This window comes from Rhodanobacter sp. BL-MT-08, assembly GCF_054161255.1.
On the sequence record NZ_CP167872.1, the window covers coordinates 57672 to 113320 of the forward strand.

General features: G+C 62.9%; 54 protein-coding genes and 1 pseudogene (2 of these 55 cut by a window edge). 28 read left to right on the plus strand and 27 right to left on the minus strand.

Features of this window, described 5'->3' with window-relative positions; translation table 11 throughout:
- Nucleotides 1–407: the 5' portion of a Bax inhibitor-1/YccA family protein gene (locus tag ACDK93_RS00215; RefSeq protein ID WP_458070587.1), read on the minus strand. It extends 349 nt beyond the left edge of the window; only the first 407 of its 756 coding nucleotides appear in the window; it begins with the start codon at nt 405–407; the stop codon falls past the left edge of the window.
- A 126-nt stretch (nt 408–533) separates the two neighbouring features.
- Here ACDK93_RS00215 and hemC point away from each other — a divergent pair, with 126 nt between their 5' ends.
- On the plus strand, nt 534–1451 hold the full coding sequence (hemC, locus tag ACDK93_RS00220) for a hydroxymethylbilane synthase (protein ID WP_458070588.1): 918 nt from the start codon (nt 534–536) through the stop codon (nt 1449–1451).
- Nucleotides 1452–1533: 82 nt separating this feature from the next.
- Here hemC and ACDK93_RS00225 read toward each other — a convergent pair whose 3' ends face one another.
- Nucleotides 1534–2382 (minus strand): DUF481 domain-containing protein, encoded by an 849-nt coding sequence (locus ACDK93_RS00225; RefSeq protein ID WP_458070589.1) that lies wholly within the window; start codon nt 2380–2382, stop codon nt 1534–1536.
- Between the two features lie 205 nt (nt 2383–2587).
- On the opposite strand from ACDK93_RS00225, the gene ACDK93_RS00230 reads away from it, so the two are divergent.
- Nucleotides 2588–3571 carry a helix-turn-helix transcriptional regulator gene (locus tag ACDK93_RS00230; protein ID WP_458070590.1) on the plus strand — a complete coding sequence of 328 codons (984 nt, stop codon included), beginning with the start codon at nt 2588–2590 and terminating at the stop codon, nt 3569–3571.
- 162 nt (nt 3572–3733) lie between these two features.
- Nucleotides 3734–4678, plus strand: coding sequence for a patatin-like phospholipase family protein (locus ACDK93_RS00235; protein WP_458070591.1), 945 nt, complete (start codon nt 3734–3736; stop codon nt 4676–4678).
- Between the two features lie 26 nt (nt 4679–4704).
- On the opposite strand, the gene ACDK93_RS00240 is transcribed toward ACDK93_RS00235, so the two are convergent.
- The 3 genes from ACDK93_RS00240 to ACDK93_RS00250 form a co-directional block, all read right to left on the minus strand.
- Nucleotides 4705–5421: a glycosyltransferase gene (locus tag ACDK93_RS00240; RefSeq protein WP_458070592.1), complete on the minus strand. Its 717-nt coding sequence runs from the start codon at nt 5419–5421 to the stop codon at nt 4705–4707.
- 329 nt (nt 5422–5750) lie between these two features.
- Nucleotides 5751–6626: a ParB/RepB/Spo0J family partition protein gene (locus ACDK93_RS00245; RefSeq protein WP_458070593.1), complete on the minus strand. Its 876-nt coding sequence runs from the start codon at nt 6624–6626 to the stop codon at nt 5751–5753.
- Nucleotides 6627–6628: 2 nt separating this feature from the next.
- On the minus strand, nt 6629–7504 hold the full coding sequence (locus ACDK93_RS00250) for a ParA family protein (protein ID WP_458070594.1): 876 nt from the start codon (nt 7502–7504) through the stop codon (nt 6629–6631).
- Nucleotides 7505–7723: 219 nt separating this feature from the next.
- Between ACDK93_RS00250 and ACDK93_RS00255 the strand changes: the two genes are divergently transcribed.
- Entirely contained in the window at nt 7724–9079 is a 1356-nt protein-coding gene (locus ACDK93_RS00255) for a GH1 family beta-glucosidase (RefSeq protein WP_458070595.1), read from the plus strand.
- 142 nt (nt 9080–9221) lie between these two features.
- Here ACDK93_RS00255 and rsmG read toward each other — a convergent pair whose 3' ends face one another.
- The 6 genes from rsmG to xth form a co-directional block, all read right to left on the minus strand.
- Nucleotides 9222–9851, minus strand: a complete 630-nt coding sequence (gene rsmG, locus ACDK93_RS00260; protein ID WP_458070596.1) for a 16S rRNA (guanine(527)-N(7))-methyltransferase RsmG — start codon at nt 9849–9851, stop codon at nt 9222–9224.
- A gap of 166 nt (nt 9852–10017) precedes the next feature.
- Nucleotides 10018–10476, minus strand: a complete 459-nt coding sequence (locus ACDK93_RS00265; RefSeq protein ID WP_458070597.1) for an SPFH domain-containing protein — start codon at nt 10474–10476, stop codon at nt 10018–10020.
- 680 nt (nt 10477–11156) lie between these two features.
- Complete coding sequence (locus tag ACDK93_RS00270) at nt 11157–11990, minus strand: pirin family protein (protein ID WP_458070598.1); 834 nt, start codon at nt 11988–11990, stop codon at nt 11157–11159.
- 91 nt (nt 11991–12081) lie between these two features.
- A complete protein-coding gene (locus ACDK93_RS00275) occupies nt 12082–13863 on the minus strand; it encodes a zinc ribbon domain-containing protein (protein ID WP_458070599.1) in 1782 nt (593 codons plus the stop codon).
- A gap of 87 nt (nt 13864–13950) precedes the next feature.
- On the minus strand, nt 13951–14628 hold the full coding sequence (locus ACDK93_RS00280; protein ID WP_458070600.1) for a YecA/YgfB family protein: 678 nt from the start codon (nt 14626–14628) through the stop codon (nt 13951–13953).
- A complete protein-coding gene (gene xth / locus ACDK93_RS00285) occupies nt 14625–15407 on the minus strand; it encodes an exodeoxyribonuclease III (protein ID WP_458070601.1) in 783 nt (260 codons plus the stop codon). The genes ACDK93_RS00280 and xth overlap by 4 nt, the downstream gene beginning before the upstream one ends.
- Before the next feature lie 336 nt (nt 15408–15743).
- Between xth and ACDK93_RS00290 the strand changes: the two genes are divergently transcribed.
- The gene (locus tag ACDK93_RS00290) at nt 15744–15953 is read left to right on the plus strand and encodes a cold-shock protein (RefSeq protein WP_007809889.1); all 210 of its coding nucleotides are present in this window, start codon (nt 15744–15746) and stop codon (nt 15951–15953) included.
- Between the two features lie 152 nt (nt 15954–16105).
- Here the strand turns inward: ACDK93_RS00290 and ACDK93_RS00295 are convergent, their stop codons facing one another.
- Nucleotides 16106–18163, minus strand: coding sequence for a M3 family metallopeptidase (locus ACDK93_RS00295; RefSeq protein WP_458070602.1), 2058 nt, complete (start codon nt 18161–18163; stop codon nt 16106–16108).
- Between the two features lie 163 nt (nt 18164–18326).
- Here ACDK93_RS00295 and ACDK93_RS00300 point away from each other — a divergent pair, with 163 nt between their 5' ends.
- The 3 genes and pseudogenes from ACDK93_RS00300 (at nt 18327) to ACDK93_RS00310 (ending at nt 21000) form a co-directional block, all read left to right on the plus strand.
- Nucleotides 18327–20096, plus strand: a complete 1770-nt coding sequence (locus tag ACDK93_RS00300) for a patatin-like phospholipase family protein (RefSeq protein ID WP_458070603.1) — start codon at nt 18327–18329, stop codon at nt 20094–20096.
- Nucleotides 20097–20133: 37 nt separating this feature from the next.
- Complete coding sequence (locus tag ACDK93_RS00305; protein ID WP_458070604.1) at nt 20134–20670, plus strand: gamma carbonic anhydrase family protein; 537 nt, start codon at nt 20134–20136, stop codon at nt 20668–20670.
- A pseudogene (locus ACDK93_RS00310) lies at nt 20670–21000 on the plus strand (low molecular weight protein tyrosine phosphatase family protein). The gene ACDK93_RS00305 and the pseudogene ACDK93_RS00310 overlap by 1 nt, the downstream one beginning before the upstream one ends.
- A gap of 40 nt (nt 21001–21040) precedes the next feature.
- On the opposite strand, the gene ACDK93_RS00315 reads toward ACDK93_RS00310, so the two are convergent.
- The 4 genes from ACDK93_RS00315 to aroE form a co-directional block, all read right to left on the minus strand.
- Nucleotides 21041–21511 carry an energy transducer TonB gene (locus ACDK93_RS00315; protein ID WP_458070605.1) on the minus strand — a complete coding sequence of 157 codons (471 nt, stop codon included), beginning with the start codon at nt 21509–21511 and terminating at the stop codon, nt 21041–21043.
- A 239-nt stretch (nt 21512–21750) separates the two neighbouring features.
- Nucleotides 21751–23556 (minus strand): peptide-N4-asparagine amidase, encoded by a 1806-nt coding sequence (locus tag ACDK93_RS00320; RefSeq protein WP_458070606.1) that lies wholly within the window; start codon nt 23554–23556, stop codon nt 21751–21753.
- A 105-nt stretch (nt 23557–23661) separates the two neighbouring features.
- Complete coding sequence (locus tag ACDK93_RS00325; protein ID WP_458070607.1) at nt 23662–23928, minus strand: YkgJ family cysteine cluster protein; 267 nt, start codon at nt 23926–23928, stop codon at nt 23662–23664.
- Nucleotides 23925–24755: a shikimate dehydrogenase gene (aroE, locus tag ACDK93_RS00330; RefSeq protein ID WP_458070608.1), complete on the minus strand. Its 831-nt coding sequence runs from the start codon at nt 24753–24755 to the stop codon at nt 23925–23927. Before aroE ends, ACDK93_RS00325 begins: the two co-directional genes overlap by 4 nt.
- A gap of 197 nt (nt 24756–24952) precedes the next feature.
- Between aroE and ACDK93_RS00335 the strand changes: the two genes are divergently transcribed.
- On the plus strand, nt 24953–25225 hold the full coding sequence (locus tag ACDK93_RS00335; RefSeq protein WP_458070609.1) for a hypothetical protein: 273 nt from the start codon (nt 24953–24955) through the stop codon (nt 25223–25225).
- Between the two features lie 19 nt (nt 25226–25244).
- Here ACDK93_RS00335 and ACDK93_RS00340 read toward each other — a convergent pair whose 3' ends face one another.
- The gene (locus tag ACDK93_RS00340; RefSeq protein WP_458070610.1) at nt 25245–26729 is read right to left on the minus strand and encodes a RimK family protein; all 1485 of its coding nucleotides are present in this window, start codon (nt 26727–26729) and stop codon (nt 25245–25247) included.
- Nucleotides 26730–27069: 340 nt separating this feature from the next.
- Here ACDK93_RS00340 and ACDK93_RS00345 point away from each other — a divergent pair, with 340 nt between their 5' ends.
- Nucleotides 27070–27543 carry a GNAT family N-acetyltransferase gene (locus tag ACDK93_RS00345; RefSeq protein ID WP_458070611.1) on the plus strand — a complete coding sequence of 158 codons (474 nt, stop codon included), beginning with the start codon at nt 27070–27072 and terminating at the stop codon, nt 27541–27543.
- 58 nt (nt 27544–27601) lie between these two features.
- On the opposite strand, the gene ACDK93_RS00350 is transcribed toward ACDK93_RS00345, so the two are convergent.
- On the minus strand, nt 27602–28291 hold the full coding sequence (locus tag ACDK93_RS00350; RefSeq protein WP_458070612.1) for a hypothetical protein: 690 nt from the start codon (nt 28289–28291) through the stop codon (nt 27602–27604).
- Between the two features lie 126 nt (nt 28292–28417).
- Here ACDK93_RS00350 and lptM point away from each other — a divergent pair, with 126 nt between their 5' ends.
- From lptM to ACDK93_RS00390, 8 genes are all read left to right on the plus strand, one after another.
- The gene (gene lptM / locus ACDK93_RS00355) at nt 28418–28636 is read left to right on the plus strand and encodes an LPS translocon maturation chaperone LptM (protein WP_458070613.1); all 219 of its coding nucleotides are present in this window, start codon (nt 28418–28420) and stop codon (nt 28634–28636) included.
- A gap of 13 nt (nt 28637–28649) precedes the next feature.
- Entirely contained in the window at nt 28650–29498 is an 849-nt protein-coding gene (dapF, locus tag ACDK93_RS00360) for a diaminopimelate epimerase (RefSeq protein WP_458070614.1), read from the plus strand.
- Between the two features lie 154 nt (nt 29499–29652).
- Nucleotides 29653–30336 carry a DUF484 family protein gene (locus ACDK93_RS00365; protein WP_458070615.1) on the plus strand — a complete coding sequence of 228 codons (684 nt, stop codon included), beginning with the start codon at nt 29653–29655 and terminating at the stop codon, nt 30334–30336.
- Between the two features lie 7 nt (nt 30337–30343).
- On the plus strand, nt 30344–31246 hold the full coding sequence (locus ACDK93_RS00370; protein WP_458070616.1) for a tyrosine recombinase XerC: 903 nt from the start codon (nt 30344–30346) through the stop codon (nt 31244–31246).
- Between the two features lie 104 nt (nt 31247–31350).
- Nucleotides 31351–31887 carry an ATP-dependent protease subunit HslV gene (gene hslV, locus ACDK93_RS00375; RefSeq protein WP_458070617.1) on the plus strand — a complete coding sequence of 179 codons (537 nt, stop codon included), beginning with the start codon at nt 31351–31353 and terminating at the stop codon, nt 31885–31887.
- Nucleotides 31888–32062: 175 nt separating this feature from the next.
- Nucleotides 32063–33403 carry an ATP-dependent protease ATPase subunit HslU gene (gene hslU / locus ACDK93_RS00380; protein ID WP_458070618.1) on the plus strand — a complete coding sequence of 447 codons (1341 nt, stop codon included), beginning with the start codon at nt 32063–32065 and terminating at the stop codon, nt 33401–33403.
- A 93-nt stretch (nt 33404–33496) separates the two neighbouring features.
- A complete protein-coding gene (locus tag ACDK93_RS00385; protein WP_458072304.1) occupies nt 33497–34108 on the plus strand; it encodes a hypothetical protein in 612 nt (203 codons plus the stop codon).
- A gap of 188 nt (nt 34109–34296) precedes the next feature.
- Nucleotides 34297–36015, plus strand: coding sequence for a thiamine pyrophosphate-dependent enzyme (locus ACDK93_RS00390; RefSeq protein WP_458070619.1), 1719 nt, complete (start codon nt 34297–34299; stop codon nt 36013–36015).
- Between the two features lie 48 nt (nt 36016–36063).
- On the opposite strand, the gene ACDK93_RS00395 is transcribed toward ACDK93_RS00390, so the two are convergent.
- The gene (locus ACDK93_RS00395) at nt 36064–36765 is read right to left on the minus strand and encodes a glutathione S-transferase N-terminal domain-containing protein (RefSeq protein WP_458070620.1); all 702 of its coding nucleotides are present in this window, start codon (nt 36763–36765) and stop codon (nt 36064–36066) included.
- Between the two features lie 167 nt (nt 36766–36932).
- Between ACDK93_RS00395 and ACDK93_RS00400 the strand changes: the two genes are divergently transcribed.
- A complete protein-coding gene (locus tag ACDK93_RS00400; RefSeq protein WP_458070621.1) occupies nt 36933–37391 on the plus strand; it encodes a hypothetical protein in 459 nt (152 codons plus the stop codon).
- A gap of 608 nt (nt 37392–37999) precedes the next feature.
- Here ACDK93_RS00400 and ACDK93_RS00405 read toward each other — a convergent pair.
- Entirely contained in the window at nt 38000–38848 is an 849-nt protein-coding gene (locus ACDK93_RS00405) for a helix-turn-helix transcriptional regulator (RefSeq protein ID WP_458070622.1), read from the minus strand.
- An 81-nt stretch (nt 38849–38929) separates the two neighbouring features.
- Between ACDK93_RS00405 and ACDK93_RS00410 the strand changes: the two genes are divergently transcribed.
- Together ACDK93_RS00410 and ACDK93_RS00415 are read left to right on the plus strand one after the other, a co-directional pair.
- On the plus strand, nt 38930–39820 hold the full coding sequence (locus tag ACDK93_RS00410) for an SDR family oxidoreductase (protein ID WP_458070623.1): 891 nt from the start codon (nt 38930–38932) through the stop codon (nt 39818–39820).
- 120 nt (nt 39821–39940) lie between these two features.
- Nucleotides 39941–41026 (plus strand): IS630 family transposase, encoded by a 1086-nt coding sequence (locus ACDK93_RS00415; protein WP_458070624.1) that lies wholly within the window; start codon nt 39941–39943, stop codon nt 41024–41026.
- 214 nt (nt 41027–41240) lie between these two features.
- Here the strand turns inward: ACDK93_RS00415 and ACDK93_RS00420 are convergent, their stop codons facing one another.
- A complete protein-coding gene (locus ACDK93_RS00420) occupies nt 41241–42365 on the minus strand; it encodes a zinc-binding alcohol dehydrogenase family protein (RefSeq protein WP_458070625.1) in 1125 nt (374 codons plus the stop codon).
- Nucleotides 42366–42513: 148 nt separating this feature from the next.
- On the opposite strand from ACDK93_RS00420, the gene ACDK93_RS00425 reads away from it, so the two are divergent.
- On the plus strand, nt 42514–43446 hold the full coding sequence (locus tag ACDK93_RS00425; RefSeq protein ID WP_458070626.1) for an AraC family transcriptional regulator: 933 nt from the start codon (nt 42514–42516) through the stop codon (nt 43444–43446).
- Nucleotides 43447–43800: 354 nt separating this feature from the next.
- Here the strand turns inward: ACDK93_RS00425 and ACDK93_RS00430 are convergent, their stop codons facing one another.
- A complete protein-coding gene (locus ACDK93_RS00430) occupies nt 43801–44877 on the minus strand; it encodes an aldo/keto reductase (protein ID WP_458070627.1) in 1077 nt (358 codons plus the stop codon).
- A gap of 84 nt (nt 44878–44961) precedes the next feature.
- Between ACDK93_RS00430 and ACDK93_RS00435 the strand changes: the two genes are divergently transcribed.
- On the plus strand, nt 44962–45573 hold the full coding sequence (locus tag ACDK93_RS00435; RefSeq protein ID WP_458070628.1) for a TetR/AcrR family transcriptional regulator: 612 nt from the start codon (nt 44962–44964) through the stop codon (nt 45571–45573).
- A 440-nt stretch (nt 45574–46013) separates the two neighbouring features.
- Here the strand turns inward: ACDK93_RS00435 and ACDK93_RS00440 are convergent, their stop codons facing one another.
- A complete protein-coding gene (locus tag ACDK93_RS00440) occupies nt 46014–47030 on the minus strand; it encodes a medium chain dehydrogenase/reductase family protein (RefSeq protein ID WP_458070629.1) in 1017 nt (338 codons plus the stop codon).
- 419 nt (nt 47031–47449) lie between these two features.
- Here ACDK93_RS00440 and ACDK93_RS00445 point away from each other — a divergent pair, with 419 nt between their 5' ends.
- Nucleotides 47450–49213 (plus strand): chloride channel protein, encoded by a 1764-nt coding sequence (locus ACDK93_RS00445; protein ID WP_458072305.1) that lies wholly within the window; start codon nt 47450–47452, stop codon nt 49211–49213.
- A 223-nt stretch (nt 49214–49436) separates the two neighbouring features.
- Here ACDK93_RS00445 and ACDK93_RS00450 read toward each other — a convergent pair whose 3' ends face one another.
- The gene (locus ACDK93_RS00450) at nt 49437–50312 is read right to left on the minus strand and encodes an MBL fold metallo-hydrolase (protein ID WP_458070630.1); all 876 of its coding nucleotides are present in this window, start codon (nt 50310–50312) and stop codon (nt 49437–49439) included.
- Nucleotides 50313–50520: 208 nt separating this feature from the next.
- Nucleotides 50521–51435, minus strand: coding sequence for a LysR family transcriptional regulator (locus ACDK93_RS00455; protein ID WP_458070631.1), 915 nt, complete (start codon nt 51433–51435; stop codon nt 50521–50523).
- A gap of 96 nt (nt 51436–51531) precedes the next feature.
- Here ACDK93_RS00455 and ACDK93_RS00460 point away from each other — a divergent pair, with 96 nt between their 5' ends.
- The gene (locus ACDK93_RS00460; protein ID WP_458070632.1) at nt 51532–52167 is read left to right on the plus strand and encodes an NAD(P)-dependent oxidoreductase; all 636 of its coding nucleotides are present in this window, start codon (nt 51532–51534) and stop codon (nt 52165–52167) included.
- A gap of 65 nt (nt 52168–52232) precedes the next feature.
- Here the strand turns inward: ACDK93_RS00460 and ygiD are convergent, their stop codons facing one another.
- Complete coding sequence (gene ygiD, locus ACDK93_RS00465; RefSeq protein ID WP_458070633.1) at nt 52233–53018, minus strand: 4,5-DOPA-extradiol-dioxygenase; 786 nt, start codon at nt 53016–53018, stop codon at nt 52233–52235.
- 108 nt (nt 53019–53126) lie between these two features.
- Nucleotides 53127–53720 carry an ester cyclase gene (locus ACDK93_RS00470; RefSeq protein WP_458070634.1) on the minus strand — a complete coding sequence of 198 codons (594 nt, stop codon included), beginning with the start codon at nt 53718–53720 and terminating at the stop codon, nt 53127–53129.
- 122 nt (nt 53721–53842) lie between these two features.
- Here ACDK93_RS00470 and ACDK93_RS00475 point away from each other — a divergent pair, with 122 nt between their 5' ends.
- From ACDK93_RS00475 to ACDK93_RS00485, 3 genes are all read left to right on the plus strand, one after another.
- On the plus strand, nt 53843–54163 hold the full coding sequence (locus ACDK93_RS00475; protein WP_458070635.1) for a winged helix-turn-helix transcriptional regulator: 321 nt from the start codon (nt 53843–53845) through the stop codon (nt 54161–54163).
- A gap of 265 nt (nt 54164–54428) precedes the next feature.
- The gene (locus ACDK93_RS00480; RefSeq protein ID WP_458070636.1) at nt 54429–55307 is read left to right on the plus strand and encodes a tyrosine-type recombinase/integrase; all 879 of its coding nucleotides are present in this window, start codon (nt 54429–54431) and stop codon (nt 55305–55307) included.
- A 9-nt stretch (nt 55308–55316) separates the two neighbouring features.
- Nucleotides 55317–55649, plus strand: partial view of an IS91 family transposase gene (locus tag ACDK93_RS00485; RefSeq protein ID WP_458070637.1) — the start only. Its footprint extends 891 nt past the window's final position; the window shows 333 of its 1224 coding nt (coding positions 1–333); its start codon is at nt 55317–55319; its stop codon lies off the right edge, out of view.

Here is a 55649-nt window from a genome sequence, read left to right on the forward strand (position 1 = left end):
AGCAGCAAAGCTGCCATGGTGCCGAAGGTCAGCCCGACCGCCTGCAGCACGATGCCCGGATAGCGCATCTCGAAAATCGCCGACAGCGCGCCGATAAACACGCCCTCCACCAGCGCATACAGCGGCGCGGTAACGGGCGCCCAGGTCTTTTTGAACGAGGTGATCAGGCCAAGCACCAGTCCGCCGATCGCGCCGCCCAACGCCAGCGGCCATATCGCCGGAATGCTTGCCGGCCCGCTGAAGTGGCTCCAGCTGAACATGGCGCCGATCAGCACGAGGATGAGCAGCAGGCCGGTTTTGTTGACCGTGCCGTTGATCGTCATCGCCTCGCCGTTGCGCGAAACAACCATGCCACTGGCCGCGTCGAGGAACGTATTTTTGTTGAGTGCCGGGTTGCCGCTTTGCATGAAATGCTCCGATGAGTTCATCGCCATCGTATCTGGTCTGGGGCCGAGGCCGATTTACGCGCGTGGCCGCGTCCGCGCAGGGAAACTACGCGACAATGAGACCTTGCCGAACGTCGCGGAGTTCCAATGAGCCCTTCCATCCTGCGTATTGCCACCCGCAAGAGCCCGCTGGCGCTTTGGCAGGCCGAGCATGTGGCGGCCGCGTTGCGCGCGGCGCATCCGTCGCTGTCGGTGGAGCTGGTGCCGATGTCCACGCGCGGCGATGAGATCCTCGACCGGCCGCTGGCGGAGGTCGGCGGCAAGGGCCTGTTTCTGAAGGAACTCGAGGTCGCGATGATGGAAGGCCGCTCCGATCTGGCCGTGCATTCGCTCAAAGACGTGCCGGTGACGCTGGAACCCGGGTTTACCCTGCCGGCGATCCTGCCGCGTGCCGACGCTGCCGACGCCTTCGTGAGTAACCAGTATGCGGACCTCGCCGCGTTACCCCAGGGCGCGCGCGTCGGCACCTCATCGCTGCGGCGGCAGGCGCTGCTGCGCGCCCTGCGGCCTGATCTGGAACTGCTCGATCTGCGCGGTAATGTCGGCACGCGGCTGGCCAAGCTGGACGCCGGCGGTTACGACGCCATCGTGCTCGCCTGCGCGGGACTGGAGCGACTGGGCTTCGCTTCGCGCATCCGCTCGCGGCTGACGCCGCCGCAGTGGCTGCCCGCACCCGGCCAGGCGGCCATCGCCATCGAAGCCTGCTCGGATCATGCCGCCACGCTGGCCCTGCTGGCAGCGCTCGATGACGCCGACACGCGGCTCACGATCGACGCGGAGCGGGCGATGAACCAGGCGCTCGGCGGCAGCTGCACCGTGCCGGTCGCCGCATGGTGCGTACTGGGCGAGCGCGGCCTGCACCTGCGCGGCATGGTTGGCGATGTGGCGACCGGTCGACTGCTGCATGCCGAGGCGACGAGCGCCAACGATGATGCCAGCGCGTTGGGCCAGCGCGTCGCCGCTGCATTGATCGAGCAAGGTGCTGGCGAAATACTCGGCCTCTGAAGAGCGGCATGAAATCCTGCGACACAAAAAAGCCCCGCGGTGGAACGCGGGGCTCTGAGTTACTTTCAGCCAACCAGAAGCGTCAGAGGTTGTAGACGATATTGGTGGTGGTAAGCGTGTCGTTTTTCCGGATACCCGGCAGCACGTTCGTGTTGTGGCGCACCTGAAAACCGACTTTCAGCGCCAGCTTCTTGGTCATGCTGACCGACACACCGGCGTCGTTTTGCGCGTACGTATTTTTCGAGCCTGCTTCGGTCAGGAACGTGTCTTCGAACGAGGTGTTGTCGGTGAGCTTGTGCTTGAAGTTGATCAGACCGCGCGCGATCGCCTCGCTCTGCGTGCCGTTGGCTTGCTGCGGCACTTCCACACCACCGATCAGCACATCTTCGACCGCCGGGCGATAGCGCTTGTAACCGGGACCGATTTCGAACGACAGCTCGTTGGCGTCATCCTTCAGCGCGATATAGCCATAACCCACGGACACCACGCCCTGCCAGATGTTGGCGCCGAAATCGTCGTGCTCGTAGCGTGCCGCGGTGACGATGTAGCTGCGCGGATCGAGCTTGTAACCGACCGATGCACCGCCGTCATAACGGTTGGCGGTCTGGTTGAACTGCTCCACCGTCGCACCATTGGCGTTAACGACCTGCTGCTGGCTCTTCGAGCGCAGGAAATCGACGTAGAAGTTGTTCTTCCACTGCTCGTTTTCCTGATTCAGGTTGAGCTTGCCGTTGACGTTCTGCGAGCGCGTGTTGCCGGTTGCCGAGGCGAAACCGAACTCACCCGAACCACTCCAGCCGCCATTGTTGGCGGCGTTGCTGGCACCGGCATCCGCTCCGGCGGCCCCGGAGGCCGGTGCGGCATCGTCGGCCTGAGCGACGAAACTGGCCATGCAGGCGAGCAAGACGCAGGCAATCAGGGTCTTCTTCATGGGTGATGATCCATTTGTTAAACAATAGTGATTGGCTACCTTAACGGGCCGGTTTGAACTCGAAGTGAACAATCTGCTGCAACGCAGCGGAAAAACACCGTCCCGCTGCGGCAATCAAGCTGGGGAATCAACGTCTTGAAGCAGCCGCTCCCGACCGCAACCGTGCTACAAACGCTCTCATTCTCGATACTTTCGACCAGGCCATATGGACCGCTACGAACGCATCTCCACTCTGCATCGATTGCTCAAGTCGGCGCATTATCCGATTCCGCTGGCCCGGCTGCGCGAAGAGCTGGAGTGCTCGCGCGCCACGCTTTATCGCGACGTGGCGTTTCTGCGCGACGCGCTGGGCGCCCCGGTGGAAAGCGCCGGCGGCGACCAGGCCGCGTTTCGTTATGAAGTAGGGGAAGGCGAACGCTTCGAGCTGCCAGGCCTGTGGCTGACCTCGGACGAATTGTCCGCGCTACTGGCCTTGAACGAGCTGATCGACCGCTCCGGAACCGGCGTGCTGGCCGGCGCGCTGACCCCGCTGCGCAAGCGCATCGAAGGCCTGCTGTCCAATCGCGAAGGCAACGACGAGCCGCTGCCGATCGAGCGCATTCGGGTCATTCCCTGGGGCGAGCGCAAGCTCAGCCAGCAGGTGTTCCGCATCGTCGCCGGCTCCGTGCTGAAGCGGCATCAGCTGCGCTTTCGCTATCGCGCGCGCACCACCAATACCGACAGCCGTCGCACCGTGTCACCGCAGCGCCTGACCCACTACCGCGACAACTGGTACCTCGACGTGTGGGATCACGACCGCGAAGCGCTGCGCAGTTTCGCCGTCGATCGCATCGTCGAGCCGCAGGCGCTGGATGCCGCGGCCATCGACGTGGCCGAGAACGATCTGAACGATCTGCTGGCCTCCAGCTACGGCATTTTTGCCGGCAAGCCCAAGGCCTGGGCCACGATCCGTTTTTCGCAGCACGCCGCGCGCTGGGTCGCCGACGAGCACTGGCATTCGCAGCAGAGGGGCGATTGGCTGCCGGACGGCCGCTACGAACTGCAGGTGCCCTATTCCAACTCGCGCGAACTGCTGATGGACGTACTCAAGTACGGCCCCGACGCCGAAATCGTCTCACCGCTGCCGCTGCGTGAGGAAATGAAGATCCTGCTGCAGCTGGCGATGAGCGGTTACCAGCAAGGCGGCTGATTCCAACGCTGGAAGCCGTTAGCGCCGCAGCAATGACCGCTGGAATAGCCCGCTTGAAACGCCGCGGCGGCTTGCCGAGAATTTGTGGCGCGTCCATGCTTGCCGGACGCCACATGCCGCCAGCGATTTGCGGTGGCCTCCGATCACGATTGAACGCTGCGCATGAAACACACCGATATCGCCGACCCCACCGCCTTGCCCGCGGCAGTTTCCGAATCTCGTCGCCCCACCGTCGCCCTGGCCCTGGGCGCGGGCGGCGCGAAGGGGTTGGCGCACATCGGCGCGATCGAGGAAATCGAGGCGCAGGGTTTCGAGATCGTCGCCATCGCCGGCTGCTCGATGGGCGCGCTGATCGGCGGCATCTACGCGATGGGCAAGCTCGACGTCTACCGTGACTGGGTTTCGACGCTGGCCAAGTTCGACGTGCTGAAGCTGCTCGACTGGACCTTTTCCGGCGGCGGCTTCATCAAGGGCGAGCGCATCATGGGCACGCTCTTGGAACTGATCGGTGACACCTGTATCGAGGAACTGCCGTTCCCATTCACTGCCGTGGCGACCGATCTGGAGCGCGAGCGCGAGGTATGGCTGACCCGCGGCTCGCTGTTCGATGCGATCCGCGCATCGATTGCGATCCCCACCGTCTTTCGCCCGTATCACCTCAACGGACGCGTGCTGGTCGACGGCGCGCTGCTGAATCCCGTACCGGTATCGCCGCTGATTCGCGAAACCGCGGACTATTTGATAGCGGTCAGCGTGGACGGCCCGGCCGAGTTCACGCCGGTGGAAACGCCGGAGCTTGACGAGGCCACAACACCAGGCTCACGTCATCGCATCGGCGATTTCTTCAGTCGGCTCGTTCCCCACGGCGAAACCAAACCGCGCGAGCCCGGCGCGTTCGAATTGCTCAACCAGTCGATGGACCTGATGCAGGCCAATCTGTCCCGCTTGCGTATCGCTGCCTATGCACCCGACCTGCTGATCCAGATGCCACGCAATGCGTCGACTGCCTACGAGTTTTACCGCGCGCGCGAGCTGATCGAACTGGGCCGGCAGCGCGCACGAGCAGCGTTGGCCAACTGGAAACCCGTTTCGCATCAGCCCCGCTAAGCGATTTCAGGCGTTTGTTGGGGTAGTCAAAGCTCTTCGATCCGCGTGACCTTGCCGCGGCGCATCAGCCAGGCCACGCCGCGCAGGTCGGCCAGACCCACCCACAGGCGATCGAGCATGCCGTACTTGGACACGCCGGCGGTGCGCGGACGGTGGCCGACCGGCACGCTTTGGCAGGCGAAGCCGGCGCGCTTGACCAGCGCGGGCAGGTAGCGGTGCATGTGATCGAAGTAGGGCAGGCGCAGAAACACCTCGCGATCGAACAGCTTGAGGCCGCAGCCGGTGTCCGGCGTGGCGTCCCTCAACATGCGTGAGCGCACCGCGTTGGCGATCTTGGAGGAGATGCGCTTGTTGAAGCTGTCGCGGCGCGTGGTGCGCCAGCCGGCGAACAGGCGCAGGTCGGCAGACGACTTGTCGCGCGCTGCCAGCAGCTTGGGAATATCGGCCGGATCGTTCTGGCCGTCGCCATCGAGCGTGGCGATCCACGGCGACTTCGCCGCACGCACGCCGTTCCATACGGCCATGCTCTGACCGCTGCGGGTCACGTGATGCAGCACGCGCAGCTCCGGATGAAGCGCTTTCTGCGCGGCCAGCACGGCGCGGCTGTCATCGACCGAATCGTCGTCGACGTAGATCACTTCGTAATCGACCTGGCCGCGCAAAGCGGCGGCGATTTCGGCGAGCAGCGGCGGAATGTTGTCGCGCTCGTTGAAGACGGGAACGACGACGGAGAGTTGCGGCATGAGACGGCCTTGGTGCGGAGACGATGCGCGCTAGCGCTGGGCGGATTCTAGTGGGTGGGGGCGGTTGGAGAAAGCAAGGGGCGAGAGGCGGGTAACGAAAGCGCATTGGTGCTGGTCCTCGAATCGATCACTTGCCGATACTTGGAATGCGGTCGCGAGAAACACGATTTCTGCGTCTTCGATGGTCTAAGCCGGTCGCTTCTGCCGCCGCTGAGTCATTTGGTTTCGAGTCACCCTTTGCGTGACCAATAAACGCGCAGTCGTTCTCTCGTCCCAGCGCCGTTATCGCGCCCTCGCTACCCGCCCCTCGTTCCTGCTCTATCCCTGCTTTACCGTATCTTGCCCAGAATCCCTTCCAGCTCGTCGTTGCTGTGATAGTGGATGACCAGCTTGCCGCGACCGCCGCGGCCCTGGGCCAGCTCGACGCGGGTGGCGAAGCGCTCGCCCAGCTCGCGTTCGAGATCGCTGATGTTCGGATCGCGTGCGGGGGCGGCTTTGGCCTTGCCCTTCGGCGCACTCTGGGCACGGCGCGCGGCCTCTTCGAGTTCGCGCACGCTCCAGCCGTTGCGCGCGGCTTCGAGCGCCAGGCTTTCGGCGTCGTGCTCGGGCAGGGTCAGCAGGCAGCGGGCGTGGCCCATCTCCAGCTTGCCTTCGTCGAGCAGCTTCTTGATCGAGGCGGGCAGTTCGGTCAGACGCAGCAGGTTGGATACCGACGCGCGCGAGCGGCCGACCGCGTCGGCAGCCTGCTGATGGGTGAGGGCGAAGTCGTCGATCAGTCGCTTCAGCGCGTCGGCCTCTTCCAGCGGCGAGAGGTCTTCGCGCTGGATGTTCTCGATCAGCGCCATCGCCGGCACCGAGGCCTCGGGCACGATTTTCACCAGCGCCGGCAGTTCGCTCAGCTGGGCGCGCTGCGCCGCACGCCAGCGGCGCTCGCCGGCGATCAGCTCGTAGCTGTCCTTGCCCAGCGCGCGCACCACCACGGGCTGGATCAGCCCCTGCGCCTTTATCGATGCGGCCAGCTCGTCCAGCGCCTCGTCGTTCCAGTGCCGGCGCGGCTGATACTTGCCGGGCTGGATCTGCTGGATCGGCAGAATGCGCAGCTCGCCTTCCTGCCCGATCACCGACGGCGAGCCCTCGCCGTCACCATCGCCGCCGAGCAGGGCGTCGAGCCCGCGTCCGAGTCCACGTTTTTTTGCAGCAGCCATGCCTAGTCCTGTTGATTGGCCGCCGGCGCCTTGAGCGTCGGGCCGTTTTTGCTTGGGGCCGGTGGTTCGATGGCTTCGACGTCGGCTTCCAAGTCGACGATCGCCGCCGGCGGCAGGCCGCGTTCGCGCCGGATGATCTCGCCAGCCAGGCCGATATACGCGATCGCGCCGCGCGAGCTGCGATCGTACAGATGGATCGGCTGGCCGTGGCTCGGCGCCTCGGCCAGACGCACGTTGCGCGGAATGATCGAGCGCAGCACCTTGTCGCCGAAGTGCTGGGTCAGCTGTGCGGAGACCTCGTTGCCGAGGTTGTTGCGCACGTCGTACATCGTGCGCAGCAGGCCTTCGATCTCGAGTTTCGGATTCAACCGGTGACGCACGGCCTTGACCGTATCGAGCAGACTGGACAGGCCTTCCAGCGCGAAATATTCGCACTGCACGGGAATCAGCACGCCGTTGGCGGCGGTCAGCGCATTGAGCGTCAGCAGGTTCAGCGACGGCGGGCAGTCGATAAGAATGGTGTCGTAGCTGCCCAGCACCTTGGCCAGGATGTCCTTCAGCCGGTGCTCGCGCGCCAGCGCATCCATCAGCTTCAACTCGGCCGCGGTGACGTCGCCGTTGCCGGGCAGCAGATCGTAATGACCCTCGGTGGGCACGATGGCGGCGGTGATTTCCGCTTCTTCCAGCAGCACTTCGCACGCGTTCGGCTTGGCCTCGCGTTTGTTGACGCCCGAGGCCATGGTGGCATTGCCCTGCGGGTCCAGATCGACCAGCAGCACGCGCCGTTTCGCCGCCGCCAGGGCGGCCGCGAGATTGACGGCAGTGGTGGTCTTGCCGACGCCGCCCTTCTGGTTGGCGACAGCGATGATGCGGGCCATGGATAGATAGCTACCGGACGCGTGAAGAGGGTTAGTGTAATGCGTCGACCCGACCGGTGCGCTGGCGGCGTCTCGCCCGGTTCCGGAGTCAAGGCGAGGCAATCTGCCGATCCGTCAATCCTTAGACGCGGCCGTTCCACTGGGCGATCCGTCCGGCGCAGCACCATTGATGCTTAACCGAGTAGCGTTACATTGCCACTCCAAATCGCAGGAAGCTCCATGACCGGCCGTTTTCGTTTTCCCGAGGGTTTTCACTGGGGTGCCGCCACGTCGGCCTACCAGATCGAAGGTTCACCGCTGGCCGATGGCGCCGGCCCCAGCATCTGGCAGCGTTTCGCGCACACGCCGGGCATGATGTCCAACGGTGATACCGGTGACGTCGCCTGCGATCACTACAACCGCTACAAGGACGACGTGCAGCTGATGCGCGCGCTGGGCCTCAAGGGCTACCGCTTCAGCATCAACTGGGCACGCGTGCTTCCCGAGGGCACGGGCCGGGTCAACGCCAAGGGCCTGGGTTTCTATTCGCGACTGGTCGACGAACTGCTGGAAAACGGTATCGTGCCGAACGCCACGCTGTTTCACTGGGACCTGCCGGCGGCGCTGGACGACCGCGGCGGCTGGCTCAACCGCGACGTGGCGCACTGGTTCGCCGACTATGCCGAAGTGATGTTCAAGGCGCTCGGCGATCGCGTGCCGCGCTGGGCCACGCTCAACGAGCCCTGGGTCGTCACCGACGGCGGTTACCTGCACGGCGCGCTGGCGCCCGGGCACCGCAGCAAGTACGAGGCGCCGATCGCCGCGCACAATCTGATGCGCGCCAGCGGCGCCGGCATCCAGGCGTATCGCGCGCACGGCAAGCACGAGATCGGCGTGGTGTTCAATATCGAGCCGAAGTATCCGGCCTCGGACAGCGCCGAGGATCTAGCCGCGACCAAGCGCGCGCACGCGTACATGAACAAGCAGTTTGCCGACCCGGCGCTGCTCGGCAGCTATCCGCCCGAGCTGAAGGAAATCTTCGGCGACGCATGGCCGGATTTCCCGGAAGAAGACTTCAAGCTGACGAACCAGAAGGTCGATTTCGTCGGCATCAACTACTACACCCGCGCCGTGGTGAAACACGACGCCGAGGCGTATCCGCTGAAAGCCGTACCGGTGCGCCAGCCGAACAAGACCTATACGGAAACCGGCTGGGAAGTCTTCGAGCAGGGCCTGACCGACACGCTCACCTGGTTCAAGCACCGCTACGGCGACATGCCGCTGTACATCACCGAAAACGGCTCGGCCTTCTACGACCCGCCGGTGGCGGAGAACGGTGTGCTGGACGACCCGCTGCGCACCAACTATCTGCGCAAGCACCTCGGCGCCGTGCACAAGGCGATCGAGGCGGGCGTCAATATCAGGGGCTATTACGCCTGGTCGCTGATGGACAACCTCGAGTGGTCGCTGGGCTTCTCCAAGCGCTTCGGCCTTTACCACGTCGACTTCGCCACGCAAAAGCGCACGGCGAAGGCGACGGCGAAACTCTACGCCAAGGTGATCGAAAGCAACGGCGCGGTGCTGGACGAAATCTGATCGCGCTGGTCGTTGTCGGGTTGCAAAAAACCCGCCTCGATCCAGCGCAAGGTTTCAGCCTTTGCCGTTCTCCCTGAGCGTAGCGCAGCGGAGTCGAAGGGCGCCGGATCTGTTACAGCGCATGGACTGAAGCAGCTGTTTATCAGGCGTGACCGAGCACCACCAGACGGCGCTCGGCGTCCAGTCCGGGCACCGCCAGCACGTGCGTTTCCCGCACGGCGAAATCGGCCGGCACGCCCAACAGTTCGTCCTCAGACTGTTTGCCCTTCATCGCCAGCCAGATGCCGTCGGGCGCCAGCAGATGCCCGCCCCAGCCGAGCATGTCGGCAAAGCTGGCAAAGGCGCGCGCGGTGACGCAGTCAAACTGGCCCTGCACGTCTTCCACCCGCGACTGCACGGCGCGCACACCCTCGAGCTTCAGCGCGCGGATCGCCTCGCGCAGAAAGCGCACCTTCTTGCCGTTGGAATCGACCAGCAGCATCCCGCGACCGGGCGCCGCAATCGCCAGCACGATGCCGGGCAGCCCGGGGCCCGTGCCCAGATCCGCCAGCGTGGCGCCGCGCACGTAAGGCAGGATCGCCAATGAATCAAGCAGATGGCGGATAACCATCTCGCCCGCATCGCGCACGGCAGTGAGATTGTAGGCGCCGTTCCAGCGCTCCAGCAACGCCTGATAATCCAGCAGACGGGAGACGGCCTCCGCCGGCAGCGCAAGGCCCAGCTCGGCGATGCCGCGTTCCAACTGGGTCTGCAAGAGGTCGCGCGCGGTCATCCGGATTCCTGAAAGCTTGAACGTAGGTTGCCAGTATCTCCGGCCGCGACCGACAACGCCAAAACCGTCATCAGGGAACTACCCAAAAGAAAACCCGCCGCAGCGGGTTTTCGGTTTGCCTGTCACGCAGGGCGGCTGAAACTATTTCGCCGGCGTTGGATTGAACTCAGGCAGCGTCCAGCTCGACCCGCGTCACCATCATGCCGCGCTCGCGCAGGCGCTGGTTGAGCAGCTGTTTCATGTGCGTGCTCAGCACGCGGCGATCGGCGTGCGCGGCGTCGCTTTCTGCACACAAGGCCTCGTGCGTGCCGCGGCGGATCAGCTGATCGACCTGACCAAATACCGCATCGGCGCGCTCCGGCTCCAGCACCTGCCAGTAAACCGTGCCGCTGACATCGCGATCATCCGCCATCGGCTCTTCGAAGCGCAGCACCTGGCCGGAAAGATTGATCTTGTTGGCTACGCGATCCACCAGCGGCAGCACCATGTGCACGCCGGGCTGCAGCAAGCGGGTCGGCTTGCCCTGGCGGTAAAGGCTGTAGACCTGCCCCGCGGGTACGCGCCTGACGGCGCTGGCGCACAGTGCGGATAAGAAAGCAGCGAGAATGATCAATAAGGTCAACATAATGTTCAGGTACAGCGGCTTAGCTGTTTTTTCTTAATTGTTTTTGATACGTGAAGACTACAACCGTTTGATAGGCGAAACATTAACCTAGATTTAACCGCAAAATCGAAAATTTAACAACCAGCTCGCTTTCCTTGAGGTCGAACGGTGTTGGCCTTTCGATTTACTAAGATTTACTAACATGCGATGGCACAGAAGTGCCTTTCCCGTACGCCAAAATGTCGCGCGCAACACATGCCAGCGCTCGCTAGAGCGGCACGGCTTTCCGGATCACGCTTGCTTGCCCGAGTTTTCGTAATCTCGATCAGGCCAGTTCTCGACGTGTTGAAGTGCACTCTGCTTAATGAACTGACAGATTTGGGTCACAAACTTGCGCCCGCATCTGCGCCCGGCGGTCCTCGCCATAGCCGGCCACTAAACGGTCGACGGAATACGGAAAATTTTCCGGACAGGTACTGGAGCGTCCCTTGCTGCCACGTCGGACTGCTTTCATGCCGGATCAGGCGGCACCCGCCGCCTGCCCGCTTTTGCGGTGCAGAGACTTGCAAGGGCCAGCTTTAATCTGCGCTTCGCAATTTTGCCAGGCGGCGTCGACGAGCCACGGTCGCTAGAGATCCGGCGGCGTGTTCACCGGTGAAGGCGAACGCCGAGAGCGACATCTCGGCTGGAAAAGCCGGGCTTCAGAACTTGCCCGCGCGAAAATCCGCAATCGCTTCGTGGATCTGCGCCTGCGTGTTCATCACGAACGGGCCGTAGCGCGCCACGGGCTCGTTCAATGGGCGACCGGCGACCACAATCAGTCGCGAGGCCTTTTCAGCGCCCTTGAGTTGAATGCTGTCACCGTCGGAAAACACGCCCAGCTCGCTGCGCTTGAGCTGCTCGCCGCCGACCAGGGCCGACTCGCCGTCGAACACGTAGGCAAAGCCGTGATGACCCTTCGGCAGATCCAGCGTGAGGGCCGCGCCCGCTTGGAGACTGACATCCAGATAGACGGGGTTGGTCGCGATGCCTTCGACCGGACCGGTCGCGCCGCCGAGTTCACCGGCCAGCACGCGCACCTCCACGCCATCGGCGGGATGCACGACGGGGATGTTTTCCGGCGCGATGTCCTGATAGCGCGGCGCGATCATCTTGTCCTTCGCCGGCAGGTTCACCCACAGCTGAAAACCCCACATCAGTCCGTTTTCCTGCTGCGGCATCTCCGAATGCAGAATGCCGCGGCCGGCCGTCATCCACTGCACGCTGCCGGGCTTCAGATCGCCGCTGTTGCCGTGGTTGTCCTTGTGCAGCATGTTGCCGGCGAGCATGTAGGTCACCGTCTCGAAGCCGCGGTGCGGATGCTCGGGAAAACCGGCGATATAGTCGCCCGCCTGATCGGAGCGGAATTCGTCCAGCATCAGGAACGGATCGAGCATGTCCAGACCCGGCTGGCCGATGATGCGCTTGAGCTTGACGCCCGCGCCGTCGGAAGTGTCCATGCCGCGGATGCGGCGGACGATATGGCGATCGGTCATGACTGCTCTCCGTCAAAAGATTCCTGCAAGATGGACCCGATGCGGCACGCTGCCAAGGGCGCTCGCCGGAACGGATTGTTTCCCGCGCCGGTCAAACCGCGGATAGCGGCTGGCCGCAGCTGGCGCAGAAGCGCGCGCCGGTTGACGTCGCTGCGCCGCAGTGCGGGCAGAAGGCCGGTGGCTTCGGCCCATCCGTTGGCGCGCTGGTGGGCGCGGTCGCACCGCCCATCGCCTTGAGCAGCGCGTCCGGCGAGGCGGGCCGGCCGCCGAACTGATTCATCGCGCCGAGCGCGGCGATTTTTTCGACGTCGCGGCGTGAGGTCGGCATGTCGACGCTGCTCTGGTTGGCGGCGAAATTTTCCAGCTGTTTGCGCAGCGCGCTGGCCCGATCGGTAAGGCCGCGCAGGCCGACGATGCGCCGTTCGGATTCGCTGCCGAAAGTGACCGAGTCCACCTCGGCCACCCACACACGCAGAGTCATGTCATTGATGCTGACGATGTCTTTCTCGGTGCGCACGCGATCGGTGAACGGCGCACCGACCGCCGTATGCGCACGCTGGAAGCTGCCGTCGATTTCAACCCAGGTCATCAGCGAGACAAAATCAAACCGCGCCCACAGAATATGCCCGGCGCGCAGGCAGAACAGCGCCAGCGAAAACATGCCGCCGGCGTAGCAGACGTATTTCCACAGCGTTGGCGCCAGCTCGCCCATCGTGACCTGATGGGTAAACAGCAGCAGCGCGATCGAACCGGCCACGGTATACAGAACGCCCAGCGCGCTGAGCACGGTCAGCCAGCGGTAGCGCGGTTCGGCCAGCGCGTGCGAAAAGCTCACCGTGCGCATGTCCTCGCGCGGCATCGGCTGCGTTTCTTCCAGCAGCTCGCCGTGGAAGGTTCCGTTGTCGCCCACCGTTTGCGGCACGTAGCGCGCGTAGCGGCGGTTGGGAATCTGCTCGATCCAGTTGCGCTGCATTTCGCGATCGAGCTCGACCAGTATCTGGTTCGGCGGAGCGTTCATCGACACCGTCGCCAGTTCGCAGGCCATGGTGGTCTGCGGCGGCGCCACCATCTGCCGCAGCACGGCGACGAAAAACACCAGCACGGATAGCAGCGCGCAAAGCAGCAGAAAAAGCGCCTGCCCGCTGAGGTCGATGCCGCCGAGATTGGGCAACGCGGGCGAAATGGTGTGGATCAACACCGGCGCGAGTATCGCCACCAGCACCAGCACGATCAGCCCGGCGGAGCCCAGGTGCGGGCTCGCCTGCGAGCCGCTTTCCAGCGGTTTGAGCAGCAATGCAGCGGTGTAGATGAAAAAGAACAGGCCGAGCCAGGCCATGTCCTTCTCGCTCAGCACACCAAGCAGCGACACCAGCAGACCGACTAGCACCACGGCCAGCGTCAGGCCGGTGCGAAACAAACGCTGCGCCACCCACTGGATACGCTGCGGCGCCCAGATCAGCGATCTCACCAGGCTGTAAAGCAGGCCGTTCAAGGCGCCCGTCGGCTCGTCGACCGAGATCGCGCCGCCGCGGATGGTCGACTTCAGCGCCACCGCACCGGCCAGTTCGCCCAGCTGCGCATCGGCCAGCTCCCCCGCCAGCCCAGCCGGTTTGCCCCGACCGAAGAAAAAACGCAGCCGGCTAAGGCCCACTGCCGCGTGCTGAATGCCCGCCGCCAACATCGCCACGCCGACGATGATGGGCGCCAGCGCCCAGCCGCCGATATGCGCGTAGAGACTGGCGCGCCCCTGGAAAAGCGCGATCAAACCGCCGCCGATCAGAATCGCCGCGGCGATAAAGCGGAAGACGTTTTCGACGCGAAAGGGATTGGGAAAATCCAGGCCTTTGGCGCTGGAACCGTATTCATAAGCCATGGATGTTCCCTGTCGACACGGTATGGATAACGGCGTGATGGATGACGGCGCGCGGCCGTTCAACGGCCGCTACGGGGGGCGTTCGAGTCAATGCACCCAGTGGCCGCTGCGCTGGCGCGGCGGGGCGTTGTCGTCGTCCTTGATCTCGGGGATGGCTTGCACCATTGCCTCCACCTCGGCCTCGGTCGCCGGCTTGGCCTGCCAGTACTGGTTGACCGCACTAAGCACGGCCGGCACCTGCGACAGGCATTCGTCGTATTCGTCGTCGCTGAGTTTTTCGAACTCGGTGTCGGCGCTGAGGATGCCTTCGTCCACTGCCAGCGCCATCACCGGGCCGAGCAGTTCCATCAGCTGAGGATCTTCGGACAGGCGGTTTTCCCACAGGCTGGCGCGCAGATCGATACCGCGGCTGAAGCCTTCGCACCAGCCGGCGGCCGACAGCATCGGGCCGGTTTCAAGCTCCACTTCTCCGAGAATAGGCTCGTACGCGTCGACGTCGAGCTCGGCGCTGATCGAATCGTTGAGCTTGGCCAGCAGGGCGAGCACGCGGTTGCCCTCGTCCTCGTCGGCAAAAGGTTCGTGCAGCACTTCGGGCAGCCACTCGTCCGGCAGCACCAGCAGTGGGCCGACCGCCAGCGCGCTGAGCAGACCGTGCACGCCGTCGAGCAGCAGGTCGCCCTCGCCGGAATGGGCGCGCAGGTAGCGATCCAGTTCTTCCAGTTCGTTATCGTCCAGCGAGCTGGGCCATTCGGTCTTTGCAGTCATTTCGTGTCCAGTTCCAGCAGCACCGGCGTGTGGTCGGAAGGGCGCTCCCAGCGTCGCGGTTCGCGGTCGATGGTGGCGGCCTTGGCTATCGATTTCAGAGTATCGCTGATCAGGATCAGGTCAATACGCAAGCCCAGGTTGCGCCGGAATCCGGCCTGCCGGTAATCCCACCAGCTGAAGTGGCCGGCATCGGCTTCGAACAGGCGAAAGCTGTCGTGCAGGCCGAGCTCGGTGATGGCCTTGAGGCCGGCGCGCTCCGGCGGCGAGCAGAGAATGTCCTCGCCCCAGGCGACCGGGTCGTAGACGTCGCGGTCGTCCGGGCAGATATTGAAATCGCCCAGCACGATCAGCTTCGGATGGCGCGCCAGCTCACCGTCAAGAAAGTCACGAACCCGGGCCAGCCAGTCCAGCTTGTACGCGTATTTCTCGTCACCGACCGCCTTGCCGTTGACGACGTACAGATCGACCACGCGCAGATCGCCGATGGTGACGGCCAGAATGCGCCGCTGCGGATCGTTCAGCCCTGGAATGTCGGTCACCGCGTCGCGAGGCTCGGCGCAAGTATCGGCTCGCGTTAGGATCGCCACGCCGTTATAGGTTTTTTGGCCGGAAAAGACCGCGCGATAGCCCGCGGCGGCCAGCTCGTCGACCGGAAACTTGCCGTCTTCCAGCTTCGTTTCTTGCAGTGCGACGATGTCGGGCTGCGCGTCGGCCAGCCACTGGGTGAGGTGGGGTAGACGCACCTTCAGCGAGTTGACGTTCCATGAGGCGATTTTCATGGCAATATTGTAAGGGATGGGCCAATGCCGACCTCGGCAATTTCAACCGTTCCTCGATCATTAGCGACCACAGGCCAGGCAAGGGGCTTGATCGAGCGTGACCCTGAAACCGGCAAAACCCTTGATTAGATTTGGATAAAGCGCAAAAAAGGCGGTCTTTCCCTATGAGGAAAAGGAACTTTCACGATTTTCGGGGATAAAATCGACCGGTAACCGTCTTTACGGTGTATGCTTAGGAAGCAAGCCCTCGGGGAGACCCTAGGTTCCTGCTCATACTGCGGTAAAGTGCTATTCGCTCCGAGCCGCAAACCATCACTGCTTCAAAGGTAATGTTACATGTCGGATCGTCAGAGCGGTACAGTCAAGTGGTTCAACGACGCCAAAGGTTTTGGCTTCATCACGCCGGAAAGCGGTGATGACCTGTTCGTGCATTTTCGCGCGATCCAGGGCACGGGCTTCAAGTCCCTGCAGGAAGGTCAGCGCGTCACGTTCGTAGTCACCAAGGGCCAGAAAGGCCTGCAGGCTGAAGAAGTCCAGGTTGCCTAAGTCCTTCGGACTTTAGCGATTTGAAAAGCCCGCTTCGGCGGGCTTTTTTTATGGTCGTGGATGGCTGGCACACCGGAAATGCAGAAGCCATGCCCGGGAACGTATGAAAGCTAGGTCGCCGCCCGAACGAGCGGCGACCGTCTATTTTCGGCTCACGCCAAACCGTGGCTGCGCAGCAGCGCCTCCGGCTCCGGCTTTCGTCCGCGGAAGGCGACAAAGCTTTCCAGCGCCGGCCGGCTGGCGCCCACGGACAGCACCTCGCGGCGGAAGCGATCGCCGGTGGCGCGGTCGATGACGCTGCCCGATTTTTCCGCCTGCTCCTCGAAGGCCCCAAACGCGTCGGCAGATAGCAGCTCGGCCCACAGATAGCTGTAATAGCCCGCCGCGTAACCGCCGGCAAAGACGTGGCTGAAGCCGTGCGGAAAACGCTGCCAGGCCGGCGGATAGAGCACGGCCACCTGCTTGCGCACCTCGTCCAGCACGCCCATGGTCCGCGCGCCTTGGGCCGGGTCGTATTCCAGGTGCAGGGTGAAATCGAACAGCGCGAACTCCAGCTGACGCACCAGAAACAGGCCGGCCTGAAAATGCCGCGCGGCCAGCATGCGTTCGAACAGTTCGTCGGGCAGCCGCTCGCCGGTTTCGTAATGGCGAGCGAACAGGTCCAGCGCCTCGCGGTTATAGCCGAAGTTTTCCATGAACTGGCTGGGCAGCTCGACCGCATCCCACTCCACGCCATCGATGCCGCCGATCGAGGGCAGGGCGATTTCGGTGAGCAGATGATGCAGCCCGTGGCCGAATTCGTGGAACAGGGTCAGCACATCGTCGTGGGTGAGCAGGGCCGGTTTGCCGCCGGTCGGCGGCGGAAAGTTGCAGGTGAGAAACGCCACCGGCAGCTGACGTTGCTCACCGTCATCGAAACGGGCTCGACAGACATCCATCCATGCGCCGCCACGCTTGCCGTTGCGGGCATACAGGTCGATGTAGGCGCCGGCAAACACGCGGCCGTCGGCATCGCGCACGTCGTAAAAGCGCACGTCAGGGTTCCACACGTCGACATCGTCGCGGGCCGCCAACGTGATGCCATAGAGCTTGCTGGTGAGCGCGAACAGGCCGTCGATGACCGCCGGCAGCGGAAAATACGGCTTGAGCTGTTCCTCATCGAGCGCGTACTGCCGCTGGCGCAGCTTTTCGGAGACGTAGCCGACGTCCCAGGGCTCAAGGTTGTCGAGCTTGAGCTCGTCGCGGGCGAAGTCGCGCAGCGTGGCCAGCTCCTGCTGCGCCACCGGCTTGGCCCGCGCGGCCAGATCATGCAGAAATTCCATCACCTCGGTCGGCGAGCCGGCCATCTTGGTCGCCAGCGATTCTTCAGCGGCGTTGCGGAAGCCGATCAGCTGGGCCGACTCGTGCCGCAGCGCCATGATTTTTTCTATGCGTTCGGAGTTGTCGAACTTGCCGGCATTGGGGCCCTGATCCGAGGCGCGCGTCTGATACGCCCAGTACACGCGTTCGCGCAGACCGCGGTTGTCGGCATAGCCGAGCACGGCCTGCACGCTGGGTTGTTTCAGCGTCACGAGATAGCCGGCCAGCTTTTGATCCTCGGCGTACTGGCGCAGCACCGCGCGGCCGGATTCGGGAATGCCGGCCAGATCGCGCTCGTCGGTGACGTGCTCCTGCCACGCCTCGGTTGCGTCGAGCACCGCGTTGGAGAATTCGGTGGAGAGTTTGGACAGCTCCACGCCGATGTCGCGATAGCGCGAGCGCGCCGGCTCCTCCAGCGCCACGCCGGAAAGGGTGAAGTCGCGCAATGAATGTTCCACCAGCGCGCGCTCAGGCCGAGGCAGCTGCGCAAAGTCCGGCGCATCGGCCAGCGCCTGCACGGCGGCGTACAGCTCGCGGTTCTGACCCAGCTCGATCGCGTGTTCGGTGAGTTTCTCCTCGGCCGGCCCGTAGACCTGGCGCAGCGCCTCACTGTCGGCCACCGAATGCAGGTGGCCCACCGGTGCCCATGCGCGCGACAGGCGCTGTTCGAGCCGCTCCTGGGTCAGCATCACGGTCGCGAAATCGCGCGGCGCGTCGGGCGCGGTCAGCGCGGCGATGTCGTCGCGATAGTCGGCCAGCAGTGCATCGATCGCCGGCTCGACGTGTTCGGGAAGAATCCGGGAAAACGCCGGCAGAACATCGTCGGCGAGCAGCGGGTTGGCCTGGTTCATGCGCATCTCATGCAAGTTTTCTCAAGACTCCCAGCGTGGCGACGCCAGCGCATGAAATCAAGCGGAACAGGGCCGCTTGAGGACTGCCAACGGGCGATTCAACGCGTATGGCGGTACGCCCATCGCGCCGTATTGTCATGATTGGCCCCGTAACATCCTCGCCATGTGGCGAACAGATGTCAGAGACCTGCTGAAAGACAGCGCCACGTTTGCGCAGCTGCCGCCCGCGGCGCTGGAAGCGCTGGCCGATGAGCTGGTGTGGTTCGGCCTGCCCGGCGGACGGCCGCTGTTCAAGCCGGGCGAACCGGCCGACGCGCTGTACCTGGTGAAAAGCGGCAGCCTCGGCGTGTTCGACAGTCCAACCGTGCTGCGCCATCTGGTCAGCGCCGGCGAAAGCGTGGGCGAGATCAGCCTGCTCGGCGGCGAGACGCGCGGACGCATGGTGCGCGCGCTGCGCGACAGCGAGCTGCTGCGGCTCGATCGCGCCGCGTTCGAGCGCGTGCTGGCCCGGCATCCGCAGGCGCTGCTCGGCGTGGCACGCGCCGCGATCGAACGGCTGCAGCGGCGCGATCGCGGCGAAGAAACGCCGGGCCTGCCGCGGACCTTCGCCGTGCTGCCGTTCGACGGCGCGGTACCGGCGCGCGCGCTGACCCTGCAGCTGATGATGGCGCTGGAGCGCTACGGCAGCTGCCTCGTGGTCGACGCCGAACTCGGGCGCGGGCGGGGCAGCGACTGGTTTGCCGAGCGCGAGGCGCAGCATCGTTTCGTGATCTATCTCGACGTGCCCGGCCAGCGCAACGACGACGGCCTCTGGCGCGAACGCTGCCTGCGCCAGGCCGACGTGCTGCTATTGCCGGCACTGGCCGCGCAGCCGGCGCGCGACTGGCCGACCATGGTGCCGGTGCGCGCGGCACGCGCGCGGCATCGGCCGCGGCATCTGATTCTGCTGCACGCCGGTCATCAGGTGGCGCTGGGCGCTGCGCAGCGCTGGCGCGGGGTGTTCAGCGGCGAACTGCAGCATCACCATATTTGCGGCGATGGCGATATCGCGCGCGTGGCGCGGCTGGTCAGCGGCCATGGCCGCGGGCTGGTGCTGGCCGGTGGCGGCGCGCGCGGGCTGGCGCATCTGGGCGTGCTGCGCGCGCTGCGCGAGGCGGGCCACGATTTCGACGCGGTCGGTGGCACCAGCATCGGCGCGATTCTTGGTGCCGGCGTGGCGAACGGCTGGGATATTGAAACGATGACCGAGGTCTTTCGCCGCGCCTTTGTCGAAGGCCGGCCGCTATCGGACTGGACCCTGCCCTTGCTGGCGCTGACCCGTGGCCAGCACGCCTCGCGCATGCTGCGTCGCACGTTCGGCCTGCTCGGCGTGGAGGATCTGCGCCTGCCGTATTTCTGCGTATCGACGCGCCTCTCCGGCGGCGGCCAGGCTGTGCATCGGCATGGGCCGCTGTGGCTGTGGCTGCGCGCCTCCAGCGCGATACCCGGCGTGCTGCCGCCGGTGCTGCAGCGTGGCGAGGTGCATGTGGACGGCGCGCTGGTCAACAACCTGCCCACCGACGTGATGGCCGCCGACGGCATCGCGCACATCACCGCGCTGGACGTGCAGGCCGATATCGCGCTGCGCACCGACGTGGAGGAATCCTCCAGCCCGCCGTGGTGGCGATTGCTGCTGCAGCGAAAAGCGGTGCAGCGGCCGGGTCTGGTTTCCACCCTGGTGCGCGCCGGCATGGTCAACGGTGAGGAGGCCAGCCTGCGCCGACGCGCGCAGGCGCAGCTGCTGTTCACGCCGCCGCTGGACCACATCGGCATGCTCGACTGGAAGGACTGGCAGCGCGCGATCGACTCGGGCTACCGGCATGCGGTCGAGATACTCGAGGCTGGCGCCGCGTCGGGAAACGATGCGGCGGTCGACATATTCAAGATCGCGTGAGCCTTTCGCCCGGGCGCGCGTCGCATAGAATGGCCGCATGAATTCTCTACGCAGTTACAAAGGCATCGCGCCCACGCTGGGCGAGCGCGTGTACGTCGACTCCGCCGCCACCGTCATTGGTGACGTGGTGCTGGGCGACGATGTCTCGATCTGGCCCGGTGTGGTCTTGCGCGGCGACGTGCATTACATCCGCGTCGGCGCACGGAGCAACGTGCAGGACGGCACCATCGTGCATGTGACCCACGACGGCCCGTATTCGCCCGGCGGTTTCCCGACCATCATCGGTGAGGACGTCACCGTCGGCCACGGTGCGGTGATCCACGCCTGCACCATCGAGGACTTCTGCCTGATCGGCATGGGCTCGACCGTGCTCGATGGCGCCACGATAAAAAAGTACGGCTTCGTGGGCGCGGGCAGCGTGATTCCGCCGGGAAAAGTCGTCGGCGAGCGCGAGCTGTGGCTGGGCAACCCGGCCAAGTTTGTGCGGCTGCTCAGCGATAAGCAGATCGAGCAGCTGCAGTACTCGGCCAGTCACTATGTGCGGCTGAAAGACGAGTATCTGGCGGCCGGCTGATGGCGGTGGGCCGCGTGCTGTTTCTTTGCAGCCGCAACCGGCTGCGCAGCCCGACGGCTGAACAGGCGTTCGCCGGGTGGCCCGATGTGGAAACCGACTGCGCCGGGCTCGCCGATGACGCCGATGTTTCGCTATCGTCCAATCAGTTGGACTGGGCGGATCTCATTGTGGTGATGGAGTGGTCGCACCGGCGACGGCTGATGCAGCGCCACCGTCAACGCCCTCAAAGCAAAACGTGTCGTGGTGGCGGATATCCCAGACAACTACGCTTTCATGCATCCCGAGCTGATTGAAATGCTGTTGCGAAAGCTCGGTCACCTGCTGCGTTGACATGCCGTCACTCCAAAACCTTCGCGCAGCGACGAACTACCTACCTGGCCGCGTTTTCCGCGCGTGCCTGGATCGCCGCCGCCTGTGCTTCGTGCTCGCGCGTCATCACCATGCGTTGCGCGCTGAGCTTGCTGCCCAGCAGCGCCAGCTTGTAATTATTGCTGTCGTAATCGCGCAGCAGGGAAAGCTCACGCTGCGCTTCGTCGACATCGCGCGCGTTGATCGCTTGCTCAACGTCGTCGCAGGCTTGGGCGAAAAGCGTATTCAAATCGTCCCGCGCCACCGCGTTCTTTGGATCGAGCTGTAGCACGCTGAGGTAGAACTCGTAGGCGTTGCTGCCAGCGGGCGCAACGATACGGTGTTCGCTGACCGCGGATTTCGCCAGACCCAGCAGAATGCCCTCACCGCTGCTGGCGTCGGTCGACGCGCTGGAAGGATCCGCAGCATTGGCTTTGGCTGAGCCTGCTGCGTGCACATACCAGCCGACGCCGCCGGCAAGAACGATGAGCACGAAGACAGCCGCAAGAAATAATCCGCGTCGGGAAGACGCGGCAGACAGGGATTTAGGCATAACACTCGCGCATGGATCGTACCGCGCGCGAAGACGCCCGCGATCGGGCGCTTCGGCGGAAGCGGTCGTCACCATAGTCACGCCGCATGTCAGCGGCGTGACGAAACGCGAGAAAAAGCGTGATCGTGTGACCGTCGCCCTCAATCAAGGCGACGGTCGGGGTTAATCGTGCGCTACTGTCACCAGCCAAGCACGGCGTTGCCGTTCTCGGGCGAGCCATCCGGATGGGTGAACCAGAACACGCGGTTCTGTTTGTTCGGGCAGCCCGTGCCGGTCGCGTAGCTGGACACCGCACCGTTGAAGCTGCCGACGCCCGTGCGATAGCAGCCGCCTAGCGAATCATTGAACGTGAAGCTTTGCGTGCTCTGCTGGTTGCTGTGCGAGGTGAGGTTGCCGCTGGCGTCGAAGGCCAACGTGTCGTCGCTGTCGACCGTGTTGCTGAGCTTGGCCGAATACAGCGTGATGCCGAACAGCTGGTGCGCCGTATTTTTTTCGTCGCCCTGATGGGCCACGGTCGCCAAGGTGAAGCTGCCGTCAGAGGCGGCCACTTCGTTGACGTCCAGATGCAGCGGATAACGCACATGCTCGGCGTAGCTGCTGGTGACAAACCCGCCGATGCTGCTCTGGCTGGTACCGTCAGACGAGGTCTGCTGGTCGGTTACCTGCCGATACACGGTGTCGTTGATGGTGAAAGTCTGCACATCACCAAATCCCACCGTTTGATCCACCGTGGTTTCCACGCGGCCACGCGAGGTATTGGCATAGCCGCTGATGATGAAGTGCCGACTCAGCTGGGTGGTAATGGCGCCGGTGATATTGCCGGATGAATCCGTACTCAGGGTATCGCTGATGATCGGTGTAGGCGGCTGGCCCACCAGGGTATTGCGCTCGATCTGGCCGCTGACGGTTTTTGCATGCGGGTCGAGATACAGCAGCAGGCTCGCCGTTGCCGAAAAATAATTGTTGGCGCCGGCCACGCTGACCGCGACCTGGTGCGGCGCGCCGTTGCTGAGCACGCCGGCGAACGGCGTGAGGTCGACGCGGTACGGCATGAAGTTCAGCGTCTGCACGCCGGTGGTCGGCCGCCACAGGTAGGGATCGATGCCGCCGGTGTAGATCCACGGATACACCGGCGCCACGCCGGCCGGCTGTCCGTCGATGCTGATTTCGGCCTCGCGGAAATTGCCGCCGCCGCACTCCTGCACCTGCGCAGCGTACTGATCGGGGACGCAGGTGTACCAGAACTCGTCGGCGCTCTGGCTCTGCGCGAACACGTCCAGATAGGCGCGCTCGACGTTGGTTGGCAAGGTGAGCGACTTGCTCAGCTGGCTGGTTGATGTCGCCAGCGACACCGTGTTGCCATCCGGATCGCTGCCCAGCGGGATCACCGCGTCGGGCGCAGGCGCCGCCGGCGCAAGAATGGAAGCCGGGTAGAACAGCAGCTTCGCGCTGCCGTAGATCACGCCGGTATAGGTGCTGTCGACCACGTTGCCGATCAGCGCCTGGCCGTTGCCGGCTTTGCGCAGCAGCGCGCTGTAGTCGGTCAGATCGCGCTCGACATGCCAGCTGGGCGCGACCGTGGATGAAGGTTCCTCGGTGGTGCCGAAATACAGGTTGACACCGCCCAGCCACAGGTTGGCCGTGCGATCGAACTGACGCCCGGCGGTGACCGAGAAATCCGCTTCCAGCACCACTTTCGACCAGTGCGTGCCGCAGCCGGTCGGTGGGGTATAGGTGTAAGGACGCGGATTGAAGTCGTTGAACGCCACGCCGCTCAACAGCTGCACCACGCAGGGCGTGCCTGGCGGCCGAGGCACGGGAGGGTCGGCCACGGTGACATTGGTCGAGCCGATCGGACTGGCGACTGCTGATGTTCTGCTAGCTGCGCTGTTACTGGCTGCGGCAGCAAAAGCCGTACTGGCCAAGACCAAGGCCAGACCAGTGATCACTACCGCTCGACGATCGAAAAACCCTTTCGGCAACATGCGTGAACCCCCACGAGATGGTGCCCCTGTCATGGAAAAGTAGCATACCGACGTGGCGCAAGAACTCGTGCATCGCAAATAATCTGCCATGCCTCACAAGACGGCTCAGTCGGCGGCGGTCGCGCGCTCCAGCGCAGTCAACCACGCCATCGCCTGCCCGCGATCGCTGCCGCACATCGCCGATTCGGGCTGCAGGCTTGCGCAAACGGCCGGACGGCGCGGATCGTCGAAAATCGCGCAGCGGTTATCCGCGGTGAGTTGCGCGCACCTGATCCCGGCGGGCTTGCCTTTCGGCATGCCGGGAATCGGCGAGCTGATCGACGGCGCGATGCAGCAGGCGCCGCAGCCCGCGCGACAGGCCAGCGCGGTCACGTGGTTTGCCGGCGCAACGTTTGATAGACCGGTTCGGTCTGCGGCCGCTGGCCGTGCCACAGCGCGAACGCATCGGCCGCGGTTTCCAGCAGCATACCCAGGCCATCGACGGCCTGGCGCGCACCGGCGCTCCTGGCCCAGGTCAGAAAACTGGCTGCCGCCGCGCCGTAGGAAAGGTCGTAGCCGATCGTCGCTTCGCTCACCAGTGACTCCGGCAGCGGCAGCGTCGCGCCCAGCACGCCGGCGGAAGTGGCATGCACAATCAGGTCGAAGTTCCCTAGCTTGGCCAGCTGCTGCCAATCACGGGACTGCACCCGCTTGGGTTCGCCGATCAGGCTGGTCAGCGCCTCAGCAGACGCACGCGAACGATTGACGATGGTCAGCGTCCGCACGCGCGCATCGAGCAGGTTCCACACCACGCCTCGCGCCGCGCCGCCGGCACCCAGCATCAGCACCGATTTGCCGTGCAATGCGATGCCATGGCGTTCGGTCATGTCGCGCGCCATGCCGGCGCCGTCGGTGTTATGGGCGGCCAGACGGCCATCGGGCAGACGCGTCAGCACGTTGGCGGTGCCGGCGCGCGTTGCCGCGTCGCTGCGCTCATTAGCCAGCGCGAAGGCGGCCGCCTTGTGCGGCAGGGTGACATTGGCACCGCGGCCGCCGTTGGCGAAGAACTGCTGCACGGCGATATCGAAGTCCGCCGGCGCCGCGTCGATAGCGCGATAGTCCAGCGCGATGGCGAACTGCTGCGCGAATGCCTGATGAATCGCCGGCGACACGCTGTGCTTGATCGGGTGGCCGAAGACGGCAAAGGAGAGGGGTGGCATGCGGGTATCCGAAGCGCTGCGAGTCGCCGGGTTCGGCGTCATTGCCATCATTCTACTGGCGATACATCGAGTGACGATGGCGCGGAGAATCATGGCTATCGCGCGATTGCCTTTGGCTGTCGCCCTTTGTCGACCGGTCGCAGCCTGTGAGATGCGCGCAATGGAAGCTGTCTTCATTCCAACGACGGAGTCTGTCGATGCGCCCGCAATTGCTATCCAAAAACGATCGTTACGACGCCAGCCATCAGCGCCTGCTGGGCGCGGCCATGCTGTGGCTGCTGGCAGGCAGCTTTCTGCTGATCACAACGCTTGTACCGGTTTACAGCGCGGTGCTGGGGTGGACCTCGTCGTTCTGGCTGGTCGGCGCGCCGCTGATCATGCTGCTGGCGCTGGAACCGTCGCTGCCACGTCAGCTGCTCGCCCTGCGGGGGCCACGCCAGAACCCGCTGCGCGCGGCGATCTGGCGCTGAGAACCGACCGACGGATTCGCTAACCGGCGATGCCCTGGCGCTTGCGTTCCATGCGGCGCAGGAACTCCTGCATGATCTGCAGATACAGCGCGTCGCCCAGATGCGCATCCTCGACACCGGCATCGATCGAGGGATTGTCGTTGACCTCGATCACCACCGGCTTGTTGCCGACCTGCTTCAGGTCGACGCCGTAGAGGCCATCACCAATCGGCGCGGTGGCTTTCAGCGCGAGCTTCACCACGTCGGCCGGGGCATCGCTCACCGCGATGGTCTCGAAGCCGCCGCTCTTGGCCGTGCCTTTGGCGCCGTGGTTGTAGATTTGCCAATGGCCGCGCGACATGTAGTACTTGCAGGCAAACAGCGGCTCGTGATTGAGCACGCCGATGCGCCAGTCGAAGTCGGTGTACAGGTATTCCTGCGCCAGCAATAACGCGCTGTGCTGGAACAGTTCGCCGGCGGCTTTTTCCAGCGCCTCCTCGCTCTGCACTTTCACCACGCCGCGCGAGAACGAGCCATCGGGGATTTTCAGCACCAGCGGAAAACCCAGCTTGCCGACCACTTCCTTCATGCCCTTGGCATCGTCGCGATACAGAATTTCGGTGTGCGGCACGGCGAGCTTGCGCGAAACCATCAGGTCGTTGAGGAAGATCTTGTTGGTGCAGCGGAGAATCGACGTCGGGTCGTCCATCACCACCATACCTTCCTTCTCGGCGCGGTGAGCGAAGCGATACGTGTGATTGTCGCTCGCGGTGGTTTCGCGAATGAACAGGCCATCGTATTCGGCCAGACGCTGGTAGTCGTTCTTGCCGATCGTGTCGACTTCGATACCCAGCTGCTTGCCCGCCGCCACGAAGGATTTCAGCGCCTTTTTGTTCGACGGCGGCATCATCTCTTTCGGATCCACCAGCATCGCGACGTCGTAGCGATACAGCTTGCGCGCGCGCGGCTTGCGCCACAGCTTGCGCGAGAAGCGGTCGAGTTCCTCGGCGAACGCGTCTTCCTGCGCGTCGTCCAGCGTGTGCAGGCCGACCGGCTTGATCGAGCTCACCTGCCATACGCGGTCGCGTTCGAACTCGATGCGCATCAGCGGACAGGGAAAGGTTTCGAACACCTGGCGCGCCAGATCCTGCAGCGCGGGGTAAGCGGTTTCGCCGAAGTAAACCAGGATGCCCAGATCCGTCGTATCGCGGCCGCCGGCGGGCAGAAAGTGCGTCAGCTTCTGGTTGAGGTCGTCGATGTCCACGCCGTACAACGAGCGACGGCGCAGGTCATTGACGGTGCGCACGGACGGCATCACCTTGTGCCCGCGCGCTTCGGCCAGCAGCGACACGTAATAGCCGGTGCCCAGGTACTTGTAGCTGCGGCACAGGTTGATGACGTGCGTGCGCTCATCATCATTGCCGATCGGCTCGCGTAGATAATCCATCGCGCTCATCACGTCGACGGACGGGTAATACGAAGCCCAGTCGGAGGCTTTTTCGACAACGATGACCAGACGGGTCATGACACCACTCAGGCAATACGGTGGAAGCAGATTGCCCAGCAGCGGCGGGGCGCGATACGCACGGCGCGCAGTTTGGCACAGGGGCGCGGTCGAACAAGTCAAAGCGCTGAAGCGGGATTAAACGCTATCTGCGTCGGCATCAGCCGCAATGAAAAATACACGCGACGAATGCCGCCGGCTGCTAGAGTCCGCGCGGTTCGAATGGCGATTCGATTTCTCGGCATACCCACCGCGTCACTCACTCCTGCGGGACTTCGACTTCATGGCATCCGGATTCTCTTCCACTCAACGCAAGCCGCCGATTGCGATGCAGGAGGCGCGGCAGCGGGATCCGGCAGGCATGCGCACAACACCTGCAACGGCCAGCGTGCGCGTGCGCCGCGCCGAAACCTCCGACCTTGACGATCTGGTCACGCTGGAGGATCGCACCTTCGACAGCGACCGCATGACGCGCGATCAGTATCGGCGTCACCTCGATAGCGATTCGGCACTGGTGCTGGTTGCCAGCGCCAACCACCGCCGCTTTCTCGGCACGGCCGTGGTGTTTTTCCGCAAGGGCAGCAGCGTGGCGCGGCTTTACTCACTGGCCAGCCAGCCTGAGTCACGCGGCAAGGGCATAGGTACCGCACTGGTCGAAGCCACCGAGGCGGCAGCGAAACAGCGGCGCTGCACTATCCTGCGACTTGAAGTGCGTACCGACAACGCCAGCGCCATCAAGCTCTACGAGCGGCTGGGCTATCGCTGCATCGCCTCACTGCCCGGCTACTACCAGGATGGCGCCGACGGCTGGCGCTACGAAAAGCGGCTCGCTTGAATCGACGCGTTGAACGCCGGGCGTTGGGGAAATATCCGGACCTGACGCTCTACGGACCTCACCCGCCAAACGGCTGCCCGATCTTCTGCTGCGTCGAATCGTCCGGCCTGGCCACCAGCGCACCGGTGCGCATCAGGCTCACCGTGTAGTGGCCCTGATCCACAAGCGGCAGAAACGCGCCGCTGCCGTACAGGGTGTCGACCTCCGGCAGCCATTGCGGGTACTGCTTGTGCAGGTCGAGCACGTCGAAGCCGCTGGCGTGATCGAAACTGATGACCGTGCGCGGTGCGCTCATTTCCTGCGCCGCGTCGTCATAGCGGCCGGACAGGCGATCGAGCCGGTACAACGGCGGTATGCCCGCGAGCAGGGCAGGCAACTTCCATTTGAGGACGATGGCCTCCACGCGCCAGTCGTCGCCGTCCAGCTCGACCTGGCGCGTGCTGCCGTCGGGCCAGCTCAGCGTCAGCGCCCAGCGCTGCGGCGAAAGAATGTGGGCTTCGATATCGACCACCGGCGTTTCCTCGCTCAGCAGGCGATAGCCGCGCAGCGCGTAGCCGGTGCCGCCAAGCACCAGGGCCAGCAAAAAAAAGGTCACGCACAGCAGAGCACGCCCCGCCGCCGCCGCCCTGCGGCCGCTGTGCAGGTGCTGGCGCAGCGAGATCAGCTGCACCAGCGTGATCAGCAGGAAAACCGCGGCCAGCACCAGCAGCACGGTCATCGGCATGCGCAGCAATGTGCTCCAGTCCATCGTGAGATCCTCGCCCGACGGGCGTAACGTGATTCGATGCGCGCATCATAACGGCATGGGCCGGCGATGCTGGGGTGAATCGACCGCGCCTCGCTATACTGCAGGCCACTTCAGGAAACCCTTGTCATGCACCGACTGATCTCAGTGAATTCGCTTTTTCTGGTCGCCTTCTGCATCGTCGCCGGCACGCTAGCCGGCTGTGGCCAGAAAGGTCCGCTGTATCTGCCGCCGGCCACCAAACCGGTACCGGCCTCGCCAGCCAGTACAGTAAAACCGCAGCAGCCGGCGATCACGGGCAATAACGCGATACCCGACAACCAGCGGCCGGACAGCACGCAGTACTGAGTCGCAATCGATGATGAAGCAGCGCTTTTCGAAGATGCACGGCATCGGCAACGATTTTGTCGTGCTCGACTGCCGCGACACGCCGTTTTCGATGACCGTCGCGCAGATCCGCGCCATGGCGGATCGGCATACCGGCGTCGGCTTCGATCAGCTGCTGGGCATCGGCCGTACGTGCGATCCGACATGCGCGTTCTATTACGGCATCTCCAATGCCGACGGCTCGCCCTCGGGCCAGTGCGGTAACGGCGTGCGCTGCGTGGCCGCCTGGCTGCATCGCGAGGGTGCGCTGGCGATCGGCGAGACGGTGCGTATCGAAAGCCCCTCCGGTCCGGTGGCGGTGCGTTTGATCGACGCGAACGAGGTGGTCGTCGACATGGGCATACCTGCGTTCGAACCGGCACAAAGCGGTTTCGATGCGGCGCGCGCAGCCACGCATTACCCGATCGATGTCGCGGACGCCGTACTGCAGATCGGCGTCGTCTCGATGGGCAACCCGCACGCGGTGATCGAGGTCGACGATCTGCACAGTCCCGAACTGGAGCGGCTCGGTCCGCTGCTTTCCACCCACGCGCGCTTTGCTGACGGCGTCAACGCCGGCTTCGTGCAACGCCTCGACCGCGGGCACCTGAAGCTGCGCGTGCACGAGCGTGGCGCGGGATGGACGCTGGCCTGCGGCACCGGCGCCTGCGCGGCGATGGCCGCGCTGCATCAGCGCGGCGAGGTTGACGACAGCGTGCAGGTGAGCCTGCCCGGCGGCGTGCTGCAGATAGACTGGGCCGGTCCCGGCCAGCCGCTGTGGATGAGCGGCTCGGCCACCTTCGTCTTCGACGGCGAATGGGTCGTTCCGCCGGGCTTGCCGTAGGCGCAGATGCACCGGTCGTCACGGCTTTTCAGTCGGCCCTGCGGCGTTTGCAGTTGAAGCGCGGGCCGGTCCATCGCACACTGGCCCAGCCGATGCCGTTTTTTTGCGCGCCCCGGTATGGTTTCGACCCGCCCTGCTCCGAGGTATCCCGCGCATGACCGCCACCCTGCTCGATGACGCTACCCAGGCGCGCGTTGTTGCCTCCTATCTGAAGCTGCACCCGGAGTTTCTCAGCGACTATCCCGAGCTGGCAGCGCAGCTGAAGATGCCGCACGAGAAAGGTCCGGTCGCCTCGCTGGCGACCTACCAGCTGCAGAGCCTGCGCGAAAAAAATGCCGAGCTCGAACGCCGGCTGGCCGAACTCATCGCGATCGCCGCCGAGAACGAAAAGCTGATGGAGCGCGTGCATGCGCTCACCGTCGCCCTGCTGCGCGCCAACACCATCGAAGTCACCGCACGCAGCGTGGTGGCCAAGCTCACTGCCGATTTTCACACCGATCAGGTTCGGCTGGTCCTGTTTGGCAGCGAAGCACAGCTACCGCGCGCCGAATGGCTGGTCCAGGTCACCGGGCCGGAAGCGCTGCCGGAGTTCAGCGACTTCCTGCAGCAGAACGAGCCGGTGTCCGGCCGCTTGTCCAAGGAAAGGCTGGAACGCCTGTTCGGGAGCGCTGCGTCCGAAACCCGCTCGGTGGCGATGATGCGCCTCGGCGACGCTGGCATCTTGGCGATCGGCAGCAGCGATCCGGACCGCTTTCAGCCCGGCATGGGCAACCTGTTCCTGAAGATGATCGCCGCCACGATCACCGCCGCGCTGGCCCGCTCGCGGGACGTTTCCTGAGCCCGCAGTGACGCCCGAACGCCAGATCGAGGACTGGCTCGCTCGCCTCGCAAGTGAGCGGCAGGCCTCGCCTCACACCGTCTCGGGCTACCGGCGTGACCTGGCCAAGCTGATCCGCTTCATGCAGGACAACCACATCGCGGCGTTCGAGGCACTCGACGCCAACCGCATGCTCACCTTCGTCGCCAGCGAACACCGCGGCAGCAAGGGCAGGGAGGGTCTGGCGCCGAAAAGCCTGCAGCGGTTGCTGTCCTCCTGCCGCAGCCTGTTTCGCCAGCTCACCCGCGAAGGCCAGCTCAGCCACGATCCCCTGCTGGGCGTGCGCGGCCCGAAAGTTCGGCGCAAGCTGCCCCAGGTGCTGGATGTCGACGAAGCCAGCGCGCTGGTCGAAACCGACAGCGGCGGCAAGCTGGCCGTGCGCGACCGCGCCATGCTGGAGCTGTTCTATTCCAGCGGCCTGCGCCTGTCCGAGCTGGTCGGCCTGCGCTGGCTCGATCTGGATCTGGACGGCGGCGAAGTGCGCGTGCTCGGCAAGGGCAGCAAGACCCGCATCGTGCCGGTCGGCCGGCATGCTGTCACCGCGCTGCGTGCGCTCGGCGCGGAGGAGGGCATGGTGGCGGAAAGCCCGATCTTCCGCGGCCGCAACGGTGCGCCGATCAACCCGCGCACGATCCAGCTGCGCATGAAAAAGCTGGCGCAGCAGCAGGGCATGGCCAAACATATCCACCCGCATTTGCTGCGCCACACCTTCGCCAGCCACATGCTGGAATCCTCCGGCGACCTGCGCGCCGTGCAGGAGCTGCTTGGCCATGCCGACATCGCCACCACGCAGATCTACACGCATCTGGATTTTCAGCACCTGTCGAAGGTGTACGACGCCGCGCATCCCCGCGCCAAAAGCAAGCGCTGACGCGCGTGTGCCGGCTTTTTACATCTGCAGCGCAAACGCGCAGACATTGAAGCGAGAGCGCCCGGCCCCATTTCGGCGGTTCAGGCAAACAATGCGGAGCGCTCATGGAATCGTTTCACGCCACCACCATCGTCTGCGTCCGTCGCGAAGGCCGCGTCGTGATCGGCAGCGACGGCCAGGTCACGCTAGGCAACACGGTGATGAAGGGCAATGCGCGCAAGGTGCGCCGGCTCGGCAAGGCCGGTGACGTGGTCGCCGGTTTCGCCGGCGCCACGGCGGACGCGTTCACCTTGTTCGAGCTGTTCGAGCAGAAACTCGAGAAGCACAACAACAACCTGACCCGCGCCGCGGTGGAGATGGCCAAGGAATGGCGCACCGATCGGCGTTTCGGTCGACTGGAAGCGATGCTCGCCGTGGCCGACAAGGACGCCTCGCTGCTGATCTCCGGCAACGGCGACGTGGTGGAGCCGGAACATGGTCTGATCGCGATCGGCTCCGGCGGCCCCTTCGCCCAGTCTGCTGCGCTGGCCCTGCTCGAAAACACCGAGCTCGATGCACGCACCGTGGTCGAGAAGGCGCTGAAGATCGCCGGCGACATCTGCATCTACACCAATCACAACGTGTCGATTGAAGAACTTTAAATAGAGCGGGGAACGGGGACTGGGGAACGGGAAGCGTGCCGTTCGTCGTAATCCTTCGCATCCCGCTCTGATTTCAGCCCTCTTATTGGCGGTCTGCGTACCAAACTTTCAGCCATTCAAAAAAGCACGCGTTCCCCGTTCCCGGTTCCCCATTCCCGCTTTTAAGAAGTACACCATGTCCGAACTCACTCCCCGCGAAATCGTCAACGAACTCGACCGCTTCATCATTGGCCAGAACGACGCCAAGCGCGCGGTGGCCGTGGCGCTGCGCAGCCGCTGGCGGCGCATGCAGCTGGCGCCGGAGATGCGCAATGAAGTGACGCCGAAAAATATCCTGATGATCGGACCGACCGGCGTGGGCAAGACCGAGATCGCGCGCCGCCTGGCGACGCTGGCCAACGCGCCGTTCGTCAAGGTCGAAGCGACCAAGTTCACCGAGGTTGGCTATGTGGGCAAGGACGTCGAATCGATCATCCGCGATCTGGCCGATGTGGCGTACAAGCTGACCCGCGAACAGGCGGTCAAGCGCGTGCGTACGCAGGCCGAAGATCGCGCCGAGGATCGCATCCTCGACGCGCTGCTGCCGCGCCGGCAGTCCACGCCGACCGACTGGAGCCACGACGCGCCGGCGCCGGCGATCGAAAACGACACGCGGCAGAAGCTGCGCAAGCAGCTGCGTGAAGGCGCGCTGGACGAGCGCGAGATCGAGCTGGATTTCGCCATGAACGTCGGCGTGGAAATCATGTCGCCACCGGGCATGGAGGAGATGAGCGCGCAGCTCAAGCAGATGTTCCAGAACATCGGCGGCGCCAAGACCCAGCAGCGCAAGGTCGCCATCAAGGTGGCGCGGCCGATGCTGATCGATGAGGAGGCCGGCAAACTGCTCAACGACGACGAAATACGCTCGCTGGCGATGGAGGCGGCCGAGCAGAACGGCATCGTCTTTATCGACGAGATCGACAAGGTTGCGCAGCGCGGCGACCACGGTCACGCCGGCGTCAGCCGCGAGGGCGTGCAGCGCGACCTGCTGCCGCTGGTGGAAGGCTCCACCGTGTCGACCAAGTACGGCCCGATCAAGACCGACCACATGCTGTTTATCGCCTCGGGCGCGTTTTCGCTGGCCAAGCCGTCCGACCTGATTCCGGAGCTGCAGGGCCGGCTGCCGATACGTGTGGAGCTGTCGGCGCTCAGCGTCGACGATTTCAAGCGCATCCTGCGCGAGCCGCACAACGCGCTGACCAAGCAGTACGTGGCCTTGCTCGGTACCGAAGGCGTTACGCTCGAGTTTGTCGAGAGCGGCATCGACCGCCTGGCCGAGGTGGCGTTTCAGGTCAACGAGCGCACCGAGAATATCGGCGCCCGGCGCCTGCATACGGTGATGGAGCGGCTGCTGGAGAAGATTTCCTACGAGGCGGCCGACAAGTCCGGCGAGCACTACCGCATCGACGCCGAGATGGTCGACAACAGCCTGGCCAGCCTAGTGCAGAACGAGGACCTCAGCCGCTACATTCTGTAAAGTCAGGGCGCATTCGCAAGTACCTGTGGCGTGAGCGAACCCTCCTGGCCGGCCATAACAAGCTGCCTGACCCGATCTGGTAAAATCATGTCCGTGAGCAACATCATTGAACTCAAAACCACCGGACAGCGCGCCCAGCTACGCGAAGCGCAGCAGAAGCAGACGCTGATCCGGCTGTGGCGCGAAGACCTCGAGCACGGCAGCTTCTGCGGCTACGTGGGCGGCGTCGGGCAGGAATTCTTTCTGCTCTGGGTGGTCGGCGACGGCATCACGTATGACGGCATGTACATCATGCGTCATCGCGATATTTCCGAGCTGGAAGCGCCAGACAAGCACCATGTCTTCTTCGAGAAGGCGCTGGCGCTGAAGCACATCCTGCCCCGGCCGCCGCGCGGTTTTCCGCTGGACAATATCCGCGAAGTGATTCAAGCCGCCGGAGCGCAAGCGCCGGTCATCGGTGTGCACGTGGATAGCGAAGATGAGTCCGAAGTTTGCTATATCGGCCGGCTCGCCAGCGTGGATGACGACGGCTTCTATATGCAGGAGCTGAGCCCTGACGCAGAGTGGATGCGCGAGGTGTCGTTCTTCGGTTGGGACGAAGTCTCCACAGTCAGCATCGAGGACAGCTACGCGCAGGCGCTACTGGCCGTCGCCGGCACGGCGCCGCCGCTGGAACAGAGCGATGCCGGCGTCAGCCGCATTTGAGCTGACGCCGCGCTCCAGCAGTAAACGTATGGCGTGACGCCAAACGCCTGCCGCCAAAGCGGCGGGCGTTTGCTTGTTCGCACCGCTGGCGCCGCCCTGCATTCACCCGGAATTTTCACCGACGCGCATTCAATCGAGGTTTGCGCGAGCCGCCCGATGCCCGCGTTTGCCTTTCGCGGAGATCACCCATGAGCAAGAAAAAAGTCGCCGACATCATCATCGAAACGCTGCAGGCTGCCGGCGTGCAGCGCTGCTACGGCATCGTCGGCGACACGCTTAACCACATTACCGACGCGATCCGCCGCAGCGATATCGAGTGGGTGCATATGCGCCACGAGGAGGCCGGCGCGATGGCCGCCGGCGGTGAAGCGCTGATCACGGGTCGACTAACCGCCTGCGCAGGCACCTGTGGACCGGGCAGCCTGCATTTCATCAACGGCCTGTTCGAGGCGCACCGCAACCGCGCGCCCGTGGTGCTGATCGCCACCCAGGTCGCCACCAGCGAGATGGGCATGGATTTTCCGCAGGAAGTGGACCTGAAACCGATCTACGATACCTGCAGCCATTTCTGCGCCTATATCCATTCGCCGGCGCAGGCGCGCCGCGTAACCGCGCTCGCTGCACAGGCCGCACTCAACAAGCGCGGCGCTGCGGTGATCATCGTGCCGGGCGACATCAGCCAGATGGAGGTCGAGGACGGTCTGGCCTTCCGCCCGCATCAGCCGCAGCCGGTGCTGCGGCCGTCCGATGCCGAGCTGGACGAGATCGCCGCGGTGATCAACGCGGGCAAGCGCGTCACGCTTTACTGCGGCTCCGGTTGCGAGGGCGCCGAGCAGGAAATCGTCGCGCTGGCCGAAAAGATCAAGGCGCCTGTAGCCCATACCTCGCGCGCCAAGGATTTCATCGAGCCCTACAACCCATACAACATGGGCATGACCGGCATCCTCGGCGTGGAATCCGGCTTCCGCGCGCTCGACGCGTGCGACACCCTGCTGCTGCTCGGCGCCGATTTCGCCTGGAGCCAGTTCTATCCGAACGAGGCCAAGCTCATCCAGATCGACAGCGACGCCACCCATCTGGGCCGGCGTCACCCGGTCGATATCGGCGTGGTCGGCCACATCAAGGACACCATCGAAGCCCTGCTGCCCCGTCTGCGCGCGCGCGAGGAGCATGCCTTCTTGCGCAACAGCCTCAAGCATCGCGAAGCAACGCTCAAGCAGATCGCCGAGGAAGAGCACGCCGGCGGCGACGGCCTGATCCATCCGCAGTATCTGACCAAGCTGATCGATCGATATGCCGACGACGATGCGATCTTCACCGCCGACGGCGGCAGCCCGATGGTCTGGCTGCTGCGCCACATCACCAGCAATGGGAAACGACGCACGCTGACCAGCCTGGTCCACGGCACCATGGCCAATGCGATGCCCGAGGCGCTCGGCATCCAAAAGGCGCTGCCTGGTCGGCAGGTGATCTCGCTTTCGGGCGACGGCGGCATCAGCATGCTGCTGGGCGACCTGCTCACCGCCGTGCAGGAAAACATTCCGATCAAGGTGATCGTCTACAACAACAGCTCGCTCGGCTTCGTCGAGATGGAGCAGAAAGTTGAAGGCCTGCTGGATGCGTTTACGGAGTTGAAGAATCCGGACTTTGCCAAGCTGGCCGAGGCGATCGGTTTCTACGGCCGCCGGGTGGACGACGCCTCGACGCTGGAGGAGGCCATACGCGATGTGCTGTCGCAGCCCGGCCCCGCGCTGCTCGACGTCAAGGTCAACCGCTACGAGCTGGTGATGCCGCCGAAAGTGGAGGTGGGGCAGGTGCTGCACACCGCGCTTTACTCGGCGAAGGCGATCATCGCCGGCCGCGGCATGGAGGTCGAAGAGCTGGTGCGCACCAACTTCGCCGACTGAATTTAAGCACCGCTGGCTCCAATCGGATGCCAGCGGTGCGGTCACGCGCTATTTTTCCGGCGCACCTTGTCCGAACATGTGCTTGCGCGCTTCCTCGTCGGTGGTCAGATCGACTTTGCCCTTGATGGTGTCGGCCAGCGCATAGGCACGGCGGGTGCCGTCGCGATCGCGAATCTGCTCGAACCACATTTTCAGATTCGGAAAATCGTCCAGTGTCATGCCTTGCGCCTCATACGGCACGATCCACGGATAGGCCGCCATATCGGCAATCGTGTAGTCCTTGCCGGCAATATAGGCACGGCCTTCCAGCCGCTTGTCCAGCACACCGTAAAGCCGGCGCGTTTCATTGACGTAGCGGTCGATCGCGTAGGGAATCTTTTCCGGCGCATAGCGGTTGAAGTGATGGTTCTGACCCAGCATGGGGCCCAGTCCACCGACCTGCCAGAACAGCCACTCGGTCACCACGTAGCGTTCGCGCAAATCCTTCGGCGAGAACTTGCCGGTCTTTTCGGCCAGGTACTGCAGAATCGCACCGGATTCGAAAATACTCAGTGGTTCGCCACCGCCCAATGGATCGGTATCCACCATCGCCGGCATCTTGTTGTTTGGTGAAATCTTCAGATATTCCGGCGTGAACTGCTCGCCCTTGCCGATATTCACCGGCTTGATCTCGTAAGCCAGTCCGGCCTCTTCCAGAAACATCGTTATCTTGTGGCCGTTGGGGGTAGGCCAGTAATGCAGTTCGATCATGGGAAATCCTCGGGTACACGGTGAGCAGGGTGAATCCACCGGTTGAATATGACCCAGCTGCCGATAAGACTTTGCGAAGAAAACTCGCTCGTATCGTCAACCGGCTCGCGGGACCTTGCGTTGATCGAGGTGTTGCCGTCGCTCGGCACATCATTGGAGATATCAGCATGAAGTTTTCCCGCCGTTTCGCCCTGCTTGGTTTCGCTCTCGCCGTTGGCGCCTCAAGTGCCGTCTACGCTCAACCCTTTCAGGACACGCCGCCTCCAGCAGGAAGCAGCAATGCAGGATCAGGTCAGCACGCGATGCCCGATCCACAGAAGCAGACCGCGCGACTGAGCCGCAAACTGCAGCTGACGCCAGACCAGGCCGCGAAGATGGAGCCGATCCTCGCCAACCGCTTGCAGCAGATGCAGCAGTTGCGCGGCGACACGTCATCCTCCAAGCGCGATGTGCATCAGAAAATGCGCGCGCTCAAGCAGGATACCGACAGTCAGATCCAGGCCATCCTCACCGACAGCCAGCGCCAGCAGTATCAGCAGATGCAGCAGCAGGCGATGCAAAAGCATCTCGATCACAAGCAGGGCGCACCGGCTGCAGGCGGCGGCAGCGAGAATGACGGCGGTTAAGCCGAATCACTGAAGCGTTCGACGGTTCGATGCCTGCAGCCGGTGACATCTCTGCCTGCAGGCATCGTCGTTATTTTCCGATGCAGAAGGTTTAAATGGTTCTTAAACTGATGTATTCATTAGCATTATTGAAAACCATCCTAGCTTCGTGGGGCCATCCGTGGGACCAATTCATCCGAGCTCCCGGTTATTCGCATTCCCTCAGTTGCAAAACGCCAGCCACCTGCCCACCTTCGCCACAGCAGTTGACCAGCTTCGCCAGCGAAGCTGACCATGGCCGGCAGCCAAACTGCCCATTATCGCAAACGAGTTGCTCAATTCCGGCAACTAGCCTGACCAGCATCACTGCCGGTCGGACCTACAAGGTTTACCCATGGAGTCGACCGGCAGGGGTCGGCCATTTTGAGACAGTCGTCGTCTCTATCAAGTCGCTCCATAGCTGCCCTTCGATGTCGAGGTGATAACACTGCCTCCCACAAACTGATCCTCTGGCGCCGAGAGATTGCACTTCGCTGATCCCGGATTTTTCACCACAGTGAATGCACCGGTGCCTTCTTATATTGAACGCTATGTTTGCGAGGGACTGGTCGTGGCCAAGCTGAGCCGCGTCACCTCAGCTCTTCCATCGCAGATCTGATTTTGTCAGCGTCCACCAATGTCGCGGGGTTGTAGACCACCATGCTGAGGTCTAGTCGGCCATCAACCGCGAAGGTCGAATATTCGAACGCAAGCGGACCGAGCACTGGGTGACGTATGTGCTTGACTGCTTCGCCATGGGTACTGCGAACGTCGTTATCGAGCCACATCGTCCTGAACTCGGGACTGAGCTGGCAGAGTTCTTCCACGAGAGGACCCACCTCCGCCGCGGCACCCGCACGCGCGGCGTCCACACGGAAGGCGCCCACCACGTGGCGGGCCACGTTCTCCCAGTCGTACTGCGCAGCGCGGGCACGGGGGTCGAGGAAGAGGGTGCGTAGCACATTGCGCTGATGCGGCGGCAGGGAACCATAGTCACCCAGCATGATTGTGGCGGCGCGGTTCCAACCGACCACGTCCCAGGTCGCGGTCCTGATGAGGGCGGGGCTCGGGTTCAACGCATCGAGAACGCGCTGCAGTCGTGGCGTGATGTCGCCGTTCTTCTTATAGCGAACCTCAGGCGGACGGCCGAGGCCTAGCAGGAAGAGATGCTCGCGCTCGACATCCGTCAGCATGAGCGCACGCGCGATCCGATCCAGCACCTCGGCCGAAGGTGCTCCGCCGCGTCCCTGTTCGAGCCATGTGTACCAGGTCGGACTGATGTTGGCCCGCTGCGCTACTTCTTCACGGCGCAGGCCGGAGGTGCGGCGACGCTCCCGGGGAAAGCCGAGAGCAGACGGATCGAGCCTGCTGCGGCGATCGCGCAGATAGGTCCCGAGCGGGTTCTCGGTAGTCGGACGCTCGCTGATCCTGTTAGCCATTTTACTATGATGATTTCACTACTTTACCGGGATAGAGCATACGACCACATTGGTCCCCAACGAAACTCGGAGACTTAATTTATGCGTGTGTTTGTTACGGGTGCTACTGGAAACATCGGCTCGAAGGTCGTGAAGGAATTGATCGCGGCGGGCCATCAGGTGATCGGCCTCTGCCGTTCGGAGAACAAGGCGCCGGCTCTGGCGGCCGCAGGCGCCGAGGTCTATCGCGGGTCGATCGCGGACCCGGATAGTCTCAAGGATGGCGCGGCCCGATCGGATGGCATCATCCATCTGGCCTTCAACCACGACTTCTCTAATTTCGTTCAAAACTGCGAGGATGACCGCGGTGTGATCAAGGCGCTAGGGTCGGTTCTCGCCGGCTCCAACCGGCCATTGATCGTGACCTCCGGAACCGGGTTGGCCAATACCGTGCCCGGCCAGCCGGCCAGGGAAGACAATGCTATCTTCGGTTGCCACGTGCATCCGCGCGCAGCCTCCGAAGAGGCGGCCGCCGCTGTCGCCGCGGACGGAGTCAACGTCTCCATTGTGCGGCTTCCGCAAGTCCATGACCCGCTTACGCAGGGCCTTGTCACTTCTGCCATCGCGATTTTTCGTGAAAGGGGTACTTGCGCGTATGTCGGGGACGGACTCAATCGCTGGCCGGCAGCGCACGTTCTCGACGTCGCCCACCTCTACAGGTTGGCGATCGAAAAAGCTGAGCCGAACGCCAAGTATCACGCGGTCGCGGAAGAAGGTATATCGATACGCGATATGGCAGAAGCGATTGGTGGACGTCTGAAACTACCGGTCAATTCCATCACCCCGGAAGAGGCTGAAGCCTTTTTCGGCTGGCTCGCCATATTTGCCGGGCACGACGTGCCTGCCTCCAGCGAACAGACGCGCAGAAGGCTGGGATGGGAGCCGACTGGCCCCGGATTGATCGCCGACCTCGAAAGTTTGCACATTCCCTAAGACTGAAATCCTCGGAACTTGGTGGCTGGATGCCTGCTAGTGTAGTGTTGCAATCTTGAGTGAACTTATAAATGGCCCGCCGGTCTCATGTTTTACTACGAGGCCTGCGGGAGAGATGGCGTGCGAGTTGCCCCTGACATTGTGCTGAGCGACGAGGAGCATAGCGAGCTCACTCGACTGGTGCGCTCCAAGCTCACCAGCATCCGGCTGGTGCAGCGTGCCCGCATCGTTTTGCTGGCGGCCGAGGGTAAGCAGAACAAGGCGATTGCAGCGCAGTTGAGCCTTGGACGGGTGCAGGTCGCGCGCTGGCGCGAACGCTATGCCCAGCATCGACTCGCCGGGATCGAGCGCGACCGCCCGCGCGGCGCGCCCCCGTTGAAGGTCGACGTGGCCCGGCTGGTGGAACTGACTACGCAGAGCACGCCTTCGGCAGCCACCCATTGGAGCACGCGCACGATGGCCGCTGAGCTGGGCATCAGCGCTGCCAGTGTCTCGCGCCACTGGCGCGCGAACGGATTGAAGCCCCATCGCGTACGCGGCTTCAAGATCTCGCGCGACCCGCAGTTCGTTGAGAAACTCGAAGACGTCGTCGGCCTGTACATGTCGCCACCCGAGCATGCGCTGGTGCTGTGCTGCGACGAGAAAAGCCAAGTGCAGGCGCTCGATCGCACGCAGCCCGGACTGCCGTTGAAGAAGGGACGGGCACAGACGATGACGCACGATTACAAGCGCCATGGCACCACCACCCTGTTCGCCGCGCTCAATGTGCTCAATGGCCAGGTCATCGGTCAGTGCCAGCCGCGCCACACGCATGTGGAATGGCTGAAGTTCCTGAAGAAGATCGACCGCAGCACGCCCAAGGACAAGGCCTTGCACCTGATCGCCGACAACTACGCCACGCACAAGCATCCGGTCGTGAAAGCGTGGCTGGACAAGCATCCGCGCTTCTACATGCATTACACCCCGACCTCGGGGTCGTGGCTGAACATGGTCGAGCGATTCTTCCGCGACATCACCACCGAACGCCTGCGCCGCGGCGTGTTCACCAGCGTGCCCGAACTGGTGAGCGCCATCGACGCCTACGTCGCTCATCACAACATCCAGCCCAAGCCTTTCATCTGGACCAAGAGCGCGCGCGACATCCTCCAGAAGGTCATTCGCGCCAATAGCCGCTTAAGTTCCAAACAGAATGCAGCACTACACTAGGTTCCGAGCTTGGGTTGCGGCCGTCGGACACCCGGCACAGCGCGGGGTGAGCTGATGACTGTTGCTGCTTAAGCAACCTTGACCAGTGCTGCTCGTTATCGACTGATCAGGTCGGGGTTCTACCCCGTAGTCACGGACAGCAGCTTCAAAGCAATCTGCCGGAGAGAGTCTGCTTTGTGCCTATTGGCCACGTCATGCATCGGCCGGGCAGCGGTTAAAGCGACACAACAACTTTTCTTGCCGAGACGCCGCGTCGAAGAAGCGCCATCGCCTGCGGTATCGCTTCCAGAGAATGCCCCGCCACGAGCGGTGCAGGAGCTGGAACGATACGGCCGCTGGCCAACGCGGGTCCCAAGAAGTCCTGGAAGATCGTCTTACCGAGAGTGCCCTTCATGAGCGCAGTGCCCCAGATCGATCGCGTGGCTACTCCTCTGAGACGGGCTTGGATTGCCAGTCCGAGGAAGCCTGCAGCGAGTCGCGGAAGGTGCGTCAACTTCCACAAAAACTGATGGGTCAACGGCGCATCGTCGATCGGCAATGGGGCGCTTGCCATCGATACGATCCGTCGACCCTGGCATTGGCTCATGACATCGATGCACAAGGCTCCGGATCCGGCACTAATCGCCAGGGCGCCAGCCATGTCGCGGTTGTCCAGGTGCTTCACAATCGTTGCAACGACGTTCGCATCGTTGTAGTCGAAAACCTCGCTGGCACCGAGCTCGCGCACATACTCGAAGTTCTTGGGGGACGCCGTTGTGACAACCTCGTAGCCCGCAGCGACCGCGAGTTGGATCGCACAGCTTCCAACACTGGTCGAGCCACCCCAGATCAGAACCGCCTTCCCGGTCGGATCGGTCCGTTCTATAGACGGTGTCTGTAGACCGAGCTGATCATGCAGAAACAATCCACATGCAGCAGTGGCAATCGCCAGCGGCAGGACGGCTGCCTGCTCGAAGCCCATGGAATCCGGAAGGGTGGTTGCTGCGTTCTGGCGCAGGACCACGTACTTCTGGAACGCCCCCTCGGCCGCCCTGTTGGCTAGCTTGTCGATGCCCAGCGCCAGCCCCAGCACCCGGTCGCCTGGTTTGAATCGGGATACCGAGGCCCCGACTGCAACAACCTCGCCGGCGACGTCCGATCCCAGGATCGCCGGGTAGGTCACCCAAGGTGTAACCATGCTGCCCAGCGTCTGGACAACACCATCGAAAGGATTCAGAGCGATCGCCCGATTGCGAACCAGAATTTCGCTGGCGCCAATTTGGGGCATCGGCGCTGCCAACACGGTCAAAGGCTGACCTTTGGCGTTGATCCAGGCGGCTTCGTTTGAATTGTCGGACATCAAAAGTCTCCTCGTGTGGAATGGGATGACCGGCCAGCGGACATCAGCATCCAGCGCCACCTGCGTCAATCAACGCACTGTATGGGTCAGGATCGGAATGATCTATGATGATTCGTTCTGAAATCGTCTTCATTCGTTCAGGAAATAGATGGATCCACTCTCTGAAGTCATCCGGCAGTCCAAGCCACGCAGCATTACCGTCGGCGCAACGGATGTCGGCGGAGACATCGCCATCCAGTTCGCCGCGCATGAGGGTGCCTTCCTCTATTGCCTGGAATCCGGCGAGTGCTGGTTGCAGGTCGAGGGCGAAGACCAGCCCATCTGCCTGGTCGCGGGCGATTGCGTCGTGCTCCCTCGCGGTCGGCCCTTCCTGCTGGCTACCGATCTCAATCTCCAGCCCACGGATGCGGGCGTCGTCTTCGAGGACCGGCCGAACGGCTCCGTTGCGGCCTACAACGGAGGCGGCCGATGCCGGATGTTTGCCGCCTACTTCGAATTCGAGACTGGGTTCTCGCGCTTCCTGTTCAGGGCGCTGGACACCATCGTGCGCATTAACGACCCCGTGGCGAAGGCGACGCTGCGCGAGGCAATCGATCAGATGATCGATGAGCTTCAACGGGGGCAGCCGGGCGGCGAAGTCGTCGTCGATCACTTAGCGCATATCGCACTCATCAAGCTCTTGCGGTTTCACTTGTCCGAGGTGGCCCATGCGCGATCTGGATGGCTGTACGCTCTCGCCGATTCGCGCATGGGCGTGGCGATTGCCGCCATGCACGATGCCCCATCTCGGCGCTGGACCGTCGCATCTCTGGCCAGCATCACCGCTATGTCTCGCACCGCCTTCGCCACACGTTTCAAGAGCACGGTAGGCAAGGCACCCATGGACTACCTGACTCAGTTGCGGATGTTGATGGCAACCAAGCGGATGACCGAACCTGGGGCACGGGTGTCGGTGGTGGCCCAAGATCTGGGGTACGAATCGGAGAGTTCCTTCAGTGCAGCGTTCAAACGGGCCACGGGCCTTCCACCGCGGCGCTATGCGGAGAGCACGCGCCGCGGAGCTCGACCGGCGGACGAATAGACGTCAGCTCGAACACCTCGCCGGGTTACTGGGTGAATTCTCGAATGCCCGTTCCTGGGCCCCCATTCCCCGGCCATTGATCGGCTACAACGGGTCGAACATTGCCCATTCGAGATATCGGCGCACGCTGGCAGGCTCCGCTACCTCGGTAGGAGTCCACCATCAATACGATCGATACATCCACCCAACGCCGCGAACCCTGGAACAAGGGACAGCGACACGAGAAACGGTCGCTATCCGGCCAATAGTCGGTCGCCTGCTGCAAATGCTTGTCGCAAAGCGGGCGTTCGAAATCGCTGAGGATCTTGTCCACTAACACCAGGACTCTCCTAGCCGCGATAGATCGTAACCGTGCTATTCGCCCCAGCCTGAAACATTATTCCCACCAAAGACCATACGGCGTATGGCAGGCATTCCGAGACTGGACGTAAAGTCAGGTAGCGGAGCGCTTGCCTCGTTCAATCGTTGTACTTGCTGGTCGTGAAGTGTGATGTTCATTGCCGCGATATTGCTTTGAAGCTGCGAGACGCTACTCGCACCCACGAGCGTCGAAACAATTCCAGGCTGGGCCATGACCCAAGCAAGTGCCACCTGGGCTGGATGGCTATGCAATTCGTCTGAGACACTTTTGACGACTTCAAGAATGTCCCAGTTACGAGGGGTGAACTTACTGTCTCCGAAGGGGTTGGCGCCGCTCAAACGTCCCGTGGAGCTGGTGTCCTCGCGCTTATACTTGCCGGTGAGAAAGCCGCCCGCCAGCGGGCTCCAAGGCATGACGCCCATGCCGCTTTCGCGCGCCGCAGGAACGTGTTCGCTCTCCACGTCGCGTGCCACCAGCGAGTACTCCAGCTGCATGGCTATGGGCCTCGGATATTGGCGTTCGGCAGCGATGGTGGCTGCTTTAATGGCGAACCAGGCGGGCATGTCCGAGAAACCGTAGTAGCGGATTTTCCCGGCGCGGACCAGATCGCCGAGGGTTTGCACGATTTCCTCGGCCGGAGTCACGCCATCCCAGATATGCATCCAGTACAAGTCGATGTAATCGGTGCCAAGACGCTTCAAGGATGCATTCAATGCGCGGTGGATATTCTTGGATCCGTTGCCACCGGCGTTGGGGTTACCACCACCTTTTTGCCTGGCATCGAGGGGGTTGGCCGAGGCGTTGAACGCAAACTTGGTCGCCAGCACGATGTTGTCGCGGGAGCCGGAGTCCTTGATGAACTTGCCGAGCAACTGTTCGCTAACACCGCGGGTATAGACGTCTGCCGTGTCGACAAAATTGCCACCTGCTCCGCGATAGGCGTCGAAGATCTGGCGAGACGTAGATTCGTCGGCACCCCATCCCCCTGGCCCGAAGGTCATTGTGCCCAGGCAGAGGGGACTGACGACCAAGCCGGAGCGACCCAGCGTGCGAAAATCTGTCAAGGACATTGGTTCTTACCTTTACATAGTGATCGATACACAACACCGTAGATTCATTGCTCCGCATAGTCAACAGGTTTTATAGTGGACGTTATGGAAAGTCATTCTCGCAAGCTAGGCAGACCACGATCTTTTGACCGCGACGAGGCGTTGAAACAGGCCATGCTTGCTTTCTGGCGTCACGGGTACGAAACGACATCGATCGGCCATCTGACCAAGGTCATGGGGGTGACAGCGCCAAGCCTTTACGCAGCATTCGGCGACAAGAAGCGCCTGTTCTTGGAAGCGATGCACCGGTACGCGGGAACCGCCGAAGATTTCGCTGCAACCCTGCGCGAGTCCTCCACCGCCTACGAAGCCGTGCATCAAATGCTAATGTCGTCGGCTGACCTCTTCACGAATGGCAGCACGCCGCGAGGATGCTTGCTGGCAAGTGCGACGGCAAGCGGCTCAGTGGAGGCAATGGACGTCCAGAAAGCCGTCGCTCAAGTTCGACGCCAGATGATGAGCCGCGTGCGTTTGCGTATTGAGCAGGATATAGCTGCTGGTTTGCTCCCTGCAGATACGAACGCGAAGTCGCTAGCGAGTCTGGCGATCGCGTTGGTTCAGGGTTTGTCGGTACTGGCGCGAGACGGCGGTCGCCGCGAAGACCTGAGGGCAATCGTCACGGTTGCAATGGACGCTTGGCCGAGGTCCTTGGCCTGAAATCTGCGCTATTGTCTGGTCCCGTGTGATTCTATCTCGCATCGGATCTGGCGTTTGGGCGCAGCTCGTGATGCTATGAGGCAACTTTACCAGTCGCTCGGGACCGGCCCATGCCCCGACGTTGCATCCATTAGCCCGCACTACGCCGCGCGTTCGCGCTGAGCTTCGCGCTGCCGATCCGGCACCGACCGATGCTGAGCTGGCGCGCCGCTGCGGCTTGACGCCACCCACCGTGCGCAAGTGGCGTCTGCGTGATTCGACAGCCGACCGCTCGCACCGTCTGGAGACCAGCGGTTATGACTGGATCAAGATTACGGGGAGTCGACACCAACACTTCGGCAGGAGTGCATGAAATCGCGGGTGAATCCGGACTCCCACGGTGGGGCTCCAGGAAGAGGCCCGAGCAAGACCTTCCTGGAAGAAGATCAGTCGGAGCAAAGTTAGCCGTTCGGCGTGAGTACAATCTTTCCTTCGAGCCCACCTTGCTCTATGCGCGCATGCGCCTGGGCGACGGCTTCGAGCCCTATACGGTCGGCAATGCGGGGACTGATTTCGCCTCGCTTCAGGACACCAAGCAATTTATCAAGGTCGTTGAGGAACCACTCGGGATGCTTCTTTCGCATGGACATGATCGAATAAAAGCTCGTTGACCGCCCCCATGAGAACAGGTTCCACCACCGTAGTTTTGCCAACCAGAAACCGAGCAAGACGATGGACGCGTTACGCTGAATTCCAGCCGAGACGCCGAATGCCGAGAGGTGCCCGCGGGATCCCACGGCGCGCCAAGCTCTGGAGAAACCCTGCTCAGCTATACCGTCAAATACCGCGTCGAATCCGCCTAGCAATACCTGCCCCAAATCCGCCACATCGCGGTCGACGTACGTTGCGCCGAGTGCCCGTACCAGGTCAGCGTGGCGGGCACTCGCGGTGCCCCACACCTCGCATCCTGCCAGCTTTGCGAGCACGACAAGTGCCTGCCCGACTGCGCCCGCAGCGCCAGTGACTAAGAGTTTCTGACCTGATCGCACTCGCGCGTCGCGGTGCAACAGCTGGTATGCCGTCATCCAACTCAACACGAGCGAAGTTGCCACTGCGGGGTCGAGTCCCTCTTCAACAATAGTGCAACGTTTGGCCACCAGCGTGCGGTATTGAGCGTAGGAACCTGTCATTGTCAGGTCGGCAACGCGCTGGCCAATCGTCAATGAGGAGACGCCCGGGCCGATCTTCACAACTTCTCCGACGAGGTCGTAGCCTAAAACGAGCGGTGGCTTTTCCTTGAGATCAGGGTACTGACCTTTGCGCATCATGATGTCGGTAAATTGCACGCTTGCTGCGAGTACCCGCACCAATACCTCACCGACGCCAGGATTGGGGACAGGACTCTCCACGACGGCAAGACGATCTGTTCCTCCAAATTTACGGAGCAAGACGACGCGCTGACTTGTGGGGATGTCCAACGTTGTTCCTTGGAATAAGTGTTGAAATATCGTCGGGGTACCAGTTCTCGAGCAACAGTGCGTGCGCTGTTCCGAGAGCCTATTCGAAAGCTAGCCTCTCCGAAAGCTCCCCTTTGCCACTAGTAGAAATGGGTCGGTCAGCGACCATCAGGCAAGAGCCGCCACCCGACCAGTCGGCGCCCTTCAACAAAAACGTCGCTGACTGGCAAATGGTCATTCCTCGCATCGTGGTTTTGATCAGATCTCGCAAGCCAAAATTTCCGTTCATTTTCCAGCCAGCTATGACGGCAAATTCCGCGTAGCCTTCGCGGGCTGAACAGGCAAACGGATAAGAAATGCAAAAGAATGTTTCCGGGCATCGCTCAGACGTCGCCCTGCCGTTATCGCCTGCGCTCGACAGCACCCTCATCGCGGCGCACATGCCCCGTGTATTTCGGCCTCTTGATCGTCGAGTGCTCTGGGTCACTGGAATGGCCTTGTTGCTGGGGGGCGTCGTCGGTCTGGTGGCCAAGATCCTTACCGCACTGATCGGCCTCATCACCAACCTGACTTTCTACCGCCGCTGGAGTTTCAGCTTTGCCAGCCCGGTCGGGAACCACCTCGGGCTCTGGGTCATCCTGGTGCCGGCGGCGGGTGGTCTTGTTGTAGGTGTAATGGCTCGCTGGGGCTCGCGTGCGATCCGTGGCCACGGTATCCCGGAGGCGATGGAGCAGGTGCTGCTCAACGAGAGTCGCATTCCACCGATGATCACTTGGTTGAAGCCGCTATCGTCCGCCATCGCTATCGGCACGGGAGGGCCGTTTGGCGCGGAAGGTCCGATCATCGCAACCGGTGGCGCACTCGGTTCGCTCATCGGTCAGATGACGCATGTGACAGCTGACGAGCGCAAAACCCTGCTCGCCGCCGGTGCGGCAGCCGGCATGGCGGCGGTGTTTGCCGCGCCGGTATCCGCCGTGCTTCTGACGATCGAACTGTTGCTGTTCGAGCGCCGCGCCCGCTCGTTGATTCCTGTGGCGCTCGCCGCGGTGGTCGGCGCCGGCATGCACTTCGTCTTCGAAGGCAGTGCGCCAATGTTTCCGATGCCAGCTGTGGCCGCACCCGACATGGTCGCGCTGGCGAGCTACATTCTGCTCGGTGCCTTGGTGGGTGTCGTCAGCGTCGGCGTCACCCGCCTGACCTATGCCATCGAAGACACTTTCGAGAAGCTGCCGATTCACTGGATGTGGTGGCCGGCCCTCGGCGGTCTGGTCGTGGGCGCCGTGGGTTACGTCATGCCGCAGACATTGGGTGTCGGTTACACCAACATCACGGCGGTGGTATCCGGACAGATCGGCCTAGTCGGCCTGATCGGCTTGTGCCTGCTGAAGCTCTTGTCGTGGTCGGTGGCGCTGGGCAGTGGTACCTCCGGCGGCACACTGGCGCCCTTGTTCACGATCGGTGGCGCCTTGGGTGGTGCACTGGGTATCGCGGCGGTGGCACTTGCACCGTGGTTGCATATCGATCCACGCCTCGCAGCGCTGGTCAGCATGGCGGCGATTTTTTCGGGCGCATCTCGGGCCTTCCTGACGTCGGTGGTATTCGCTTTTGAGACCACGCAGCAGCCACACGCTTTGCTGCCCTTGCTGGGCGCATGCGCAGCAGCGTACATGGTGTCGGGCTTGACGATGCGCAACACGATCATGACCGAGAAGATCGTCCGTCGTGGCGTACGCGTGCCTTCCGAATACAGCGCTGATTATCTCGATCAGGTTCTGGTGCGCGATGCGTGCAGCCGCGATGTCGTCAGCCTGCAGGCAAACCAGCAGATTTCAGATGTGCGCGAGTGGATGGGAGAGGACATGATGGACGCGAAGCATCAGGGTTTCCCCGTGCTTGATGCAAGCGGTCGACTGACCGGTGTCGTAACGCGACGCGATCTGTCGAACGGCAAGGTCTCCGGTGATGCGTTGGTGGGATCATTGGTCTGTCGTCCGCCGCTGGTCGTCGAAGAGAGCCATTCCCTGCGGGAAGCAGCCGATCACATGGTGGAATCCAATGTGGGCAGGCTGGTCGTGGTGAGCGCCGAAGATTCCGGCCGCATGATCGGCATCATCACGCGTGGTGACCTGCTCGCCGCACATGCGCGGCGCCTGCGCGAGGCGCGCCATTCCACTCGGCATTTTAGCAAGAAGAAGCCGGCTTGAAACGCCGGAGTCTCTTCCAACGAGGTGTGAGCCTGAAGCCCCTGCCGTGATTCCAACGAGGTATGAGCCTGACGGGGTAGGCGGCTGACGCACAGGGTCGATCATTACCGACATGGTGATCGACATGAACGAGTCTCAGGTGCGTACGCTGGCGCAGGTACGTGAGGTGCTTGCCGGCACGGCCGCATTGGAGTTCCAGGGTGCCCAGGACCAAACTGATGCCTCACTGAGGCCATTTGTAATCGCCCTTGATCACTTTGGCACCAAGCTCAAGCCATGAGCGCTCAGGCAAATTTGGATAAATCGATTCCATCGCAGTGACCAGGGCTTGCGCGGTTCGAGCCTTCTGATTCTGGATTTCGAAGTTCTTCAGATACTCCTCGTCGAACTTCACCGCCGCCAGACCAGGCTGCAGTGGACCGAGGTAATGGCCTGGCACCACGCGCAGGGGTCTGAGCGCTTCGACGCTCTTGAGTGTGGCCAGCCACTGCTTGCGGGCCAGCGGTGTTTGCGTGTCGGCAACCCATACATGGGTTCCGCCGAACACCACCGCGCCACCGACCACGGTCCGCAGTGACGGGATCCAGACGTAGCTGCGATCCGGCGTGGGGCCGTCGAGCCCTTCGATGTCCAGCGCATGACCTTCGAGCATGATGCGGTGGCCTTGGAGCACATCCGGAAGTACCAGCTTGTGCGGCGCGTTCTGCTTCAGGATTGGCCCCCAGTAAGCCAGCTTGCGTTGCATAAGCAGCTTGATCGCAGCGACGCTGGGCGCCGTGGCTACAATCTTGGCGTTGGGGAAAGCCGTCTTTATGACATTGAGGCCGAAGTAGTAGTCGGGGTCGCTGTGGCTGACGTAGACCAGCGTGAGATTCTTGCCGGTGGCCTTGATCATTTTTACTACCGCTTCGGCGTCATTGCGCTGAAACTGCGCATCCACCAGAACAGCATCGTGTTGACCACTGATGATTTCAGATGACACCGGAAACACCGAGTGCGCACCCGGGTTGTACACCTGCAGTGTCAGAGGCGTCGTGGCGGCGCCGGCAGCGCCGGCAGAAACGGCAAGAGCACAGGCGAGTGCGATTCGACGAAGCATTTTGAATCCCCTGATGGTTTTGAGGTTGGGCGATACGGACCGCTTCCCACTCTAGGTGGTGCCAGTCGTCTGAAGAACCACCCTTCGAGCAATGGTTTGTTCCATCGTTTGCCGCAATCCTTTGCGCCCTGGCCGTATCTATGTGCCGGCAGCTTTCAGCGAGGTGCCAGCAGCTTTCAGCGAGGGGATCGACCAACGTGGAAAGGACTCAAACAGACGTAGTCAAGCCTGACCATTGGGGATCGACGCTGAAGCGCTCGCCCAGAAAGGTGAGGAACGAGCGCACCGCTGCCGGCATCTGCTTGCGCGAAGCGTAGACACCAAAGATACCCATGGCGTCAGGCTGGTAGTCCGGCAAGACGTTGACCAGACTGCCAGATGTCAGCAGCGGGCTGGCCAGATACATCGGCAGCATGGCAATGCCGGCGTCGGCGAGAACGGCGCTCATCAAGACCGAGGCTTCGTTCGCACAGATGCGACCGTTTACGGCGACCGAGACAGTCTGGCCTTCGCAAGTCAACCGCCACAGTCGCTTGCCCACGAATCGGTGCAGCAGGCACTGATGCCTGGATAGCTCATCAGGTTGCTGTGGCACGCCTTGTCGGCGCAGGTAAGCCGGTGTTGCACACAAGACCGAACGGCACACGCCGAGTTTGCGAGCGACCAGACCTGGATCAATCTTGTGCGAGATCCGGATTGCCAGGTCAACCTGTTCTTCGATCAGATTAACCATGTGGTCGGCCATCAGCATGTCGACTTCCGTCTGAGGATGGCGCCCGACGAACTCGGCGACGGCAGCGGCCAAGAAACTTTGGCCCAGCGAAGGACTGCAGGTGACACGGATGTGCCCGGATGGAGCCGCGCTTTCGTCGATCAGGGTGGAGCGCAGACTACCAGTCAGTTCGAGGACTTCGCGACAGCGAGTGACCGCCGTCTCACCTGCCGTCGTCAGACTGATGCGTCGAGTGGTCCGATGCAGCAGTCGCGCACCGATCCATTCCTCCAATTCAGTGATGTATCGCGACACCATGGAACGGGATATGTCCAGTGCATCTGCCGCCGTGCTCATGGTCCCCCGATCGACTACCTCGACGAATACTTTCATGGCCAGCAGTCGGTCCATCTTGCTCCACCTCACGAAATAGTTTGTTTGCGGACAGATGCTTTATCCGCCGCGTTCTTGCGCCTATCGTGCAACTCTTTGCGCAGGGAGACACCCATGAAACTTGCCCTCATCGGCGCTCCCGGCCATATCGGCAGACACATAGCCCAGCATGCGCTCGAACGCGGACATCAGATTACTGCGATTGTCCGTCGCGATACGGACCTGCCGGCTGAGCTGGCGGGCTCGAAGATCGTGCTTGCGCCACTCGATAGCCCGACCGGGCTGCAGGCCGCGCTTGCCGGGCATGACGCGGTGGCCAGCGCATTCGGTCCGGGGGCTGCAGCCCCCAACACGCTGGTTTCAGTGGCCGGAGCCCTGATCGTCGCTACCCGACAGTCCACCATCAGCCGGCTGTTGGTGGTGGGAGGCGCCGGAAGTCTGGATGTGCAGCCCGGCGTTCGCCTCCTAGACACCCCGGCCTTCCCCGCGCTTTACCGCGCCCAGGCACTCGCGCATTGGCAGGCGCTGATGGTCTATCGCGAGGCGGTGGATCTGTCGTGGACAGTGATGGCTCCCGCAGCTTCAATCGGTGAGGGTGAAACCCGCGGCCACTTCAGGGTGCAAGCGGCAAAGTTGCTTGTCGACGAACATGGCGACAGTCGTATCAGCTACGGCGATTACGCAGTCGCTTTCATCGACGAACTCGAACAACCGCAATTCGTTCGCCAGCTTGCGACTGCAGCCTATTGAATCTGTTCCGGCCGAGATATCTCCGGTCGCGACCAACGTCGTCATGGATGTGCTTGCGACCCCCATTACGTCAGGCGGCCTATCACCAGCGACGTCATTGACAGGGTGCTGAGCACATGATCGTCGAATACCCTTACCGGGTCCGTATCCCGCTCCAGAGCAAGCGCGTAGAGAAGTGGCAGGTAGTGTTCCGGCGTGGGAACAGCCGTTTCCGCATCCGGGCCCAAGCGCTGGTAATCACACAGGCCTGCATGATCGCGCGCGCTGATCCTTCGGTTCACCTCGTCGCGAAATCGCGACACCCAGGGAGTTGACTCATCGTCAACGTGGCGAAACCGCCTGAGGTTGTGCACGATGTTGCCGCTGGCCACGACCAGGATATCTTCGTTTCGCATAAACAACATTTTTTGGGCCAAGGCATAGTGCTGGCTGCCGTTGAGATGGTGATCCAGACTGAGTTGCAGTACTGGAATATCAGCCTGCGGGTACATCGCGCCTAGTACGCACCACGTCCCATGATCCAAACCGCGCTGCGGATCCAGACGAACTCTCACCGATTGCAGGCGCTGGACGAGGCTCTGGGCAAGCAGCCGGTCGCCCGGTGCCGGATAGTGCATCGCGAACAGCGCCTCGGGAAATCCACGGAGGTCGTGGATGGTCCGCGGAGACGGCGACGAGGTGAGCCAGGTACCTTGGGTTTCCCAATGCGCGGAAATACAAACAATGGCGAGCGGTCTCCGCAAAACCCGGCCCAATGCCTGCCAGCTTTCATGAAACCGATTGCCAGGCAACGCGTTCATCGGAGATCCGTGTCCGATAAACAACACCGGCATCGGTCGCGCTTTATCCATGTCGCATCCATCTGGAAAGAGCTGCCGGATCGTTCGCACAGCAGCCACCGGCTGCCTGCTGCCGTGCCGCCATGGCAGCACGGCAGCGAAAGCTGCGGTCCCACTGGTTCAAGGCGAAATACCCAACTGCCGCATATACGCAGCGTTGTCCCAGAACAGATGCTCTTCGGCGATACATCCGTTTTTCCAGTGCGCAATGGTGGCCATGGACAGATTGAGCTTCCTGCCGGTCGGCTGGATGGTATGGCCGCCCATGTCCATGGGTCGGGTGAAAGTGGCTTGCAGCACACCGACGGTGGCGGTCCAGTCGCCGGCGACCAGGGTCTGTTCAGACGTCCGCTTCTGCGGCGTCAGGGACGCCCACTCGTCCGAAGCAAAACTGACCGGATGTGCGGATACGCGCATGTCCGGGGTAGCCGAAAACATTGCGGCAATATCCTTTTGATGCTGCTTGATACCGTGCGTCACGTGTCCGTCGGGATAGGTCACTGTGACGTCAGGGCAGTGAATCTCATCGAACAGGGTCCAGTTCTGTTTGCTGAAAGCGTCGAAGTCAAGCTGATCGAATCGATGCATCAGCTGGACCAAGTGTTGCCGGGACACGCCAGATCGTGCGGCGTCAGCGCGCGACATGGGCGTCAAGGTCAATCCGATGATCAGAAATCCAGCCGTAAAAACTGAAGTGCCGATACGCAAGGTCATGCTTGTCCCCAGGATGGATGAGATGGCTGCCCGACATGGGTTTCCATGAGCGCAGTCGCACATACTTTCGCCACAAAACGGTAGTCCGTAAATTCGTTACTAGCAGGTAACCGGAGATTGCAATGAAGGTTGAATCACCAGGTCCATGCATGGCTGATGTGGTGCTGCGAGCACTGCGCGGTCGCTGGGCGACTCACATCCTGACTGTTGTAGCCGTGCATGAGCGGATTCAGTTCAACGAGCTCAGACGCGAAATTCCTCAAATATCCGCCAAAGTGCTCACCGAGCAACTGAAGTATCTGGTGGCCTCCGGCGTACTCGTGCGCGAACAACTTGATCATGGCCGCAAGGAAGTCATCTACAGCTACACGCAGCGAGGTCACGAACTCAAGCAGGCGCTTGACGGATTGAACGCGCTAGCTGAGCGGTGGACGAAGCCGTGAAGGATGGGGCTTTATGCTGGAGAAAGACCTAATGTCAGCTTGCGCAACGCACACGACCACCGGTGAGCGGGCGCAACCCGCAGGCGCATTGTGGCGATGCTGATACCTGCCGTTCGCCACCGGCTGCTCCGGGTCGAAGGACTAAACCGCTCGCGCGGTAGTTTGGCTTCGTTTGACGTTGGTGGGTGGCTGAGCGCCCCGTAGTTCTGTGTTTTGTATGTTGCGCAGTGAGGCAATCCGCCTCGTTCGCTACGGGAACACAGCCATGGACATCTCTTCAACCCAACGTACGTCGCCCCTGCGTCAACGCATGATCGAAGACATGCGGATGCGCAAGCTCTCGTCGAAGACCCAGAGCAGCTACATTCGCGCCGTGCGGCACTTTGCCGGATTTCTCGGTCACTCTCCCGACACGGCCAGCGCCGAGGACCTTCGTCGTTATCAGTTGCACTGCGTCGATCGCGGCGTGTCGCCCGTCACGCTCAACGCCACGATGACCGGACTGAGGTTTTTCTTCGAGATCACCTTGGGTCGCGGCGAGTTGATGGCCAGGACGCAGCACGTGCGCGTGGCGCGTACGTTGCCGGTGATTCTCAGCCGCGAGGAGGTGGGCCGCCTGATCGAGGCGGCCCGGAATCTCAAACACCGGACCGCGTTGTCGGTCGCCTATGGTGCGGGACTGCGCGCGAGCGAAGTGATCGCCCTGAAGGTCGGCGACATCGACAGTCGGCGCATGGTGCTGCGTGTCGAGCAGGGCAAGGGCCACAAGGATCGCTACGCACTGCTGCCGCCCCTGCTGCTGGAACGGCTGCGCGCCTGGTGGTGCGTCGCCCGGGCCAAGGGTCAGATACTGCCGGGCGGCTGGCTGTTCCCCGGCCTGGACCCGATCGACCCGATGAGCACGCGGCAGCTCAACCGCGTCGTGCACGAGGCCGCCGCCGCCGCGCACATCGATAAGCGCGTTTCCATGCACACGCTCAGGCACTCCTTCGCCACCCACCTGCTGGAACAGAAGGTCGATATCCGCACCATCCAGGTTCTGCTTGGGCACAAAAAGCTCGAGACCACAGCGCTCTACACGCAGGTGGCTACCGACACGCTGCGCGAGGTGGTCAGTCCTCTGGAGAGCACGCGACCTGCGTGAGGGGGCGTCGTGCAACGCCCCCTCCTTGAAGTCGCCGATATCTTCCGCGCCCACGGACCGGCCTGGCGCCGAGCCGAGCACGGTCACGTCAGCCTGGGCCAGCTCAAGGTCATGTCGGCGATCGAGCAGTGTCGCAGCGCCGCACTCGGTGGCCATGTGCTGCAGTGCCCTGCCTGCGAGCAACCCCAGATCGCCTATAACTCCTGCCGCAACCGGCATTGTCCCAAGTGCCAGGCCAGTGCCGCGCAACGTTGGCTCGCTGCACGCCAAGCCGACCTGCTACCGGTGGACTACTACCACGTGGTCTTCACCCTCCCGGCACCGATCAGCGCCATCGCCTAC

What these genes read in the sequence shown, in the direction of transcription:
- ACDK93_RS00320 (WP_458070606.1), bottom strand. Translation starts at nt 23,556, where the DNA reads ATGTTGCCGAAAGGGTTTTTCGATCGTCGAGCGGTAGTGATCACTGGT.
- ACDK93_RS00270 (WP_458070598.1), bottom strand. Translation starts at nt 11,990, where the DNA reads ATGACCGATCGCCATATCGTCCGCCGCATCCGCGGCATGGACACTTCC.
- ACDK93_RS00395 (WP_458070620.1), bottom strand. Translation starts at nt 36,765, where the DNA reads ATGATCGAACTGCATTACTGGCCTACCCCCAACGGCCACAAGATAACG.
- ACDK93_RS00345 (WP_458070611.1), top strand. Translation starts at nt 27,070, where the DNA reads ATGCGCACAACACCTGCAACGGCCAGCGTGCGCGTGCGCCGCGCCGAA.
- ACDK93_RS00455 (WP_458070631.1), bottom strand. Translation starts at nt 51,435, where the DNA reads ATGGACCGACTGCTGGCCATGAAAGTATTCGTCGAGGTAGTCGATCGG.
- ACDK93_RS00225 (WP_458070589.1), bottom strand. Translation starts at nt 2,382, where the DNA reads ATGAAGAAGACCCTGATTGCCTGCGTCTTGCTCGCCTGCATGGCCAGT.
- xth (WP_458070601.1), bottom strand. Translation starts at nt 15,407, where the DNA reads ATGAAAATCGCCTCATGGAACGTCAACTCGCTGAAGGTGCGTCTACCC.
- ACDK93_RS00335 (WP_458070609.1), top strand. Translation starts at nt 24,953, where the DNA reads ATGCGCCCGCAATTGCTATCCAAAAACGATCGTTACGACGCCAGCCAT.
- ACDK93_RS00425 (WP_458070626.1), top strand. Translation starts at nt 42,514, where the DNA reads ATGGATCCACTCTCTGAAGTCATCCGGCAGTCCAAGCCACGCAGCATT.
- ACDK93_RS00240 (WP_458070592.1), bottom strand. Translation starts at nt 5,421, where the DNA reads ATGCCGCAACTCTCCGTCGTCGTTCCCGTCTTCAACGAGCGCGACAAC.
- ACDK93_RS00230 (WP_458070590.1), top strand. Translation starts at nt 2,588, where the DNA reads ATGGACCGCTACGAACGCATCTCCACTCTGCATCGATTGCTCAAGTCG.
- ACDK93_RS00290 (WP_007809889.1), top strand. Translation starts at nt 15,744, where the DNA reads ATGTCGGATCGTCAGAGCGGTACAGTCAAGTGGTTCAACGACGCCAAA.
- ACDK93_RS00480 (WP_458070636.1), top strand. Translation starts at nt 54,429, where the DNA reads ATGGACATCTCTTCAACCCAACGTACGTCGCCCCTGCGTCAACGCATG.
- ACDK93_RS00470 (WP_458070634.1), bottom strand. Translation starts at nt 53,720, where the DNA reads ATGACCTTGCGTATCGGCACTTCAGTTTTTACGGCTGGATTTCTGATC.
- ACDK93_RS00295 (WP_458070602.1), bottom strand. Translation starts at nt 18,163, where the DNA reads ATGAACCAGGCCAACCCGCTGCTCGCCGACGATGTTCTGCCGGCGTTT.
- ACDK93_RS00460 (WP_458070632.1), top strand. Translation starts at nt 51,532, where the DNA reads ATGAAACTTGCCCTCATCGGCGCTCCCGGCCATATCGGCAGACACATA.
- lptM (WP_458070613.1), top strand. Translation starts at nt 28,418, where the DNA reads ATGCACCGACTGATCTCAGTGAATTCGCTTTTTCTGGTCGCCTTCTGC.
- hslV (WP_458070617.1), top strand. Translation starts at nt 31,351, where the DNA reads ATGGAATCGTTTCACGCCACCACCATCGTCTGCGTCCGTCGCGAAGGC.
- aroE (WP_458070608.1), bottom strand. Translation starts at nt 24,755, where the DNA reads ATGCCACCCCTCTCCTTTGCCGTCTTCGGCCACCCGATCAAGCACAGC.
- rsmG (WP_458070596.1), bottom strand. Translation starts at nt 9,851, where the DNA reads ATGACCGCGCGCGACCTCTTGCAGACCCAGTTGGAACGCGGCATCGCC.
- ACDK93_RS00350 (WP_458070612.1), bottom strand. Translation starts at nt 28,291, where the DNA reads ATGGACTGGAGCACATTGCTGCGCATGCCGATGACCGTGCTGCTGGTG.
- ACDK93_RS00255 (WP_458070595.1), top strand. Translation starts at nt 7,724, where the DNA reads ATGACCGGCCGTTTTCGTTTTCCCGAGGGTTTTCACTGGGGTGCCGCC.
- ygiD (WP_458070633.1), bottom strand. Translation starts at nt 53,018, where the DNA reads ATGGATAAAGCGCGACCGATGCCGGTGTTGTTTATCGGACACGGATCT.
- ACDK93_RS00245 (WP_458070593.1), bottom strand. Translation starts at nt 6,626, where the DNA reads ATGGCTGCTGCAAAAAAACGTGGACTCGGACGCGGGCTCGACGCCCTG.
- ACDK93_RS00405 (WP_458070622.1), bottom strand. Translation starts at nt 38,848, where the DNA reads ATGGCTAACAGGATCAGCGAGCGTCCGACTACCGAGAACCCGCTCGGG.
- ACDK93_RS00435 (WP_458070628.1), top strand. Translation starts at nt 44,962, where the DNA reads ATGGAAAGTCATTCTCGCAAGCTAGGCAGACCACGATCTTTTGACCGC.
- hslU (WP_458070618.1), top strand. Translation starts at nt 32,063, where the DNA reads ATGTCCGAACTCACTCCCCGCGAAATCGTCAACGAACTCGACCGCTTC.
- ACDK93_RS00445 (WP_458072305.1), top strand. Translation starts at nt 47,450, where the DNA reads ATGCCCCGTGTATTTCGGCCTCTTGATCGTCGAGTGCTCTGGGTCACT.
- ACDK93_RS00475 (WP_458070635.1), top strand. Translation starts at nt 53,843, where the DNA reads ATGAAGGTTGAATCACCAGGTCCATGCATGGCTGATGTGGTGCTGCGA.
- ACDK93_RS00390 (WP_458070619.1), top strand. Translation starts at nt 34,297, where the DNA reads ATGAGCAAGAAAAAAGTCGCCGACATCATCATCGAAACGCTGCAGGCT.
- dapF (WP_458070614.1), top strand. Translation starts at nt 28,650, where the DNA reads ATGAAGCAGCGCTTTTCGAAGATGCACGGCATCGGCAACGATTTTGTC.
- ACDK93_RS00265 (WP_458070597.1), bottom strand. Translation starts at nt 10,476, where the DNA reads ATGTTGACCTTATTGATCATTCTCGCTGCTTTCTTATCCGCACTGTGC.
- ACDK93_RS00410 (WP_458070623.1), top strand. Translation starts at nt 38,930, where the DNA reads ATGCGTGTGTTTGTTACGGGTGCTACTGGAAACATCGGCTCGAAGGTC.
- ACDK93_RS00420 (WP_458070625.1), bottom strand. Translation starts at nt 42,365, where the DNA reads ATGTCCGACAATTCAAACGAAGCCGCCTGGATCAACGCCAAAGGTCAG.
- hemC (WP_458070588.1), top strand. Translation starts at nt 534, where the DNA reads ATGAGCCCTTCCATCCTGCGTATTGCCACCCGCAAGAGCCCGCTGGCG.
- ACDK93_RS00400 (WP_458070621.1), top strand. Translation starts at nt 36,933, where the DNA reads ATGAAGTTTTCCCGCCGTTTCGCCCTGCTTGGTTTCGCTCTCGCCGTT.
- ACDK93_RS00305 (WP_458070604.1), top strand. Translation starts at nt 20,134, where the DNA reads ATGAATTCTCTACGCAGTTACAAAGGCATCGCGCCCACGCTGGGCGAG.
- ACDK93_RS00340 (WP_458070610.1), bottom strand. Translation starts at nt 26,729, where the DNA reads ATGACCCGTCTGGTCATCGTTGTCGAAAAAGCCTCCGACTGGGCTTCG.
- ACDK93_RS00450 (WP_458070630.1), bottom strand. Translation starts at nt 50,312, where the DNA reads ATGCTTCGTCGAATCGCACTCGCCTGTGCTCTTGCCGTTTCTGCCGGC.
- ACDK93_RS00250 (WP_458070594.1), bottom strand. Translation starts at nt 7,504, where the DNA reads ATGGCCCGCATCATCGCTGTCGCCAACCAGAAGGGCGGCGTCGGCAAG.
- ACDK93_RS00430 (WP_458070627.1), bottom strand. Translation starts at nt 44,877, where the DNA reads ATGTCCTTGACAGATTTTCGCACGCTGGGTCGCTCCGGCTTGGTCGTC.
- ACDK93_RS00300 (WP_458070603.1), top strand. Translation starts at nt 18,327, where the DNA reads ATGTGGCGAACAGATGTCAGAGACCTGCTGAAAGACAGCGCCACGTTT.
- ACDK93_RS00365 (WP_458070615.1), top strand. Translation starts at nt 29,653, where the DNA reads ATGACCGCCACCCTGCTCGATGACGCTACCCAGGCGCGCGTTGTTGCC.
- ACDK93_RS00235 (WP_458070591.1), top strand. Translation starts at nt 3,734, where the DNA reads ATGAAACACACCGATATCGCCGACCCCACCGCCTTGCCCGCGGCAGTT.
- ACDK93_RS00275 (WP_458070599.1), bottom strand. Translation starts at nt 13,863, where the DNA reads ATGGCTTATGAATACGGTTCCAGCGCCAAAGGCCTGGATTTTCCCAAT.
- ACDK93_RS00280 (WP_458070600.1), bottom strand. Translation starts at nt 14,628, where the DNA reads ATGACTGCAAAGACCGAATGGCCCAGCTCGCTGGACGATAACGAACTG.